The sequence below is a fragment of the Streptomyces sp. iso_384 genome (assembly GCF_056172905.1).
Genome location: NZ_JBWBTT010000001.1, coordinates 2331421 through 2386991, shown reverse-complemented (window position 1 = coordinate 2386991; position 55571 = coordinate 2331421). Strand labels below are relative to the sequence as shown.

The 55571-nt window shown below is 72.2% G+C and carries 50 protein-coding genes, 1 tRNA gene and 1 pseudogene (2 of these 52 only partly in view); 27 read left to right on the top strand and 25 right to left on the bottom strand.

Going from position 1 to position 55571, the window contains the following annotated elements; all coding sequences use genetic code 11:
• The 3 genes in view from AC0VY3_RS10455 to AC0VY3_RS10445 are tightly spaced (at most 5 nt apart) and all read left to right on the top strand, a layout consistent with a single transcriptional unit that may run on beyond the window.
• On the top strand, positions 1-444 hold the 3' end of the coding sequence (locus AC0VY3_RS10455; RefSeq protein ID WP_103507272.1) for a branched-chain amino acid ABC transporter permease. The gene continues 1323 nt to the left of window position 1, outside the view; the window shows 444 of its 1767 coding nt (coding positions 1324-1767); its start codon lies off the left edge, out of view; it ends in the stop codon at positions 442-444.
• A 5-nt stretch (positions 445-449) separates the two neighbouring features.
• Entirely contained in the window at positions 450-1319 is an 870-nt protein-coding gene (locus AC0VY3_RS10450; protein WP_103507275.1) for an ABC transporter ATP-binding protein, read from the top strand.
• Positions 1316-2032: an ABC transporter ATP-binding protein gene (locus tag AC0VY3_RS10445; protein WP_475549474.1), complete on the top strand. Its 717-nt coding sequence runs from the start codon at positions 1316-1318 to the stop codon at positions 2030-2032. The genes AC0VY3_RS10450 and AC0VY3_RS10445 overlap by 4 nt, the downstream gene beginning before the upstream one ends.
• 79 nt (positions 2033-2111) lie before the next feature.
• On the opposite strand, the gene AC0VY3_RS10440 is transcribed toward AC0VY3_RS10445, so the two are convergent.
• Positions 2112-2768 (bottom strand): ANTAR domain-containing response regulator, encoded by a 657-nt coding sequence (locus AC0VY3_RS10440; protein WP_003969810.1) that lies wholly within the window; start codon positions 2766-2768, stop codon positions 2112-2114.
• A gap of 97 nt (positions 2769-2865) precedes the next feature.
• Between AC0VY3_RS10440 and AC0VY3_RS10435 the strand changes: the two genes are divergently transcribed.
• Both AC0VY3_RS10435 and AC0VY3_RS10430 read left to right on the top strand, forming a co-directional pair.
• Positions 2866-2940, top strand: a tRNA-Leu gene (locus AC0VY3_RS10435).
• A 109-nt stretch (positions 2941-3049) separates the two neighbouring features.
• Positions 3050-3820: a transcriptional regulator gene (locus tag AC0VY3_RS10430; protein WP_475549473.1), complete on the top strand. Its 771-nt coding sequence runs from the start codon at positions 3050-3052 to the stop codon at positions 3818-3820.
• Positions 3821-3826: 6 nt separating this feature from the next.
• On the opposite strand, the gene pyk is transcribed toward AC0VY3_RS10430, so the two are convergent.
• Both pyk and AC0VY3_RS10420 read right to left on the bottom strand, forming a co-directional pair.
• The gene (gene pyk, locus AC0VY3_RS10425) at positions 3827-5266 is read right to left on the bottom strand and encodes a pyruvate kinase (RefSeq protein ID WP_103507269.1); all 1440 of its coding nucleotides are present in this window, start codon (positions 5264-5266) and stop codon (positions 3827-3829) included.
• Between the two features lie 120 nt (positions 5267-5386).
• Positions 5387-6103: an SIMPL domain-containing protein gene (locus tag AC0VY3_RS10420; RefSeq protein WP_475549472.1), complete on the bottom strand. Its 717-nt coding sequence runs from the start codon at positions 6101-6103 to the stop codon at positions 5387-5389.
• Positions 6104-6242: 139 nt separating this feature from the next.
• Here AC0VY3_RS10420 and AC0VY3_RS10415 point away from each other — a divergent pair, with 139 nt between their 5' ends.
• On the top strand, positions 6243-8069 hold the full coding sequence (locus AC0VY3_RS10415) for a bifunctional metallophosphatase/5'-nucleotidase (protein ID WP_475549471.1): 1827 nt from the start codon (positions 6243-6245) through the stop codon (positions 8067-8069).
• 77 nt (positions 8070-8146) lie between these two features.
• On the opposite strand, the gene AC0VY3_RS10410 is transcribed toward AC0VY3_RS10415, so the two are convergent.
• Together AC0VY3_RS10410 and AC0VY3_RS10405 are read right to left on the bottom strand one after the other, a co-directional pair.
• Positions 8147-9574, bottom strand: a complete 1428-nt coding sequence (locus AC0VY3_RS10410; RefSeq protein WP_475549470.1) for a lysine N(6)-hydroxylase/L-ornithine N(5)-oxygenase family protein — start codon at positions 9572-9574, stop codon at positions 8147-8149.
• On the bottom strand, positions 9571-11049 hold the full coding sequence (locus AC0VY3_RS10405; protein WP_242740573.1) for a pyridoxal phosphate-dependent decarboxylase family protein: 1479 nt from the start codon (positions 11047-11049) through the stop codon (positions 9571-9573). Before AC0VY3_RS10405 ends, AC0VY3_RS10410 begins: the two co-directional genes overlap by 4 nt.
• A gap of 334 nt (positions 11050-11383) precedes the next feature.
• Between AC0VY3_RS10405 and AC0VY3_RS10400 the strand changes: the two genes are divergently transcribed.
• The 5 genes from AC0VY3_RS10400 (at position 11384) to AC0VY3_RS10380 (ending at position 14784) form a co-directional block, all read left to right on the top strand.
• Positions 11384-11725, top strand: coding sequence for an ArsR/SmtB family transcription factor (locus AC0VY3_RS10400; protein ID WP_103508108.1), 342 nt, complete (start codon positions 11384-11386; stop codon positions 11723-11725).
• Positions 11726-11802: 77 nt separating this feature from the next.
• Positions 11803-13572, top strand: coding sequence for a SulP family inorganic anion transporter (locus AC0VY3_RS10395; RefSeq protein WP_475551659.1), 1770 nt, complete (start codon positions 11803-11805; stop codon positions 13570-13572).
• On the top strand, positions 13569-14021 hold the full coding sequence (locus AC0VY3_RS10390) for an ATP-binding protein (RefSeq protein ID WP_475549469.1): 453 nt from the start codon (positions 13569-13571) through the stop codon (positions 14019-14021). The genes AC0VY3_RS10395 and AC0VY3_RS10390 overlap by 4 nt, the downstream gene beginning before the upstream one ends.
• A gap of 51 nt (positions 14022-14072) precedes the next feature.
• Positions 14073-14294: an alkylphosphonate utilization protein gene (locus AC0VY3_RS10385; protein WP_031121993.1), complete on the top strand. Its 222-nt coding sequence runs from the start codon at positions 14073-14075 to the stop codon at positions 14292-14294.
• A gap of 118 nt (positions 14295-14412) precedes the next feature.
• Positions 14413-14784 (top strand): ArsR/SmtB family transcription factor, encoded by a 372-nt coding sequence (locus tag AC0VY3_RS10380; RefSeq protein WP_103507807.1) that lies wholly within the window; start codon positions 14413-14415, stop codon positions 14782-14784.
• 14 nt (positions 14785-14798) lie between these two features.
• Here AC0VY3_RS10380 and pepN read toward each other — a convergent pair whose 3' ends face one another.
• The 3 genes from pepN to AC0VY3_RS10365 form a co-directional block, all read right to left on the bottom strand.
• The gene (gene pepN / locus AC0VY3_RS10375) at positions 14799-17345 is read right to left on the bottom strand and encodes an aminopeptidase N (RefSeq protein ID WP_475549468.1); all 2547 of its coding nucleotides are present in this window, start codon (positions 17343-17345) and stop codon (positions 14799-14801) included.
• A gap of 67 nt (positions 17346-17412) precedes the next feature.
• A complete protein-coding gene (locus AC0VY3_RS10370) occupies positions 17413-17790 on the bottom strand; it encodes a chorismate mutase (RefSeq protein ID WP_475549467.1) in 378 nt (125 codons plus the stop codon).
• Between the two features lie 25 nt (positions 17791-17815).
• The gene (locus tag AC0VY3_RS10365) at positions 17816-18700 is read right to left on the bottom strand and encodes an AraC family transcriptional regulator (RefSeq protein ID WP_103507803.1); all 885 of its coding nucleotides are present in this window, start codon (positions 18698-18700) and stop codon (positions 17816-17818) included.
• Positions 18701-18875: 175 nt separating this feature from the next.
• Here AC0VY3_RS10365 and AC0VY3_RS10360 point away from each other — a divergent pair, with 175 nt between their 5' ends.
• A complete protein-coding gene (locus tag AC0VY3_RS10360) occupies positions 18876-20699 on the top strand; it encodes a glycoside hydrolase family 35 protein (protein ID WP_475549466.1) in 1824 nt (607 codons plus the stop codon).
• A 49-nt stretch (positions 20700-20748) separates the two neighbouring features.
• Here the strand turns inward: AC0VY3_RS10360 and AC0VY3_RS10355 are convergent, their stop codons facing one another.
• Entirely contained in the window at positions 20749-21519 is a 771-nt protein-coding gene (locus AC0VY3_RS10355; protein WP_103507801.1) for a S1 family peptidase, read from the bottom strand.
• Positions 21520-21837: 318 nt separating this feature from the next.
• On the opposite strand from AC0VY3_RS10355, the gene AC0VY3_RS10350 reads away from it, so the two are divergent.
• Positions 21838-22755: a hypothetical protein gene (locus AC0VY3_RS10350; protein ID WP_103507800.1), complete on the top strand. Its 918-nt coding sequence runs from the start codon at positions 21838-21840 to the stop codon at positions 22753-22755.
• Between the two features lie 38 nt (positions 22756-22793).
• On the top strand, positions 22794-23549 hold the full coding sequence (locus AC0VY3_RS10345) for an ankyrin repeat domain-containing protein (protein ID WP_475549465.1): 756 nt from the start codon (positions 22794-22796) through the stop codon (positions 23547-23549).
• Positions 23550-23585: 36 nt separating this feature from the next.
• On the opposite strand, the gene AC0VY3_RS10340 is transcribed toward AC0VY3_RS10345, so the two are convergent.
• From AC0VY3_RS10340 to AC0VY3_RS10330, 3 genes and pseudogenes are all read right to left on the bottom strand, one after another.
• Positions 23586-24146 carry a GNAT family N-acetyltransferase gene (locus AC0VY3_RS10340; protein ID WP_308462555.1) on the bottom strand — a complete coding sequence of 187 codons (561 nt, stop codon included), beginning with the start codon at positions 24144-24146 and terminating at the stop codon, positions 23586-23588.
• Positions 24147-24512: 366 nt separating this feature from the next.
• Positions 24513-24833, bottom strand: a pseudogene (locus AC0VY3_RS10335) (VOC family protein); the annotation flags it as partial.
• A gap of 126 nt (positions 24834-24959) precedes the next feature.
• A complete protein-coding gene (locus AC0VY3_RS10330) occupies positions 24960-25898 on the bottom strand; it encodes an SDR family oxidoreductase (protein WP_475549464.1) in 939 nt (312 codons plus the stop codon).
• A gap of 93 nt (positions 25899-25991) precedes the next feature.
• Between AC0VY3_RS10330 and AC0VY3_RS10325 the strand changes: the two genes are divergently transcribed.
• The 4 genes from AC0VY3_RS10325 to AC0VY3_RS10310 are packed head-to-tail and all read left to right on the top strand — an operon-like array spanning position 25992 to position 29477.
• Positions 25992-26747: an enoyl-CoA hydratase family protein gene (locus tag AC0VY3_RS10325; protein WP_103507797.1), complete on the top strand. Its 756-nt coding sequence runs from the start codon at positions 25992-25994 to the stop codon at positions 26745-26747.
• A complete protein-coding gene (locus tag AC0VY3_RS10320; protein WP_475549463.1) occupies positions 26744-27634 on the top strand; it encodes a CoA transferase subunit A in 891 nt (296 codons plus the stop codon). The genes AC0VY3_RS10325 and AC0VY3_RS10320 overlap by 4 nt, the downstream gene beginning before the upstream one ends.
• Positions 27631-28392, top strand: a complete 762-nt coding sequence (locus tag AC0VY3_RS10315; protein WP_475549462.1) for a CoA-transferase subunit beta — start codon at positions 27631-27633, stop codon at positions 28390-28392. The genes AC0VY3_RS10320 and AC0VY3_RS10315 overlap by 4 nt, the downstream gene beginning before the upstream one ends.
• Complete coding sequence (locus AC0VY3_RS10310; protein ID WP_475549461.1) at positions 28392-29477, top strand: NAD(P)H-dependent flavin oxidoreductase; 1086 nt, start codon at positions 28392-28394, stop codon at positions 29475-29477. Before AC0VY3_RS10315 ends, AC0VY3_RS10310 begins: the two co-directional genes overlap by 1 nt.
• A 186-nt stretch (positions 29478-29663) precedes the next feature.
• Here AC0VY3_RS10310 and AC0VY3_RS10305 read toward each other — a convergent pair whose 3' ends face one another.
• From AC0VY3_RS10305 to AC0VY3_RS10285, 5 genes are all read right to left on the bottom strand, one after another.
• Positions 29664-31292 (bottom strand): DEAD/DEAH box helicase, encoded by a 1629-nt coding sequence (locus tag AC0VY3_RS10305; RefSeq protein WP_475549460.1) that lies wholly within the window; start codon positions 31290-31292, stop codon positions 29664-29666.
• 197 nt (positions 31293-31489) lie between these two features.
• On the bottom strand, positions 31490-31693 hold the full coding sequence (locus tag AC0VY3_RS10300) for a cold-shock protein (RefSeq protein ID WP_003969786.1): 204 nt from the start codon (positions 31691-31693) through the stop codon (positions 31490-31492).
• A gap of 270 nt (positions 31694-31963) precedes the next feature.
• A complete protein-coding gene (locus tag AC0VY3_RS10295) occupies positions 31964-33121 on the bottom strand; it encodes an acetyl-CoA C-acetyltransferase (RefSeq protein WP_103511723.1) in 1158 nt (385 codons plus the stop codon).
• Positions 33122-33161: 40 nt separating this feature from the next.
• Positions 33162-33773, bottom strand: coding sequence for a TetR/AcrR family transcriptional regulator (locus AC0VY3_RS10290; RefSeq protein ID WP_242740545.1), 612 nt, complete (start codon positions 33771-33773; stop codon positions 33162-33164).
• Between the two features lie 30 nt (positions 33774-33803).
• Positions 33804-34586, bottom strand: coding sequence for an SDR family oxidoreductase (locus tag AC0VY3_RS10285; protein WP_242740543.1), 783 nt, complete (start codon positions 34584-34586; stop codon positions 33804-33806).
• A gap of 110 nt (positions 34587-34696) precedes the next feature.
• Here AC0VY3_RS10285 and AC0VY3_RS10280 point away from each other — a divergent pair, with 110 nt between their 5' ends.
• Together AC0VY3_RS10280 and AC0VY3_RS10275 are read left to right on the top strand one after the other, a co-directional pair.
• Entirely contained in the window at positions 34697-35842 is a 1146-nt protein-coding gene (locus tag AC0VY3_RS10280) for an acyl-CoA dehydrogenase family protein (protein ID WP_475549459.1), read from the top strand.
• Positions 35842-36828, top strand: a complete 987-nt coding sequence (locus tag AC0VY3_RS10275; RefSeq protein ID WP_475549458.1) for an acyl-CoA dehydrogenase family protein — start codon at positions 35842-35844, stop codon at positions 36826-36828. Before AC0VY3_RS10280 ends, AC0VY3_RS10275 begins: the two co-directional genes overlap by 1 nt.
• Positions 36829-36975: 147 nt before the next feature.
• Here AC0VY3_RS10275 and AC0VY3_RS10270 read toward each other — a convergent pair whose 3' ends face one another.
• The 7 genes from AC0VY3_RS10270 to AC0VY3_RS10240 form a co-directional block, all read right to left on the bottom strand.
• Positions 36976-37491, bottom strand: coding sequence for a pyridoxamine 5'-phosphate oxidase family protein (locus AC0VY3_RS10270; RefSeq protein WP_103508164.1), 516 nt, complete (start codon positions 37489-37491; stop codon positions 36976-36978).
• Between the two features lie 69 nt (positions 37492-37560).
• A complete protein-coding gene (locus AC0VY3_RS10265; RefSeq protein ID WP_103508165.1) occupies positions 37561-38055 on the bottom strand; it encodes a GNAT family N-acetyltransferase in 495 nt (164 codons plus the stop codon).
• A gap of 67 nt (positions 38056-38122) precedes the next feature.
• On the bottom strand, positions 38123-38686 hold the full coding sequence (locus AC0VY3_RS10260; protein ID WP_103508166.1) for a HutD/Ves family protein: 564 nt from the start codon (positions 38684-38686) through the stop codon (positions 38123-38125).
• Positions 38683-39435: a vWA domain-containing protein gene (locus AC0VY3_RS10255; RefSeq protein ID WP_475549457.1), complete on the bottom strand. Its 753-nt coding sequence runs from the start codon at positions 39433-39435 to the stop codon at positions 38683-38685. The genes AC0VY3_RS10260 and AC0VY3_RS10255 overlap by 4 nt, the downstream gene beginning before the upstream one ends.
• Before the next feature lie 188 nt (positions 39436-39623).
• The gene (locus AC0VY3_RS10250; protein WP_103508168.1) at positions 39624-41084 is read right to left on the bottom strand and encodes a glutamate synthase subunit beta; all 1461 of its coding nucleotides are present in this window, start codon (positions 41082-41084) and stop codon (positions 39624-39626) included.
• Complete coding sequence (gltB, locus tag AC0VY3_RS10245; RefSeq protein WP_475549456.1) at positions 41077-45636, bottom strand: glutamate synthase large subunit; 4560 nt, start codon at positions 45634-45636, stop codon at positions 41077-41079. The genes AC0VY3_RS10250 and gltB overlap by 8 nt, the downstream gene beginning before the upstream one ends.
• A 448-nt stretch (positions 45637-46084) precedes the next feature.
• Entirely contained in the window at positions 46085-46816 is a 732-nt protein-coding gene (locus tag AC0VY3_RS10240; protein WP_103508170.1) for a VIT1/CCC1 transporter family protein, read from the bottom strand.
• 250 nt (positions 46817-47066) lie between these two features.
• Between AC0VY3_RS10240 and AC0VY3_RS10235 the strand changes: the two genes are divergently transcribed.
• The 7 genes from AC0VY3_RS10235 to AC0VY3_RS10205 are packed head-to-tail and all read left to right on the top strand — an operon-like array spanning position 47067 to position 54949.
• Positions 47067-48167 carry an ADP-ribosylglycohydrolase family protein gene (locus tag AC0VY3_RS10235; RefSeq protein WP_242740531.1) on the top strand — a complete coding sequence of 367 codons (1101 nt, stop codon included), beginning with the start codon at positions 47067-47069 and terminating at the stop codon, positions 48165-48167.
• Positions 48164-49492, top strand: coding sequence for an ADP-ribosylglycohydrolase family protein (locus AC0VY3_RS10230; protein ID WP_475549455.1), 1329 nt, complete (start codon positions 48164-48166; stop codon positions 49490-49492). Before AC0VY3_RS10235 ends, AC0VY3_RS10230 begins: the two co-directional genes overlap by 4 nt.
• On the top strand, positions 49419-50612 hold the full coding sequence (locus tag AC0VY3_RS10225) for an ADP-ribosylglycohydrolase family protein (protein ID WP_103508110.1): 1194 nt from the start codon (positions 49419-49421) through the stop codon (positions 50610-50612). Before AC0VY3_RS10230 ends, AC0VY3_RS10225 begins: the two co-directional genes overlap by 74 nt.
• A complete protein-coding gene (locus tag AC0VY3_RS10220; protein ID WP_103508111.1) occupies positions 50609-51976 on the top strand; it encodes an ADP-ribosylglycohydrolase family protein in 1368 nt (455 codons plus the stop codon). Before AC0VY3_RS10225 ends, AC0VY3_RS10220 begins: the two co-directional genes overlap by 4 nt.
• Positions 51973-52863, top strand: coding sequence for a ribokinase (gene rbsK / locus AC0VY3_RS10215; RefSeq protein ID WP_475549454.1), 891 nt, complete (start codon positions 51973-51975; stop codon positions 52861-52863). Before AC0VY3_RS10220 ends, rbsK begins: the two co-directional genes overlap by 4 nt.
• Complete coding sequence (locus tag AC0VY3_RS10210; protein ID WP_103508113.1) at positions 52860-54083, top strand: CaiB/BaiF CoA transferase family protein; 1224 nt, start codon at positions 52860-52862, stop codon at positions 54081-54083. The genes rbsK and AC0VY3_RS10210 overlap by 4 nt, the downstream gene beginning before the upstream one ends.
• A 29-nt stretch (positions 54084-54112) precedes the next feature.
• Positions 54113-54949 (top strand): HpcH/HpaI aldolase/citrate lyase family protein, encoded by an 837-nt coding sequence (locus AC0VY3_RS10205; protein ID WP_475551658.1) that lies wholly within the window; start codon positions 54113-54115, stop codon positions 54947-54949.
• 62 nt (positions 54950-55011) lie between these two features.
• On the opposite strand, the gene lgt is transcribed toward AC0VY3_RS10205, so the two are convergent.
• Positions 55012-55571 carry the 3' portion of a prolipoprotein diacylglyceryl transferase gene (lgt, locus tag AC0VY3_RS10200; protein WP_475549453.1) on the bottom strand. Its footprint extends 427 nt past the window's final position, so only the last 560 of its 987 coding nucleotides appear in the window; its start codon lies off the right edge, out of view — the gene reads right to left on this strand; the stop codon is at positions 55012-55014.

The following is a 55571-nucleotide window of genomic DNA, read 5'->3' as shown; positions in this document are numbered from 1 at the left end:
CGCGAGGACGAGACCGCCGCCACCGCCATGGGCATCAACGGCTTCCGCGTCAAGCTCATCGCCTTCGCCCTCGGCGCCACCCTCGCCGGCATCGCCGGCACCGTACAGGCCCACGTCCAGAGCACCGTCGTCCCCGAGATGTACGTCTTCGCCGGACCCGTGCCGCCCAACTCCGCCTTCCTCCTCGCCGCCGTCATCCTCGGCGGCATGGGAACCATCAGCGGACCCCTCATCGGCGCCACGCTCCTCTACATGATCCCGGCCAAGCTCCAGTTCCTCCAGGACTACCAGCTCCTCGGCTTCGGCCTCGCCCTCATCCTCCTCATGCGCTTCCGCCCGGAAGGCCTCATCGCCAACCGCCGCGCCAAGCTGGAGTACCACGACACCGGCCAGGTCGACGTACCGGACGAAACCCTGGCCGGCACCACGAAGGCGGGGGCGTGAACACCATGACCACCACCACACCCGAGACCGCCACCACCGTGCTCGACGCGAGCGGCGTCACCATGCGCTTCGGCGGACTCACCGCCGTACGCAACGTCGACCTCACCGTCAACGCAGGCGAGATCGTCGGACTCATCGGCCCCAACGGCGCCGGCAAGACCACCTTCTTCAACTGCCTCACCGGCCTCTACGTCCCCACCGAGGGCAAGGTCAGCTACAAGGGCACCGTCCTGCCGCCCAAGCCCCACCTCGTCACCCAGGCAGGCATCGCCCGCACCTTCCAGAACATCCGGCTCTTCGCCAACATGACCGTCCTGGAAAACGTTCTCGTCGGACGCCACACCCGCACCAAGGAGGGCCTCTGGTCCGCCCTCCTGCGCGGCCCCGGCTTCAAGAAGGCCGAAGCCGCCTCCCACGCTCGCGCCATGGAACTCCTGGAGTTCATCGGCCTCCAGGACAAGGCCGACCACCTCGCGCGCAACCTCCCCTACGGAGACCAGCGCAAGCTGGAAATCGCCCGCGCACTCGCCAGCGACCCCGGCCTGCTCCTCCTGGACGAGCCCACCGCCGGTATGAACCCCCAGGAAACCCGCGTCACCGAAGAGCTCATCTTCGCGATCCGGGACATGGGCATCGCCGTACTCGTCATCGAGCACGACATGCGCTTCATCTTCAACCTCTGCGACCGCGTCGCCTGCCTCGTCCAGGGCGAAAAGCTCGTCGAGGGCTCCCCCGGCGAGGTCCAGGCCGACGAGCGCGTCGTCGCCGCCTACCTCGGCACCCCCTTCGAAGGCGCCCCCGGCACCGACGAAGTCGCCGAGGTCGAAGCAGCCGAGGCGCACAGCACCACCCGCACGGAAGGGGAAACCCAGTGACCGCCCTGCTAGAGGTCGAAGACCTCCGCGTCGCCTACGGCAAGATCGAAGCCGTCAAGGGCATCTCCTTCACCGTCGAAGCCGGCCAGGTCGTCACCCTCATCGGCACCAACGGCGCGGGCAAGACCACCACACTGCGCACCCTCTCCGGGCTCCTCAAGCCCTCCGGCGGCCGCATCACCTTCGACGGGAAGCCCCTCGGCAACGTCCCCGCGCACAAGATCGTCGCGCTCGGACTCGCCCATTCCCCCGAAGGCCGCCACATCTTCCCCCGCCTCAGCATTGCGGAGAACCTCCAGCTCGGAGCCTTCCTCCGCACCGACAAGGCAGGCATCGAGAAGGACGTCCAGCGCGCCTACGACCTCTTCCCCATCCTCGGGGAACGCCGGAAGCAGGCCGCGGGCACCCTCTCGGGCGGCGAACAGCAGATGCTCGCCATGGGACGCGCCCTCATGTCCCAGCCCAAGCTGCTCATGCTCGACGAGCCCTCCATGGGACTCTCCCCGATCATGATGCAGAAGATCATGGAGACCATCGTCGAGCTCAAGGCGGCGGGCACCACGATCCTGCTCGTCGAGCAGAACGCCCAGGCCGCCCTGTCCCTCGCGGACCAGGGTCACGTCATGGAGGTCGGCAAGATCGTCCTCTCCGGCCCCGGCTCGGACCTGCTCCACGACGAGTCGGTCCGCAAGGCGTACCTCGGCGAGGACTGACACCCCTGCCGTACGGAAGAGGCCCGCACCCGGTTCGCCCGGTGCGGGCCTCTCTCGTACCTGTACGCCGTGTACGCGGCTACTCGGCCGACTTCTTCTTCTCCTCGGCGTCCTCGATCAGCGCCTCCGCCAGCTGCTGCATCGACATCCGGCGGTCCATCGACGTCTTCTGGATCCACCGGAACGCGGCCGGCTCGGAGAGCCCGTAATCCGTCTGCAGGATGCTCTTCGCCCGGTCCACCAGCTTCCGGGTCTCCAGCCGCTGGGACAGGTCCGCGATCTCGCTCTCCAGCGCCTTCAGCTCCGCGAACCGGGAGACGGCCATCTCGATGGCCGGCACCACGTCGCTCTTGCTGAACGGCTTCACGAGGTACGCCATGGCCCCGGCGTCCCGGGCCCGCTCGACGAGGTCGCGCTGCGAGAAGGCGGTGAGCATCAGGACCGGGGCGATGGACTCCTCGGCGATCTTCTCGGCGGCGGAGATGCCGTCGAGGACCGGCATCTTCACGTCCAGGATGACGAGGTCCGGCTTGTGCTCCCGGGCCAGCTCGACGGCCTGCTGCCCGTCGCCCGCCTCACCGACGACGGAGTAGCCCTCCTCCTCCAGCATCTCCTTGAGGTCGAGGCGGATGAGGGCCTCGTCCTCGGCGATGACGACACGGGTCGTCAGCGGCGGGACGTGCGACTTGTCGTCGTCGACGGCGTCTACGGGCTGGGGCGACTCGGGGGTGGTCACGGGGCTCCTCGGTATGGGGCAGATACTGCTGCCACGAGCCTACCTAGCTCCTGTAAGGTAGTGACGCGCAGGGCAGCAATGGCCCTTCCTTTCTAAGGCCCCAGTACTCCAACTGGTTAGAGAGGCCGCTCTCAAACAGCGGACAGTGTGGGTTCGAATCCCACCTGGGGCACTTTTCCTTGGATTCCAAGGCGCGGCGCGGTTCCGTGAACTTCACTTGATCTGAGTATGTGCGCGCCATTCCACGCCGGATCGCCGCTTGCGCAACAAAACTCGGCAGCATGTACGACGTGGGAACCCGCAAACGAGTTCTGGCTCTGGTCGCACAAGGACACAGCCTCAACTCCGTGAGCAAGCAGACCGGCATATCGCGCGCCGCCATTCGTTCCTGGCAGACGCGCCTGGAACCGCTCAATCGAGGTGTCCCTTGCCCGAGGTGCTCCGAAGCACCCACGGCGATCGAGGACCCCTCCTCGTACGCCTACTTACTGGGGCTCTACCTCGGCGACGGCTGTATCAGCGCGACTAGACGAGGCGTGTACTCGTTGCGCATCGCGTGCGCCGACGCGTGGCCCGGCCTCATCGACGCCTGCGCCGAAGCAATACGGATCGCGCGACCGCACAACAAGGTCTGCCGGGTGGCAAGTGCGGGCTGCCAGTACGTCACTTCCTTCAGCAAGCACTGGCCCTGCCTCTTCCCTCAGCACGGCCCCGGCAAGAAGCACGACCGCAGGATCGTCCTGGAGCCGTGGCAGCAGCAGATCGTGGACGCTCATCCCTGGGATTTCATCCGCGGCCTCTTCCACTCCGACGGCTGCCGGATCATCAACTGGGCCACGCGCCTGGTCCGCGGCGAACGCAAGCGCTACGAATACCCCCGGTACTTCTTCACCAACAAGTCCGACGACATCCGCAAGCTCTTCGGCGACACACTCACAGCTGTAGGAGTGGAGTGGACGACCTTGGCCCGTGGCAGCGATCCGTTCAACATCTCCGTAGCCCGACGGGCATCCGTCGCCCTCATGGATGCGCACGTCGGGCCTAAATACTGAGCCGCCCTACTTCGGGCTGTCGTCCTCGCCGATGTGGTGGACGCGGACCAGGTTCGTGGAGCCCGCGACGCCGGGCGGGGAGCCGGCGGTGATGACCACGACGTCGCCCTTCTTGCAGCGGCCGATGCGCAGGAGTTCCTCGTCGACCTGGGCGACCATCGCGTCGGTGGAGTCGACCTTCGGGCCGAGGAAGGTCTCGACGCCCCAGGTGAGGTTGAGCTGGGCGCGGGTGGCTTCGTCGGGGGTGAAGGCGAGGAGCGGGATGGGTGAGCGGTAGCGGGAGAGGCGTTTGACCGTGTCGCCGCTCTGGGTGAAGGCGACGAGGAATTTCGCGCCGAGGAAGTCGCCCATTTCGGCGGCGGCCCGTGCGACGGCGCCGCCCTGGGTGCGGGGCTTGTTGCGTTCGGTGAGGGGCGGGAGGCCCTTGGCGAGGAGGTCTTCCTCGGCGGCTTCGACGATGCGGGACATGGTGCGCACGGTCTCGATGGGGTATTTGCCGACGCTGGTCTCGCCGGAGAGCATCACGGCGTCGGTGCCGTCGATGATGGCGTTGGCGACGTCGGAGGCTTCGGCGCGGGTGGGGCGGGAGTTGTCGATCATCGAGTCGAGCATCTGGGTGGCGACGATGACCGGTTTGGCGTTGCGTTTGGCGAGCTTGATGGCGCGCTTCTGGACGATGGGGACTTGTTCCAGGGGCATTTCGACGCCGAGGTCGCCGCGGGCGACCATGATGCCGTCGAAGGCGGCGACGATGTTGTCGATGTTGTCGACGGCCTGGGGTTTTTCGACCTTGGCGATGACGGGGAGGCGGCGGCCTTCTTCGTCCATGATGCGGTGGACGTCGTCGATGTCGTGTCCGGTGCGGACGAAGGAGAGGGCGATGATGTCGGCGCCGGTGCGCAGGGCCCAGCGGAGGTCGTCGATGTCCTTTTCGGAGAGGGCGGGGACGGAGACGGCGACGCCGGGGAGGTTGAGGCCCTTGTTGTCGGAGACCATGCCGCCTTCGATGACGGTGGTGTGGACGCGGGGGCCGTTGACGTCGGTGACTTCGAGGGTGACGCGGCCGTCGTCGACGAGGATGCGTTCGCCGGTGGTGACGTCGGCGGCGAGGCCGTCGTAGGTGGTGCCGCAGATGTCGCCGGTGCCCTGGTTTTCGAGGGGTTCGACGGTGATGGTGAAGGTGTCGCCGCGTTCAAGGAGTACGGGGCCTTCGCGGAAGCGTCCGAGGCGGATCTTCGGGCCTTGAAGGTCGGCGAGGATGCCGACGCTGCGGCCGGTTTCCTCGGACGCCTTGCGGACGTGGTGGTAGCGCTCTTCGTGTTCGGCGTAGCTGCCGTGGCTGAGGTTGAAGCGGGCGATGTCCATTCCCGCTTCGACCAGGGCCTTGATCTGGTCGTATGTGTCGGTTGCGGGTCCCAGGGTACAAACGATTTTCGCTCGGCGCATGGTTCGAGACTAAACCTTACCTACGGGTAGGTATTTGGCTCTGCGTGACACCTCAACAACCTTTGGATGAAGGGTTATTGACAAGTGTTGAATTGTGCGGCGGGGTGCTCTGATGAGCGTTTATCCGAGGTTGGGCGGGGCGAGGGTGAAGGAGGCTTCGACCTGGGCGTGGACGCTCTGGCGTACGGGTTCGAGGTCGATGGGGGCCGCGTCGGCGGCGGTTTCCGTGCGGGCGGAGCGGAGAACTCCGGCGCCGCCGTAGGACGCGGCGGCGAAGGTGGCTCCGCCGCCGAGGCCGGTGTCGCTGAGTTCGAGGAGGGCGTCGAGGTGGGTGTCGAGGGCTGCGGCGTATTCGCGGGCGCGTTGGAGTGCTTCTTGGACGGCTTGGCGGCGGGCTGCGGCGTGGTGGGGGGAGGTGGGGCGTAGGGCCCACCAGGGGCCGTCGACGCGGGTGAGTTCTTGGTCGGCGAGGCGGGTGACGATTTCGCCGAGGGTGGTGAAGTCGTTGAGGGTGGCGGTGAGTTGGATGCTGCCGTGGTAGGCGCGGATGCGTTCGGCGCGGCCGTGGCGGGTGAGTTCGGGGCGGATGGCGAGGGTGCCGGTTTCGAGTTTTTCGATGGTGTCGCCGTAGGCCTTGATGAGGTCGAGGGTGGTGGTGTTGCGGCGGGTGAGGTCGTCGAGGGTGGTGCGGCGGTCGGTGCCGCGTGCGGTGAGGGTGATGGTGATGTGGGCGATTTCGGGGTCGACTTCGAGGTGGGCTTCGCCGCGGACGGTGACGTGGGGTGCGGTGGGGGTGCCGTGGGAGGGGTGGGGTGCGGGGGTGGGGGTTTCGGTCATGTGTTCACTGTGGCACGGCGTGTGTCGTCACGGGTGTGTGTCGGGTGGTCATCAGATCGAAACCTGCGCGGGGTGTTGCGGGTGTGGGGTGCTGGGCCAGAATCTACGCGCGTTGCCCTACTGAACGAGGAGTGAAGAGATGCCGTTGAACCGTAGGACGTTTCTGGGCCGTTCGGCTGCCGCGGGTGCGGGTGTGGCGATGGCGGGCGGTGCGGTCGTGGGGTCGGCCGGTGCGGCGGAGGCGGCGGGGCATGGCCACGGGCATGGTCGTGGGCGGCCTCCGAAGCGGTACTCGTTCACGGTGATGGGCACGACGGATCTGCACGGGAACGTCTTCAACTGGGACTACTTCACGGACAAGGAGTACGACGACTCGGCGCACAACGATGTCGGTCTGGCGAAGATCTCGACGCTGGTGGATCAGGTGCGCCGGGAGAAGGGGCGCCGGAACACGTTGCTGATCGACGCGGGTGACACGATCCAGGGCACGCAGTTGTCGTACTACTACGCGAAGGTGGATCCGATCACGGCGCGGCGTGGTCCGGTGCATCCGATGGCGCGGGCGATGAACGCGATCGGTTACGACGCGGCGGCGCTCGGGAATCACGAGTTCAATTACGGCATTCCGGTGCTGCGGAAATTCGAGGAGCAGTGCGATTTCCCGCTGCTGGGGGCGAATGCGCTGGATGCGAAGACGTTGCGGCCGGCGTTCGCTCCGTATGTCATCAAGCGGATGCACACGCCGTGCGGGCGTGATGTGCGGGTGGCGGTGCTGGGGCTGACGAACCCGGGTATCGCGATCTGGGACAAGGCGAATGTGGGCGGGAAGATGGTGTTCCCGGGTCTGGAGGAGCAGGCGGCGAAGTGGGTGCCGAAGCTGCGGTCGATGGGTGCGGACGTGGTGATCGTCTCGGCGCATTCGGGTTCTTCGGGGACGTCGTCGTGGGGTGATCAGTTGCCGTTCGTGGAGAACGCGGCGGCGCTGGTGGCGGAGCAGGTGCCGGGGATCGACGCGATTCTGGTGGGGCACGCGCATGTGGAGATCGCCGAGCACTTCGTGACGAACGAGGAGACCGGGAAGCGGGTCGTGCTTTCGGAGCCGGCGAAGTGGGGGCAGCGGCTGACGCTGTTCGATTTCGATCTGGTGTGGGAGAGGGGCCGCTGGGCGGTGGAGAAGGCCGGTTCGCGGGTGTTGAACTCCAATACGGTGCCGGAGGACCGGAAGGTGACGTCGCTGCTGCGGCGCGAGCACCGCAAGGTGGTGGAGTACGTCAACCAGGTGATCGGTACGTCGGTGGTGGCGATGTCGACGGCGGACGCGCCGTGGAAGGACGAGCCGATCATCGATCTGATCAACCAGGTGCAGACGGAAACGGTGGCGGCGGCGTTGGCGGGTGGCGAGCATGCGGCGCTGCCGGTGCTGTCGCAGGCTTCGTGTTTCTCGCGTACGGCGGGGGTTCCGGCCGGTGATGTGACGATCAAGGACGCGGCGGGGCTGTATCCGTTCGAGAACACGCTGGAGGCGCGGCTGATCACGGGCGCCCAGTTGAAGGACTATCTGGAGTATTCGGCGCGGTATTACGTGCGGACGCCGGCGGGTGGTCCGGTGGACACGGCGGAGCTGACGAACGCGGACGGGATTCCGGACTACAACTACGACGCGGTGTCGGGCGTGACGTACGACATCGATATCGCGAAGCCGGCGGGCTCGCGGATCGTCGGGCTTTCCTTCGAGGGGAAGGCGATCGATCCGGCGGCGCGGTTCGTGTTGGCGGTGAACAACTACCGGGCGAGCGGTGGGGGGAACTTCCCGCATGTGCCGGGTGCGCAGCAGCTGTGGGCGGATTCGGACGAGATCCGGAACACGATCATCGGGTGGGTGCGGGGGAAGGGTTCGGTGGATCCGGCGGCGTTCGCTTCGGTGGGGTGGCGGCTGACGCGTGAGGGGACGCCGGTGTTCCCGTAGCTCCGTTTGGTGTGTGTTGTTCGTTCGGCCCGGGTCTCCTCTTCGGTGGGGGCCCGGGCCGTTCGTCGTGCTGGGGGTCAGAGGGTTCGGCTGAGGGGGACGAGGGCGGGGGTCTGGGCGGGGATTCCGGGGGGTTGGGGGGTGAGGCCGAAGGTGGTGAAGGCGGTGCGTTCGGGGAGGGGGTAGGGGTTGGCGCCGGTGAGGTTGTTGAGGATGGTGGCGCTGCGCCAGGCGGCCAGTCCGAGGTCGGGGGCGCCGACTCCGTGGGTGTGGCGTTCGGCGTTCTGTACGTAGACGTGTCCGGTGACGGTGGGGTCGAGGATCAGGCGGTACTGGTCGTCGATGCGGGGGCGGTGGGAGGCGTCGCGGCCGAGGTAGGGGTCGAGGCCGCCGAGGAGGGCGTCGAGGGGGCGTTCGCGGTAGCCGGTGGCGAGGATGACGGCGTCGGTGGTGAGGCGGGTGCGGGTGCCTTGCTGGGTGTGTTCGAGGTGGAGTTCGACGCGGGTGTTGGCGAGGCGTCCTGCGGTGCGGACGTGGACGCCGGGGGTGAGGGTGGCGTCGGGCCAGCCGCCGTGGAGGGTGCGGCGGTAGAGCTCGTCGTGGATGGCGGCGATGGTGTCGGCGTCGATGCCTTTGTGGAGCTGCCATTGGCGGGGCACGAGTTCGTCGCGGGCGGACTCGGGCAGGGCGTGGAAGTAGCGGCTGTAGTCGGGTGTGAAGTGTTCGAGGCCGAGTTTGGAGTACTCCATAGGGGCGAAGGCCTGGGTGCGGGCGAGCCAGTGGATGTTCTCGGCGCCTTCGGGGCGGGCTCGGAGGAGGTCGAGGAAGATCTCGGCGCCGGACTGGCCCGATCCGATGACGGTGATGTGTCCGGCGGCGAGGAGGCGTTCGCGGTGGCGGAGGTAGTCGGCGGAGTGGAGTACGGGGACGGCTTCGGCTTCGGCGAGGGGTTTGAGGGGTTCGGGGACGAAGGGTTCGGTGCCGATGCCGAGGGCGATGTGGCGGGCGTAGGCGCGGCCGAGGGCTTCGGCTTCGCCGTCGCGGTCGAGTTGGGTGAAGTCGACTTCGAAGAGGGCGCGGTCGGTGTTCCAGCGGACGGCGTCGACCTGGTGGCCGAAGTGGAGTCCGGGGAGTTGTTCGCTGACCCAGCGGCAGTAGGCGTCGTATTCGGCTCGTTGGATGTGGAAGCGTTCGGCGAAGTAGAAGGGGAAGAGCCGGTCGCGGGTGCGGAGGTAGTTGAGGAAGCTCCAGGGGCTGGTGGGGTCGGCGAGGGTGACGAGGTCGGCGAGGAAGGGGACTTGGAGGCTGGCGCCGTCGAGGAGGAGGCCGGGGTGCCAGTGGAAGGCGGGGCGTTGTTCGTAGAAGGTCGCGGCGAGGGGGCGGGGGTCGCCGGGGGTGGCGGGGATGTGGTGGGCGAGGGCGGCGAGGGAGAGGTTGAAGGGGCCGATGCCGATGCCGACGAGGTCGTGTGGCTGGTCGGGTTCGGGGGCGGGCCGGTCGGTCATCGCGGGGTGTCGCCTTCCGTGGGGTGAGGGGTGGGGTGGGTGGTGCCGGTCGGGGAGTCCGTGACGAGGTCGGCCGGGGTGGCCGTGACGGGGCCGGTCTGGAGGTCGGTGGTGGTGGCGGTGACGAGGTCCAGGAGTGTTTGGAGGTCGTCGGGGGTGGTGTGGGGGTTGAGGAGGGTGGCCTTGAGCCAGAGGCGGCCTTCGGCGTGGGCGCGGCCGAGGACGGCGTGGCCGCGTTGGAGGAGGGTGCGTCGGACGGTGGCGACGGTGTGGTCGTCGGTTCCGGTGGGGCGGAAGAGGACGGTGCTGATGGTGGGGCGGTCGTAGAGGTCGAGGGTGGGGGTTTTGGCGATGAGGTCGGCGAGGTGGTGGGCGGTGGCGACGGTGCGGTCGATGAGGTCGGCGAGTCCGGTGCGGCCGAGGGCCTGGAGGGTGATGGCGATCTTGAGGGCGTCGGGGCGGCGGGTGGTGCGCAGGGAGCGGCCGAGGAGGTCGGGGAGGCCGGCTTCGGTGTCGTCGTCGGCGTTGAGGTAGGGGGCGTGGTGGTGGAGGGGGGTGAGGTGGTGGCGTTCGGGTACGGCGAGGAGGCCGGCGGATGCGGGTTGCCAGCCGAGTTTGTGCAGGTCGAGGGTGACGCTGTGGGCGCGGTCGAGGCCGTGGAGGAGGGTGCGGTGGGTGGGGCTGAGGAGGAGGGGTCCGCCGTAGGCGGCGTCGATGTGGAGTTCGGCGCCGTGGGTGGTGCAGAGGTCGGCGATGGCGTCGAGGGGGTCGATCTCGCCGGTGTCGGTGGTTCCGGCGGTGGCGACGACGAGGAGTGGGCGGTGGAGTTCGGTGAGGGCTTCGTCGAGGGCGGCGAGGTCGAGGGTGCCGGTGGGGGCGGGGACGGCGACGGGTTCGGGGAGGCCGAGGAGCCAGGCGGCGCGGGCGATGCTGTGGTGGGCGTTGGCGCCGCAGACGGTCTGTACGGGGCCGTGGCGTTCGCGGGCGAGGAGGAGGGCGAGTTGGTTGGCTTCGGTGCCGCCGGTGGTGATGACGGCGTCGGGTGAGGGGGTGTGGGGGTAGATCTCGGCGGCGAGGGCGCTGGTGAGGTCGGCTTCGAGGGCGGAGGCGGCGGGGGCCTGGTCCCAGGAGTCCATGGAGGGGTTGAGGGCGCTGGCGGCGAGGTCGGCGGCGGCGGCCAGGGCGAGGGGTGGGGTGTGGAGGTGGGCGGCGCAGTGGGGGTGGGCGGGGTCGGCGGCGCCTGCGGCGAGGGCGGTGACGAAGGTGCGCAGGGCGTGGTGGGCGCCGGTGCCGTGGTCGGGGATGAGGGGGTGGGTGGCGGTGCGGGTGCGGGGGGTGACGGTGTCGGGTCCGCCGGCGGGGAGGGGGCCGCCGCGGAGGGTCGCGCCGTCGTGGAGTGCGGTGAGGACGGTGTCGATGAGGGGGCGCAGCGCGTCGGGGCCTGCGGTGCCTCCGGCGAGGGGCGGGGTGGGCATGGGTGGGGTGGTCCTTCGGGGTGCGCGGGGGGTGGACATGCCAGCTTGTCCCGGGTTTCGGGTGGCGCGGCCGAAGAGGTCAACGATCTGAACTCGAAAGGGGTACTGGCGGTCGGTGTGGCCGGGCCGGTGGGGGTCGGGGTGGTATGGGTGTGCGGTTCTGGATGGGTGTGCGGGCGGGGTGGTCCCGTGTGGTGTTGCTCAATGAGTGAATTGCGAAATTCTGCAATTCACTACATGCTGTGTGGGCCGTTCCGCCGTCGTGCGCGGACCGCGGCCCCCGCCCGGCTCTTCCGCCCGCGGTGGTGACGTACTGCCGAGGAGAGGTTCCGCCGTGCCGGTCCCCCTGTATCAGGCCAAGGCCGAGTTCTTCCGGATGCTCGGGCATCCGGTGCGTATCCGGGTCCTGGAGCTGCTCCAGGCGGGGCCGTTGCCGGTGCGGGATCTGCTGGCCGCGATCGAGGTGGAGCCCTCGGCGCTCTCGCAGCAGCTGGCGGTGTTGCGCCGGTCCGGCATCGTCACCGCGACCCGGGAGGGTTCCACGGTGGTGTACGAGCTGGCGGGCGGTGATGTCGCCGAGCTGATGCGGGCCGCGCGGCGGATCCTGACAAAGATGCTGTCCGACCGGGACAGCTTGCTCGCCGAGCTGCGGGAGGCCGAGGTGTCCGCGCCGTGAGCGGGTTTACGGGTGTGGCGGCGCGGGGCTGGGGGCGGGTGCGGGCGCTGCTGCCCGTGCGCGCCGACTTCGAGGCCATGACCCGTGCTCCGCGCCGTGATCTGCTCGCCGGTCTGACGGTGGCGATCGTGGCGTTGCCGCTCGCGCTCGGTTTCGGGGTGGCGTCGGGGCTGGGCGCGGAGGCGGGGCTCGCGACGGCGGTGGTGGCGGGGGCGCTGGCCGCGGTGTTCGGCGGGTCGAACCTCCAGGTGTCGGGCCCGACCGGGGCGATGACGGTGGTCCTGGTGCCGATCGTCGCGGAGTACGGTCCGGGCGGGGTGCTGACGGTCGGGCTGATGGCGGGGGGCCTGCTGATCGTGCTGGCGCTGCTGCGGGCGGGCCGGTCGATGCGGTACGTCCCGGCGCCGGTGGTCGAGGGGTTCACGTTCGGGATCGCGTGTGTGATCGCTCTCCAGCAGATTCCGAACGCCCTGGGGGTGGCCGCCCCGGAGGGCGACAAGGTGCTGGTGGTGGCGTGGCGGGCGGTCCAGGAGTTCGTGGGCAGCCCGAACTGGACCGCGCTCGCGATCACCGTCGGGGTGGCGGGGCTGATGCTGGCGGGGGCGCGGCTGTTTCCCGGTGTGCCGTTCTCGGTGGTGGCGGTGGTCGCGGCGACGCTGGCGGCGCAGCTGTTGCGGCTGGACGGGGTGACGCCGATCGGTGCGCTGCCCGCGGGTCTGCCGGCTCCTTCGCTCGGGTTCCTGGATCTGTCTGCGGTGGGTTCGCTGGTGGCTCCGGCGGTCGCGGTGGCGGCGCTGGCGGCGTTGGAGTCGCTGTTGTCGGCGACGGTGGCCGACGGGATGACGACGGGCCAGAAGCATGATCCGGACCGGGAGCTGTTCGGGCAGGGCATCGCGAACCTGGCCGTGCCTTTGTTCGGCGGGGTGCCCGCGACGGCGGCGATCGCGCGGACGGCGGTCAATGTCCGTACGGGCGCGGGTTCGCGGCTGGCGGCGCTGACGCATGCCGCGGTGCTGGCGGTGATCGTGTTCGCGGCGGCTCCGCTGGTGTCGCGGATTCCGCTCGCCGCGCTGGCCGGGGTGCTGCTGGCCACGGCGGTGCGGATGGTCGAGGTGGGGGCGTTGCGGGCGATGGCACGGGCGACGCGGTCGGACGCGGTGGTGCTGGTGCTGACGGCGGTGGCGACCCTGGTGCTGGATCTGGTGCTGGCGGTCGTGATCGGGCTGGCGGTGGCCGGGCTGCTGGCCCTGCGCGCGGTCGCGGCGGAGGCGCGGCTGGACCGGGTGGATCCGCGCGACGACGGCGTGCCGGAGCTGCCGGGCGCGCAGACGTACGGCGACGACGTGCCGGAGCTGCCGGGCGCGGAATCGTACGAGGGTGGCGGCGGTGACGGCGAGCTTGCCGGGACGGCCGGGCAGGTGGTGGCGTACCGGGTCGAGGGGCCGTTGTTCTTCGCCGGGGCGCACCGTTCGCTGCTGGAGCTCGGCGAGATCTCCGGCGTAGGGGTGGTGATCCTGCGCATGTGCCGGGTGACCACGGTGGACGCCACCGGTGCGCTGGCGCTGAAGGACACCGTGCACCGGCTGAACGGGCGGGGCATCGTGGTGTTGGCCTCCGGGATCCGGCCGGGTCAGCGGCGCGCGCTGGAGTCGGTGGGGGCGCTGGAGCTGCTGCGGCGGGAGGGGCGTGAGTACGCCACGGCGTCCGAGGCGTTCGGCGCGGCCCGGGAGCGGCTGGCGGCCGGGGCGACGGTGGCGCGGGGCGACGGGGCGGCGGCCGGGGTGGTGCCGGCCCGTGGCGGCCGGGACGTGCCGGTGGCGGCTCCGGCCGAGGAGGCGGCCCGATGATCACGCCTCCGGACACCTTGCCGTACCGGCATGTGCTGACGCTGCCCACCCTGGGTTCGGCCGTGCGCATCGCCCGGGAGACCGCCGAGCAGGTGCTGGCGGAGTGGGGGGTGGCGGCGCAGGATCCGTGCCGGGATCCGGCCCTGCTGATCGTCAGTGAGCTGGTGACCAACAGTGTGCGGCACGCGGCGGTGCTCTCGCCGAATGTGACGGTGGTGTTCGCGGGCGGTCCCGACACGTTCGCGTTCGGTGTGCACGACCGCCATCCGTACCGCCCGGCGCTGTTCGCGTCCGCCGGCACAGCGCCGGGTCGGGGGCTGGCGACCGTGATGGAGCTGACCCACGGTCTGGGCGGCAGCGCGGTGGTGCGGGGCGATGTCGACGAGGGCGGCAAGAGCATATGGATCACCCTGCCGCTGCGGCGGAACGGCTGGTCCCCTGACCGTTGAGAGATGTCCGGTGCAAGAGGTGTACCGGGTGGAGAAAGGCAGGAACGCGCCATGAGCGACATCGTCGTGAAGGACAGCAACGGGACCGTGTTGGCGGACGGTGACTCCGTGACCACGGTCAAGGACTTGAAGGTGAAGGGCACGTCGGAGACGCTCAAGCGCGGCACGCTGGTGAAGAACATCCGGCTCACCGGGCGCGCCGGTGAGATCGAGTGCAACACGAAGAAGGTCAAGGGGCTCGTGCTGAGGACCGAGTTCCTGAAGAAGGCCTGACCCGGCCGGTCCCCGGGTTCATCCTCGTGGTGCGAAGGCGCGAGGATGAACCCATGGAGAAGAGTTCTGGTCAGGTGTGGTGCGGCGGTCTTCCGCCGTGCGGAACGGGGCCCCGCCGGTGAGTACGCCGCTGTACCGCTTGAAGGCGGAGTTCTTCAAGACGCTGGGGCACCCGGTGCGGATCAGGGTGCTCGAACTGCTCAGTGAACGCGAGCACGCGGTGTCGGAGATGCTGAACGAGGTGGGGGTCGAGGCCGCCCATCTCTCGCAGCAGCTGGCCGTGCTGCGCCGCGCGGGTCTGGTGACGGCCCGGCGGGAGGGATCGGCGGTCCATTACACGCTGGCCGACCCGGGGGTGGCGGAGCTGCTGCGGGTGGCGCGGACGATCCTGACCGGGGTGCTGTCGGGCCAGGCGGAGCTGCTCGCCGACCTGCGGTCGGGGAACGACGGCCCGGACGATGGTCGTCCGGGCCGTGCGGGAACCCCTTAGGGCGTGTCCGGCGGTCAGCCGGAGGCCGACGTCCGTACGGCGAGGGCGCGGCGGAGGTCGTCGAGCTGGTCGACGAGCTTGCGGCGCAGGGCGGGGATGAGGGCCGGGTCCTCCAGGGCGCGGGTGCCGGTGGCGAGGCTTTCGGCGTCGACGGCGTACGAGGGGAAGGCGTAGCGTCCGGCGGCCTCGGCGATGGCGGGGCCGCGGCGGGCGGCGAGTGCGGTGGCTTCCGGGTAGAAGCGGGGCACGTAAGCGCCGGTCAGCTCTTCCTGGCCGGGCTGCCAGAAGCCCTGGGCGGTGGCGGTGAAGAGGTAGTTGGACAGGGTGTCGTCGGTGAACAGGGCGTCCCAGGCGGCTGCCTTGGCCTCGGGGGTGGGCAGGGCGGCGCGGCAGCGGGCGGCGCCTTCGCGGCCGGTGGCGCTGGGGTCGGCTTCGAGGGCTGCGGCGATGGTGGTCTCGTCGGTGGCGCCGAGGACGGCGAGCCGGGTGAGGATGCGCCAGCGCAGCTCGGGGTCGAGTTCGGGTCCGCCGTGGACGGTGTCCTCGTCGAGCCAGGTGCGCAGGGTGTCGGGCTGGGTGGCGGCGTCGATGAAGTGGCGTACGGCGGTGAGGCGCAGGCCGGGGTTGGAGCCGTCCTCGGTGCGGCGGATGAGGTCGCGGCAGAGGTCGGTGAGGGTGGCGAGGGCGGCCGGGCGGTTCTCGGGGGCGACGTAGCGGGCGGCGATCTGTCCGGCGGCGAAGGTGAGGACGCCCTGGACGAGGGCGAGGTCGCTCTCGTGCGGGAGGTGGGTGCGGGCGGTCGCGAGGTAGGTGGCCGGGTCGAGTTCGCCGTCGCGGACCATGTCGCGGGCGGTGTTCCAGAGGACGGCCCGGGTGAGGGCGTCGGGGATGCCGGAGAGGCCGGTCAGGACGGTGTCCCAGGAGGCGCTGTCCAGGCGGACCTTGGCGTAGGTGAGGTCGCCGTCGTTGAGGACGACGAGGGCCGGGCGGTGGCCGGGGCGGATCGTGGGTGTGCCGTCGCCGGGTACGTCGATCTCGAAGCGGTCGCGGAGGGCGAGGTGGCCGGGGACGGCCTGGGTGCCGAGGGCGTGGTCGTAGGCGCCGACGGTGATGCGGTGGGGGCGGGAGCCGTCGCGGGTGACGGTGAGGGACCAGGACTGGCCGTTGCCGTTCGGTGCGGTGGGGGCGGCGGCGGGCTCGGGGGTGCCGGTCTCGGCGGTGAGGGTGTCGATGCCGGTGGTGCGCAGCCACTGTTCGGCCCAGGCGTGGACGTCGCGGTCGGTGGCGGAGGCCAGGTTGTCGATGAAGTCGGCGAGGGTGGCGTTGGCGAACCGGTGGCGGGCGAAGTGGGCGTTGATGCCGGCCAGGAAGTCCTTCTCGCCGAGCCAGGCGACGAGTTGGCGCAGGGCGGAGGCGCCCTTGGCGTAGCTGATGCCGTCGAAGTTGAGGAGGGCGGACGCGGTGTCGGGAACGGCGTCGGGGTCGGGGGCGACGGGGTGGGTGGAGGGGCGCTGGTCGGCGTCGTAGCCCCAGCCCTTGCGGGCGACTCCGAAGTCGACCCAGGTGTCGGTGAAGTGCGTGGCCTCGGTGAGCGTCTGGTAGCCCATGTACTCGGCGAAGGACTCGTTCAGCCAGATGTCGTCCCACCAGGTGAGGGTGACGAGGTCGCCGAACCACATGTGGGCCATCTCGTGGGCGATGACCATGGCGCGGGTCTGGCGTTCGGTGTCGGTGACGGCGGAGCGGTAGACGAACTCGTCGCGGAAGGTGACGAGTCCGGGGTTCTCCATGGCGCCGGCGTTGAACTCGGGGACGAACGCCTGGTCGTAGGAGTCGAACGGGTAGGGCTCGTCGAACTTCTCGTGGTAGCGGTCGTAGCAGGCGCGGGTGATGTCGAGGATCTCGTCGGCGTCGGCGTCGAGGTAGGGCGCCAGCGAGCGGCGGCAGTGGATGCCGAAGGGCAGTCCGGCGTGCTCGGTGGTGACCGAGTGCCAGGGGCCTGCGGCGATCGCGACGAGGTAGGTGGAGATGAGGGGGGTGGGGGCGATGGTCCAGCGCCCCTGTCCGGTGTGTTCGGCGACGCCGTTGCCGAGGACGGTCCAGCCTTCGGGGGCGGTGACGTCGATGGCGAAGACGGACTTGAGGTCGGGCTGGTCGAAGGCGGCGAAGACGCGCTGGACGTCCTCCATGAACAGCTGGGTGTAGAGGTACGTCTCGCCGTCGGTGGGGTCGGTGAAGCGGTGCATGCCCTCGCCGGTGCGGGAGTAGTGCATCGCGGCGTCGATGTGCAGCTCGTGGGGGCCCGCGGTGAGCCCGGTGAGGGGGTAGCGGTTGCCGTCGAGGAGGGCGGGGTCCAGGGGGTGTCCGTCGAGGCTGATCGAGCGCAGGGTGGCCGGCTTGACCTCGACGAAGGTGTCTCCGGCCGCGCGGGCGGTGAACCGGACGGCGGTACGGGAGTCGAAGGTCTCGTCGCCGGTGGTGAGGTCGAGGGCGATCGTGTACCGCTCCACGTCGAGGATCTGGGCTCGGGTCTGCGCTTCGTCGCGCGTCAGTACGGACATGGCCCCATGCTGCCGTACGGGGGACGGCGGGCGCAGCGGGGTTCTCCCTGGGCGGACGGGCGGGCGGTCAGGCTCCGGCGGTGGTTCCCGCCGTGCCCGGCGTGCCCGACGCGTGCCCGGCCTGGTCGTCGCCGTTCCCCGCTTCGTCGGCGATGCGCTCGTGGTGACGGATCACCTCGGCGATGATGAAGTTCAGCAGCTTCTCGGCGAACGCCGGGTCCAGGTTCGCGCTCTGCGCCAGCTGCCGGAGCCGGGCGATCTGACGGGTCTCGCGGGCCGGGTCGGCGGGCGGCAGCCTGTGGTCCGCCTTGAGGCGGCCGACCTGCTGGGTGGCCTTGAAGCGCTCGGCCAGCATGTGGACGACGGCGGCGTCGATGTTGTCGATGCTCTCGCGCAGCCGGTTCAGCTCGGCCTGGACGGACGGGTCGATTTCGCTCGTGCTCATGGTCAGCGAGCTTAGACGGCCGCGCTCATGTGGTGATCGTGGGTGGGTCGTCCGGATCGGGCACCCGGTCGCTCCAGCCGCCGGGCACGCTGCGGCCCTGCTGTTCGCGGAAGCGGACGGGTGCGGTGCCGACCCGGCGGGCGAAGAGCCGGGAGAAGTAGGCGGGGTCGTCGTAGCCGACGCGGCGGGCCACGGCGGCGACCGGCAGGTCGGTGGCGGCGAGGAGTTCCTTGGCCCGGCCGAGGCGGATGCCGAGCAGATAGTCCTTGGGGCTGCAGCCGGCTCCGCGCCGTACGGCGGTGCGCAGTTCGGCGGGGGTCATACCGTGCCGGGAGGCGTGCTCGGCGACGGTGAGCGGCTGGTACGCGTCGCGGGCCAGCGCCTGGAGCACCGGGTCGCCGTCGGGCCCGATGTCGGCGCGGGCGCGGCGGAGCGAGACGAGGAGTTCGTGGACGGCTGCCCCGGTCTCCACCTCCAGGAGGGGGTTGCCTCGCCGGGCGGCGCGCACGATGCGGCCGACGGCGGCGCGCGGGGCGGCGGTGTCGGAGAGCGGGACGAGGGGGCGGTCGGGCTCGATGTAGCCGAGTTCGGTGTACGTGGCGGTGGCGGGGCCGGTGAAGTCGACGAAGCTCTCGTCCCAGCCGGTGCCGGGGTCGGCGCCGTAGTGGTGGGGGGTGCCGGGGGTCAGCCAGATCAGGCTGGGGCCGGTGACGGGGGTGCGGCGGCCGTCGGTGCCCTTGAACCAGCCGGTGCCGGAGTTGACGACCACGGCGACGTGGTGGTCGAGGGTGCGGGGTCCGACGGTGGGCAGCGCGCCGTGCTGGAGGCCGACGCCGAGGCAGACGAGGCCCAGCCGGTGGTGGAGCGGGCTCGGCGTGAAGAAGCGCATCCAGGTGTGGTAGGTCGGCATCCCGCTCCTCCTTTCCGCGCACGTCGTCCTGCGCGTCGTGTCCGATGTCCTGCGCGTTGTGTCCAATCAGCAGCGATCTTTGTCCATGGACCCGGTGCGCGCCAGAGGTGAAGGTGGTCGGACCGATTCACCGGAGGGCCGCGGGTGCGGCCGGGCACAGGAGCGTACGAGCGCGATGACCGACTTCACCGTGGGGGACGACGGCTTCCGGTTCGACGGGAAGCCCGTACGGCTGCTGTCGGGCGCCCTGCACTACTTCCGGGTGCACGAGGAGCAGTGGGAGCACCGGCTGGCGATGCTCGCCGCGATGGGGCTGAACTGCGTCGAGACGTACGTACCGTGGAATCTGCACGAGGCCCGGGAGGGCGAGGTCCGGGATGTGGGGGCGCTCGGCCGGTTCCTGGACGCGGTGGAGCGGGCGGGGCTGTGGGCGATCGTGCGGCCGGGGCCGTACATCTGCGCCGAGTGGGAGAACGGCGGTCTTCCGGTGTGGGTGACGGGCAGGTTCGGGCGGCGGGTGCGGACCCGGGACGCGGAGTACCGCGCGGTGGTGGAGCGGTGGTTCCGGCAACTGCTGCCGCAGGTGGTGCGACGGCAGACCGGCCGGGGCGGTCCGGTGATCCTCGTCCAGGCGGAGAACGAGTACGGGAGTTACGGCAGCGACGCGGCGTATCTGGAGTGGCTGGCGGGGCTGTTGCGGCAGTGCGGGGTTACGGTTCCGCTGTTCACGTCGGACGGCCCGGAGGACCACATGCTGACCGGTGGTTCGGTGCCGGGGCTCCTCGCGACGGCGAACTTCGGTTCGGGGGCGCGGGAGGGCTTCGAGGTGCTGCGCCGGCATCAGCCGAAGGGCCCGTTGATGTGCATGGAGTTCTGGTGCGGCTGGTTCGACCACTGGGGGGCCGAACCGGTGCTGCGGGATCCGGAGCAGGCGGCCGGGGCGCTGCGGGAGATCCTGGAGTGCGGGGCGTCGGTGAACGTCTACATGGCGCACGGGGGGACGAATTTCGGCGGCTGGGCCGGGGCGAACCGCGGTGGCCCGTTGCAGGACGGGGCGTTCCGGCCGACGGTGACGTCGTACGACTACGACGCCCCGGTCGACGAGTACGGGCGGGCCACGGAGAAGTTCCGGTTGTTCCGGGAGGTCCTGGAGGGGTACGCCGAGGGGCCGTTGCCCGCGCTGCCGCCGGAGCCGAAGGGCCTGGCCGGTCCGGTGCGGGTGGAGCTGGACGGGTGGGCCGGGCTCGGGGACGTACTGGAGGCGCTGGGCGATCCGGAGACGGCGGAGTCGGGGGTGCCGCCGACCTTCGAGGAGCTGGGCGTGGACCGGGGCCTGGTGCGCTACCGGGTGGCGGTGCCGGGGCCGCGCGAGGCGTATCCGCTGGGGGCCTCGGGGCTGCGGGACCGGGCGGTGGTGTACGTGGACGGGGTGCGGGCCGGGGTGCTGACCGAGGAGTCCGGGCCGCTGCCGGAGCCGGTGGCGGGTCCGGCGGAGGTCGAGCTGTGGGTGGAGTCGCTGGGCCGGGTCAACTACGGGCCGCGGTTGGGTGAGCCGAAGGGCGTCACGGGCGGGGTGCTGCACGAGCGGCAGTATCTGCACGGGGTACGGGCCCGGGCGCTGCGGCTGGACGCCTTCGAGGCGGCGGACGCGGTGGCGGCGGTCCCGTTCGGTCCGGTGGAGGCCGCCGCGGGGGCGGGAGACGCGGGGCGGACGGGCCTGTTCCGGGGGACGTTCACGGCCGGGAGCGTACGGGGGGTCGATCACGCCGGTCTCGAACTGCCGGGCTGGACGCGCGGCTTCGTGTGGGTGAACGGCTTCTGCCTGGGCCGGTACTGGTCGGCGGGCCCGCAGCGGACCCTGTACGTGCCGGGTCCGGTGCTCCGCGAGGGCGTCAACGAGGTGTGGGTGCTGGAGCTGGAGGAGGCGGGCGCGCCGCGGGTGGAACTGGGTCCGGGAGCGCCCGTTCGTGCGGGCGCTCCCGGGGTGGTTCAGCCGTGATCACCGGCCGGACGTGCGGTGACCGGCGGCCGGACACGCCTTAGGGAGGTCAGAGCGAGTCGGCCGCGGAGGCGATGTCACCGGCGAAGTGCGAGACCTGGGCGTAGACGCCCGGGTAGTCGGGGCGGGCGCAGCCCTGGCCCCAGCTGACGATGCCGACCTGGACCCACTCGTCGGAGTCGTCCTTGCGGAACATCGGGCCGCCGGAGTCGCCCTGGCAGCTGTCGACGCCGCCGGTGCCGAGGAGGCCGGCGCAGATCTCCTCGTCGGCGACGAGGTCGCCGCCGTAGGCGGACGAGCAGTCGGCGTCGGAGACGAACGGCACGTCGGCCTTCAGCAGGTGGCGCTGCTGGCTGCCGCCCTCGCGGTCGGCGCCCCAGCCCGCGACGGTGAAGGTGCCCTCGTCGTAGGTGTCGTCGGTGGCGATCTTGAGGGTGGGCTGGTCGATCGGCTGGGCGAGCTTGATCAGCGCCCAGTCCTTGCCGGTGCCGTTGTAGCCGGGGGCTTGCAGGACCTTGGTGGACTGGACCTCGACGGCGTCGGGCGACTGGAGGTCGGCGACACCGCCGGTGACGGTGATCGAGGTGTCGTTGCCCGAACCGTCCACGCAGTGGGCGGCGGTGAGGACGATGTCCTGGGCGTAGAGCGCACCTCCGCAGCCCATGGAGAGCCGGACCATGAAGGGGAACTCGCCCTGTTCGGCGCGTTCTCCGCCGACGATCGGCTGGGGGGCCGCGGCGGCGGGCTGGAGGCTGACGGTCGCGAGGGCGACGGCGGCTATGGCGACGGAACACCTTTTCAGCACGCTCAGAAGCTTCACGGAGGCCTTCTTTCGTGGGGGGATTTCGTGTGGGGGGTTGCTGTGGGAGGTTGCGCTGCTGCGTTGTGGTGCAGGAGTCCTGGTACTCGGGGTTTCCGGTACGCGGGATTCCGGTGCTGCTGTGGGGTTGCGCGGTCCGGCACGCATGTCCCGACCGGGGTGACGGTCTCCGGCACCGAAGCCGGATTCGCCATGTACCTGACAAGAACAATCCGATTATCGGTGCCGGGTGACCGCTGCCACAAGGCGCACTTTTCAGCCAAGATCATCGGCGGGTTTCCGGCCCGGCATACAGTGGAGGTCCGTCGACCGTCGCGGATGGGGGGTTCCGACGTGGCGAACAGCCCTCCGGGCGCACCCGTCGTCCATGGTTTTCCGCATCTGGACACGGTCCGCTCCGCCATCACCGCGCTCTACCGCCGGCTCTCCGCGGACGGCGTCCACGCCTACGCCACCAGCCTCCCGCCCGCCGACGCCGCGTTCGCGGACCAGGACGATCTGCACCTGGGAGCCCAGCGGGTGGCGCGCTCCCTGGTCCAGCACCTCCATCTGCCCGAGGCCCGCATGATCGTCGGCTTCCGGGCTATGGAGCACGCGGCGAGCGTGGAACTCACCGCGGGCCCCGAGTACTTCATCGAGCTCAACGACCGCTTCCGCACCCACCGCAGGGACATCGGGGCGGCGCTCGCGCACGAGGTCACCCATGTGCTGCTGCACCGGCTCGGCCTGGAGTTCCCCGGGACCCGCGCCAACGAGATCCTGACCGACACCACGACGGCCTACCTCGGCGCGGGCTGGCTGCTGCTGGACGCGTTCCGGGAGGACGCCACCTCCCGTCAGAAGCTGGGCTACCTCACCCCGGAGGAGTTCGGATACGTCCTGGCCAAGCGGGCGTTCGCCTTCGACGAGGACCCCTCGCCGTGGTTCACCAGCCCCCAGGCGTACACCGCGTACACCAAGGGCCGGGAGCGGGCGCTGCGGGATCTGCGCCGGCCGCCGCTGACCGCCGCGGGCTGGGCGGGCCGCCGCCGCTACGCCAAGGACCGCCGGTACGCCCAGGACCACCCCGGCACCGCCCCGGACCCGAACGTTCCGTACGCCTTCGAGACCGGCGACGGCGGTCCGCGCGTCTCCTTCCCCTGCCCCACCTGCCACCAGCGCATCCGGGTCCCCGTCCGGGGCCGGTTCACCGCGCGCTGCGGGCTGTGCCGGACCGCTCTGGAGTGCGACACCTGAGCCGGGGCGCAGTCGGCGGCCCCCCGTAGGATCGAAGCATGACGAACGAGCCGATCAGGGACGAACCATGCCTGTTCGACGCGCTGTACGAGGACGAGAACGCGGTCGTACGGGCCCTGCGCGCGGGTGCGCGGGCCGAGTCGAGCGACGAGGAGGGCACGACGGCGCTCTATCTGGCGTCGGTCCAGGACCGCCTGGAAGCGGTACGCCTGCTGCTCGCCGCCGGGGCCGACCCCGACCGGGCGAGCGGCCCCCGGGCGAGCGACCTGCCGCTGTGCGGGGCGGCGTGCGGCGGCCACACCGAGGTGGTGGAGGCGCTGCTGTCCGCCGGGGCCCGGCCGGATCTGCGTGAGGAGTTCGGCTTCACGGCGCTGCGGTGGGCGGTCGGCCTGGGGCACTCCGCGACGGTGGAGCTGCTCCTCGCCCATGGCGCGGACCCGCTGCTGCCGGGCCCGCAGGGGGAGTCGATGCTGGTGCTGGCGGCCCAGCGCGGATCCCTGCGCACGGTACGGGCGCTGCTCGCGCACGGCGCGGGCGCGAAGGGGCAGGAGCCCGCGGTCGCCCTGGCGCTGGCCGAGGCGCGGCGCATCGCCGGACTCGATCCGGAGCGGGAGCTGCTGCTGCGGCTGGAGGAGATGTACGGCTCCGGCATCGAGACGGTGACGCTCCACGACCGGCGCGACGGCGAGGAGACGACAGCGGTGGAGCTGCTCCGGGACGGGGCGCCGTCGGCGGGCGTGGACCAGCACACGGGCCACGGCGAGATCGCGGCCCTGCTGGGCGCACCGGCGTAGTCACCGCCCGGGCCGCCCCCGCATGTCGGCCGGCGGCTATCGGCTCCGCTCCCACACATCCCGGGTGAGTTCGTATTCCACGTCGCCGTGTTCGGAGCCCTCGATGACCTCCGGCCAGTCCTCGGTGTAGGCCCGGAGGAAGGTAAGCCCCGCCTTCTCCATCACGCGCCGGGATCCCGTGTTGACCGCCATGGTGTTGGCGGTGACCCGCTGGACCCCGAGGTCGGTGAACCCCTTGTCGACCAGGGCCCGCGCCCCCTCGGTGGCGTGACCGCGGCCCCAGGCGGCCCGGTTCAGCCGGTAGCCGAGCTCGACGACGGCGGGGTCGTGGTCGTCCAGCGGCCGGAGTCCGAACCAGCCCAGAAAGGCCCCGGTGTCCTTCCGCCGCGCGGCCCAGTAGCCGCGGGTCCCGGTGCACGGGTAGTGGTGGAGGAGCCTCGGCAGGGTCCGGTCCCGGATGTCCTCGGGGCTGGTGGGCCGGCCGCCGTTGATGTACCGCATGACGGCGGGGTCGTTGTCGAGGGCGAGCAGGTCGGGGGCGTCGGCGGCGGTGACCGGGCGCAGGACGAGCCGGTCGGTCTCCAGGAAGACGGGCATCCGGCCGTCCTCCTGGACCCGGAACGTCAGCCCTTCCGGGCTGCGCAGCCGCACGGCACGACGGCCGTCCTCCTCCCCGGGGAGGGTGGCGGGTTCCTGCCCGTGGGCGCGGGCGCGCCGGATCACACCGTCCAGGTCGTCCACGCCGATGGCCAACTCCCACCGGGGAGCGGAGCCGGCGGCGGCCGGGCCTGGGGCGGCTGCGCGGAAGTCGGCCCGGCCGAGGGGTGCGCCGATCGTGGCGGCGTAGAACCGCCGGGCCAGCCCGGGGTCTTCGCAGGCCAGGACCGTACGGTGAGGGCCGGCGGCGACCGTGGCGGGCGTCGGCCATCCGGTGGGCTTCTGCCGCTGCCAGAGGGAGAAGGCCGCGCCCACCGGGTCGATCAGCGTGGCGATCCGGCCCTGGTCCCCCGCGTCGAAGGGCGGGAGGACGATCCGCGCTCCGTTCTCGACCGCCACAGCCGTACGGTGGTCCACGTCGTCGGCGGCGAGGTAGTAGGCGATGTGCGGCGGTGTTCCGGGCGGGTACACCGGCTGGGCGAGGTCGCTCACCCCTCCGATCCGGGCGCCTGAGGCAGAGATCGTGACGGCCCGCCGCCGGTCCTCCTCGTCCACGGCGAAGTCCCAGCCCAGCACCGAGGAGAAGAAGGCGGCGGTGCCGGACGGGTCGTGGGTCTTGAGGTCCATCCAGCAGAACTCGTTCATCGGTTCGGGCCCTGTTCCTGTTCGTCGTGTGCTGCGAGGGTGTCCGGTACGGGACGGCTCCCGCAAGCGGGTTTCCCGGCACGGACGACGGGCCCCACGTCACTCCCCTCAGGACGCCCCGTAGACCCGCCCCGGCTCCGCCGCCTCCGCCAGCAGTCGGCGCACCGTCCCGCCCGCCTCGGCCGGTGACCTGAGCGCGCCCCGGTCGTCGGTGGGGCCGGGGCGCCAGCCCTCCATGACGGTGATGCGGCCCGCCTCGGCCTCGAAGACACGGCCCGTCACCCCGTCGCTCGAAGCGGACCCGAGCCAGACGACGAGGGGCGAGACGTTCGCGGGGGCCATCGCGTCGAACGCGCCCTCCCCCGGGGCCGCCATGGTCGCGGCGAAGGCTTGCTCGGTCATCCGGGTCCGGGCGGCCGGGGCGAGGGCGTTGACCTGGACTCCGTACCGGCCCAGTTCGGCCGCCGCGACCAGGGTCAGGGCGACGATTCCGGCCTTGGCCGCCGCGTAGTTGCTCTGGCCGACGCTGCCGAGGAGTCCGGCGCCGGAGCTGGTGTTGATCACCCGGGCGACCGGTGGGCGGCCCGCCTTGGCCTCGGCCCGCCAGTGGGCGGCGGCGTGTTTCAGAGGCAGGAAGTGACCTTTGAGGTGAACGCGCATCACCGCGTCCCAGTCGTCCTCGTCCAGGTTGACGAGCATCCGGTCCCGCAGGAAGCCCGCGTTGTTGACGAGGGTGTCGAGGCGGCCGAAGGCGTCCAGGGCGGTGGTGACGAGGGAGGCCGCGCCTGCGGCGGTGGCGATGTCGCCGCCGTGGACGACGGCCTCGCCGCCCGCCGCCACGATCTCCTCGGCGACCTCACGGGCCGGTCCGTCGGAGCCCCCGCCCCCGCTGCCGTCCGGTCGGACGCCGAGGTCGTTGACGACGACCCGTGCCCCTTCGGCGGCGAACGCCAGCGCGTGGGCCCGGCCGAGCCCCCGCCCGGCGCCGGTGACGGCGACGACCCGGCCCGCGCAGAGTCCGGCACGGTGTGCGGTGGGTGCGGTCATCTCATCTCCCCTGGAAGTGGGCCTGGTTGGCGGGCGGGGCGCCTGCTACCGTCCACCTAACAAACGTTTGGTGGAAAGGTAGCTGATCCTCCGATGACTGTCTCCACCGCGTCGCCCCCCGGGAACCACGGCGTCCGCGTCGTCACCGTCGACCGTCCGCCCGTCAACGCGCTGCCCGTGCAGGGCTGGTACGACCTGGCCGACGCCGTCCGGGCGGCGGGCCGTGACCCGCAGGTGCGCTGCGTCGTCCTGGCCGCCGCCGGGCGCGGCTTCAACGCGGGCGTCGACATCAAGGAGTTGCAGCGTGATCCGGGACACAAGGCGCTGATCGGCGCCAACCGGGGCTGCGCCGAGGCGTTCGCAGCGGTGTACGCGTGCGAGGTCCCGGTCGTCGCGGCGGTGCGGGGCTTCTGTCTGGGCGGCGGTATCGGCCTCGTCGGGAACGCCGACGCGATCGTCGCGAGCGAGGACGCGGTCTTCGGCCTGCCGGAGCTGGACCGGGGCGCGCTCGGCGCCGCGACCCATCTCGCCCGGCTGGTGCCGCAGCACCTGATGCGCACGCTGTACTACACCTCGCGCACGGTCACCGCCGCCGAGCTGCTTGCCCACGGATCGGTCTGGCGGGTGGTCCCGGGCGGGCGACTGATGGCTGCCGCGCTGGAGTTGGCGGACGAGATCGCCGCCAAGGACGGTCATCTGCTGCGGCTGGCCAAGGCCGCACTGAACGGCATCGACCCCGTCGACGTACAACGCAGCTACCGCTTCGAGCAGGGGTTCACCTTCGAGGCGAACCTCGCCGGGACCGCTGCCCGGGTCCGCGACACCTTCGGCAAGGAGGCCCGACCGTGACCACTCCCCCGCAGCGGCGCGACAAGTCGATGACGCCCGAGGAGGTCGTCGGCCGGCTGAGCAGCGGGATGACGGTCGGGATCGGCGGCTGGGGCTCGCGCCGCAAGCCGATGGCGCTGGTCAGGGCACTGCTCCGGTCATCGGTCACCGATCTCACGGTGATCTCCTACGGTGGCCCGGACGTCGGCCTGCTGGCGGCGGCGGGGCGGATCCGCCGTCTGGTCACGGCGTTCGTGACGCTCGACTCGATCCCGCTGGAGCCGCACTACCGGGCGGCCCGGCAGCGCGGGGCGTTCGCGCTGACGGAGATCGACGAGGCGATGTTCATGTGGGGACTGCACGCGGCGGCGAACCGACTGCCGTTCCTGCCGGTGCGGGCCGGGCTCGGCTCGGACGTGATGCGGGTCAACCCCGATCTGCGCACGGTGACTTCACCGTACGAGGACGGCGAGGAGTTCGTGGCGGCGCCCGCCCTGCGGATGGACGCGGCGCTGGTCCACCTCAACCGGGCGGACCGGCTCGGCAACGGCCAGTACCTGGGCCCCGACCCGTACTTCGACGACCTGTTCTGCGAGGCGGCGGACGCGGCATACGTCTCCTGCGAACGCATGGTGGACACACGGGAGTTGACGGAGGGCGGGCGGCCGCTGCCGACCCTCCTCGTCCAACGGCACGCCGTCACCGGTGTCGTGGAGACGCCGGGCGGGGCGCACTTCACCTCCTGCGTCCCCGACCACCCGCGCGACGAGCCGTTTCAGAAGGCGTACGCGACGGCGGCGGCCGATCCCGCCGCCTGGGCCGAGTTCGCGGCCCGCTTCCTGCCGCCGGACGGCGACGAGAAGGGCTACCAGCAGGCGGTCCGCGCCTGGCACGAGGAGCAGAAATGAACGCACCCGGCGGCGAGGCCACCACGGCGGCCGCGACCCGTGCCGAGTACTGCGTGATCGCCTGCGCGGAGACCTGGCGGGGCGACGGTGAGATCCTGGCCAGTCCGATGGGCGCGGTGCCGTCCGTCGGCGCGCGGCTGGCCCGGCTGAGCTTCGCGCCCGACCTGCTGCTCACGGACGGTGAGGCGACGCTCGTCGGCCCGGACGGCGAGCCGGAGGGCTGGCTCCCGTACCGCAGACATCTGGCCCTGGTGACCGGGGGGCGGCGGCACGTGATGATGGGCGCGAGCCAGATCGACCGCTTCGGCAACCAGAACATCTCCTGCATCGGCGACTGGGAGCAACCGGCCCGCCAGCTCCTGGGCGTACGCGGAGCACCGGTCAACACCCTCAACAACCCGGTGAGTTACTGGATCCCCCGGCACTCGCCCCGGGTCTTCGTCGAGCGCGTCGACATGGTCTGCGGGGTCGGCCACGACCGGGCGGCGGCGGCGGGCCCCTCGGCCACGCGCTTCCACCGCATCCCCCGGGTCGTCAGCGATCTCGGGGTCTTCGACTTCGCGACGCCGGACCGTTCGATGCGGCTGGCCTCGGTCCACCCGGGCGTCACCGTGGAAAGGGTCCGCGAGGCGACGGGCTTCCCGCTCACGGTCCCCGCCGACGTCCCGTACACCCGCGCCCCCTCCCCCGCCGAACTCGCCCTGATCCGCGAGGTCGTCGACCCGGCCCGCACCCGGGACCGGGAGGTCGGGGCCTGATGCGTACCGCCCTGACCGACCTCGTCGGCGTCCGGCACCCGATCGTGCAGACCGGGATGGGCTGGGTGGCGGGCCCCCGCCTGGTCACCGCGACCGCGCGGGCCGGGGCGCTGGGCATCCTGGCGTCGGCGACCATGACGCCGGAGCAACTGCGGTCCGCCGTACGGGAGGTGCGGTCCCGGACCGACGCGCCGTTCGGGGTGAATCTGCGGGCGGACGCGGGCGATGCCCGGGAGCGGGTACGGATCATCGTCGAGGAGGGTGTACGGGTCGCGTCGTTCGCGCTCGCCCCGTCGCAGGAGCTGATCGCGGAGCTGAAGGACGCGGGCGTGGTCGTCGTCCCGTCGGTGGGGGCCCGGCGGCACGCGGAGAAGGTCGCGGCGTGGGGCGCGGACGCGGTGATCGTGCAGGGCGGCGAGGGCGGCGGTCACACGGGGGAGGTCGCCACCACGGTGCTGCTGCCGCAGGTGGTCGACGCGGTGGACATCCCGGTGGTCGCTGCGGGCGGCTTCCACGACGGCCGGGGGCTGGTGGCGGCGCTGGCGTACGGGGCGGCGGGCATCGCGATGGGCACCCGGTTCCTGCTGACCTCGGACTCGACGGTCCCGGACGCGGTGAAGGCACGCTACCTCGCGGCGGCCGCCCAGGACATCACGCTGACGCGGGCGGTGGACGGGCTGCCGCACCGGATGCTCCGCACGGAGATGGTGGCGGAGCTGGAGGGCGCGGGCCGGCTGCGTTCGCTGTACGGGGCGGTGCGCCGGGCGTCCCGCTTCCGCCGGCTGTCCGGCCTGAGCCGACGGGGCATGGTCCGGGACGGCCTGGCGATGCGGCACGGAAAGAAGCTGAGCTGGAGCCAGGTGCTGATGGCGGCGAACGCCCCGATGCTGCTGAGGGCGTCGATGGTGGAGGGCCGCACGGACCTCGGCATCATGGCCTCCGGCCAGGTGGCGGCCCTGATCGAGGATCTGCCGAGCGTGGCGGGGCTGGTGACACGGATCCTGACGGAGGCGGACGAGACCTTGGCGGCCCTGGGCCCGACGCCTGACGACCGGGCCGCCCCGTCAAGCCCGTCCGGCGATTGAGGCCGTCTTCGGGCCGGGCCGCCCCGTCAAGACCGTCCGGCGATTGAGGACATCCTTTGGCCCAGGCCACGGACCGGGCCGGCGAACTCCAGCCCGTCAGGCGATTGAGGGCAGAGCCCCCGCCCGGGGCTGTCGGGGCTCTGCCCCGGACCCCGGTCCTCAATCGCCGGACGGCTTGAGATGGCCCTACGCCGCCCGGCGGCCGCGCGCAGGCGCCCCGGAGCGGCCGGCGCCGCGAGCCTCGCCGCCCGAGCGCCCCGCACCGCCACCGGAACGCGCACCCTGAGCACCGCCGGTCCCGCCGGCCCCGCGCCGGCCCCGCCCCCGGCTGCCGGAGCGCACCGCGCCCCCGCCCGATCCCGCCGAACCGCCCGACCGGGCCCTCTGCTTCGGCGGGGTCGGCTGCGGTACCTCGATCACGATCGCGACGCCCGACGGCTCACGCGCGCCCGTGATCCGGCTCAGTTCCGCGTCGCCGGAGGTGACCCGCGTGGTGCGCGGCGCGATGCCCGCGTCCTGCATCAGCCGGGTCATCTCGCGCTTCTCCTCGGGCAGCACCAGCGTGACGACGCTGCCGGACTCCCCGGCGCGCGCCGTGCGCCCGCCGCGGTGGAGGTAGTCCTTGTGGTCGGTCGGCGGGTCCACGTTGACGACCAGGTCGAGGTCGTCGACGTGAATGCCGCGGGCCGCGACGTTCGTCGCGACGAGCGCGGTGACCTCACCGGTCTTGAACTGGTCGAGCGTCCGGTTGCGCTGCGGCTGGGAGCGCCCGCCGTGCAGGGCGGCCGCCCGTACACCGCTGGCGAGCAGCCGCTTGGCGAAGCGGTCGGCGGCGCGCTTGGTGTCGACGAACATGATCACCCGGCCGTCGCGGGCGGCGATCTTCGTGGCGACGGCCTTCTTGTCGGTCTCGTCCAGGACGTGGAGCACGTGGTGCTCCATCGTGGTGACCGCACCGGCGGACGGGTCGACGGAGTGCACGACCGGGTCGGTGAGGAACATCTTGACGAGCCGGTCGATGTTCTTGTCGAGGGTCGCGGAGAACAGCATGCGCTGCCCGTCCGCCTCGACCTGCTTGAGCAGAGCGACGACCTGCGGCATGAAGCCCATGTCGGCCATCTGGTCGGCCTCGTCGAGGACGGTGATGGAGACCTCGTCCAGGCGGCAGTCGCCGCGCTCGATGAGGTCCTTGAGCCGGCCCGGGGTGGCGACGAGGACTTCGGCGCCGCGCCGCAGGGTGGCGGACTGCTTGGTGATCGACATGCCGCCGACGACGGTGGCCATCCGCAGGTTCACGGCGGTCGCGTACGGGGTCAGCGCGTCGGTGACCTGCTGGGCCAGCTCACGGGTGGGGACGAGGACCATGGCGAGCGGGGCGCGCGGCTCGCTGCGGCGTCCCGCGGTGCGGGCCAGCAGGGCCAGGCCGAAGGCGAGGGTCTTGCCGGAGCCGGTGCGCCCGCGGCCGAGGATGTCGCGGCCGGCCAGCGAGTTCGGCAGGGTGGCGCCCTGGATCGGGAACGGCTCGGTGACACCCTGCGCGGCGAGGGTCTTCAGCAGCCCGGCGGGCATGTCCAGGTCGGCGAAGGCCTCGACGGACGGCAGCGCGGGGGTCACGGTCTCCGGCAGAGCGAACTCGGCGGGCTGTGCGACAGCGGGCTTGCGGCGGGCCGAGGGCTTGGAACCGCCCTGGTTACGGGAGCGGGGTGCGCCGCCCCGGCCGTTCGGGGCGGCCTGGGGGCCCGCCCCCTGGCCGCGGCCTCGGCCACGGGCCGGACGGGAGCGGGGGGTGCGGTCCTGGCGTTCGGAGCTGGTCATACGGAATTGCCCTCCTGGGGGATTCCTGGGCAACTGCCGAATGGGTTTACTGCGATGTGCCGGCCCGGCCGTCCGGGTGCGCCCCCAGGATGTGCGCACAGAACGGGTTGTTGCGACGGGTGGTCGCTCGGACAGCACAAACCGGGGCCCGCACCTTCACGGTGCGGGCCCCGGTCAGCGAGGTACGCGTCCGGCAATTAGGCCGGGACGATGTTCTCCGCCTGCGGGCCCTTCTGGCCCTGCGTGACGTCGAAGGAGACCTTCTGGCCCTCCTGGAGCTCACGGAAGCCCGAGGTGGCGATGTTGGAGTAGTGGGCGAAGACGTCGGCGCCGCCGCCGTCCTGCTCGATGAAGCCGAAGCCCTTTTCCGAGTTGAACCACTTCACGGTTCCAGTAGCCATGTCATTCTCCTAAAAGAGGTGCAGTGCCGGAAATCCGCACTTTACGGATTCCAAGTCGCCGCATTGAGCCCCATCCGGAGAAAGCCGGAAAACAATAATGCGCCTGAGGAAGCATTCCCGTCAGGCGCACATAAAGTTCATGGGTACCAAAACTGCAACGGGAAACACCTTAGCACGTCCTCTCCTCCGGCGGTGGATCACGCCACGCCGCCGGAGGGAAAACCTGGCTGACCGGAAGGTGTATGCCGGGCATCCCGGAGCCCGGGCATCTCAGAGCCGCTCGACGATGGTGACGTTGGCCTGTCCGCCGCCCTCGCACATCGTCTGGAGCCCGTAGCGGCCGCCGGTGCGTTCCAGTTCGTGGAGCAGGGTGGTCATGAGCCGGGCTCCGGTCGCGCCGAGCGGGTGGCCCAGGGCGATGGCCCCGCCGTTGACGTTGACCCGCTCGGGGTCGGCGCCGGTCTCCTTCAGCCAGGCGAGGACGACCGGGGCGAACGCCTCGTTGATCTCGACGAGGTCGATGGCGTCGATGGTGAGGCCGGTCTTCTTCAGGGCGTACGCGGTGGCGGGGATCGGGGCCGAGAGCATCCGGATCGGGTCCTCACCGCGTACGGACAGGTGGTGGATGCGGGCCCGTGGGGTGAGGCCGTGTTCGGCGACGGCCCGCTCGGAGGCGATGAGCAGGGCGGCGGCCCCGTCGGAGACCTGGGAGGAGCAGGCGGCGGTGATGGTGCCGCCCTCGACGACGGGCTTCAGGCCGGCCATCTTCTCCAGGGTGGTGTCGCGGCGCGGCCCCTCGTCCGCGGTGACGTCCCCGTACGCGACGGTCTCGCGGGCGAAGCGGCCCTCGTCGACGGCGCGGACCGCCCGCCGGTGGGAAGTAAGGGCGAACTCCTCCATGTCGCGGCGGCCGATGCCCCACTTCTCGGCGATCAGCTGGGCGCCGTGGAACTGGTTGACGGGGGCGTCGCCGTAGCGGGCCCGCCAGCCCTCGCTGCCCGCGAAGGGCCCCTGGGTGAGGCCGAGGGGTTCGGCGGCCTGACGGGAGGCGAAGGCGATGGGGATCTGGGTCATGTTCTGGGTGCCGCCCGCCACGACGAGGTCCTGGGTGCCGGAGAGGACGCCCTGGGCCGCGAAGTGGAGGGCCTGCTGGGAGGAGCCGCACTGCCGGTCGACGGTGACGCCGGGGACCTCCTCGGGCAGTCCGGCGGCGAGCCATGACGTACGGGCGATGTCGCCGGCCTGCGGTCCGACGGTGTCCAGGCAGCCGAAGACGACGTCCTCGACGGCGGCCGGGTCGACGCCCGAGCGGGCGATCAGCTCGCGCAGCACATGGGCTCCGAGGTCGGCGGGGTGGGCGGCCCCGAGGCCTCCTCCGCGCCGCCCGACGGGGGTGCGTACCGCTTCGACGATGTAGGCCTCGGTCATGGCTGCTGCTCCTCGGGGCGCTCGGGGTGGGCGAACGGTGCTACGTACGCAGGGCGATGCCGTCGAGCACCATCGAGAGGTACTGGCGGGCGATCTCCTCGGGGCTGTGGTGTCCGCCGGGGCGGTACCAGGAGGCCGCGACCCAGACGGTGTCGCGGACGAAGCGGTAGGTGAGGCGGATGTCGAGGTCGTCGCGGAAGACGCCTTCGGCGACGCCGCGTTCCAGGGTGCCGAGCCAGGCCTTCTCGAACCTGGTCTGCGAGTCGACGAGGTAGGCGAAGCGCGGCTGGGTGGCGAGGTGTCTGGACTCCTTCTGGTAGATCGCGACGGCGGGGCGGTGCCGGTCGATCTCCCGGAAGGACTCGGTGACCAGGGCCTCGATGGTCTCGCGGGGGCCGAGGCCGGCCGCCAGGACCGCGTCGTAGCCCTGCCAGAGCTCGTCGAGGAAGGTGGAGAGGATCTCGTCGATCATCGATTCCTTGGAATCGAAGTGGTAGTAGAGGCTGCCCGCGAGCATCCCGGCCTCGTCCGCGATCCGGCGGACGGTGGTGGCGTTGTATCCCTGGGCGGCGAAGACCTCGGCGGCGGTGGCGAGCAGTTCTCGGCGTCGCTCCGGCGTGGGGGTCACCTGGGGCTTCTTCTTGGTAGGCACCCGGCCATTGTCCGTCCACGGCTTGCGTGTTCACGCATGCTGGCTGCTGACGGGGACGATCTCGCCGGTCATGTACGAGGAGTAGCCGCTGGCGAGGAAGACGATGACGTTGGCGACCTCCCAGGGTTCGGCGTACCGGCCGAAGGCCTCCTTCGCGGTGAGTTCGGCGAGGAGTTCGGCGGAGGTGACCTTGGCGAGATGCGGGTGCATGGCGAGGCTGGGGGCGACGGCGTTGACGCGTACGCCGTAGTCGGCGGCTTCGAGGGCGGCGCAGCGGGTGAGGGCCATGACGCCGGCCTTGGCGGCGGCGTAGTGGGCCTGGCCGCGCTGGGCGCGCCAGCCGACGACGGAGGCGTTGTTGACGAGGACGCCTCCGGCTCCGGCGGCCTTGAGGGAGCGCAGGGCGGCGCGGGTGCAGCGGAAGGTGCCGTTCAGGGTGACGTCGAGGATCCTGGTCCACTGGTCGTCGGTCATCTCGGTGAGTTCGGCGGTGCCGCCGAGGCCCGCGTTGTTGACGACGATGTCGAGGCCGCCGTGGCTCTGTTCGGCGTGTGAGAAGAGGGCGGCCACCTGCTCCTCATCGGTGACGTCGCAGGTCAGGTGGGTTACGCGGTCGGGTCCGAACGCGTCGGCGAGGGCGTGGGCGCTCTCCTTCAGCCGGCGGGCGTGGGCGTCGCTGATCACCACGCGCGCCCCCTCCTCCAGGAAGCGGCGAGCGGTGGCGCCGCCGATGCCGGCTCCGGCGGCGGCGGTGATCACGGCGGTGCGGCCGGCCAGCAGTCCGTGTCCCGGCAGGTAGGGCGGTGCGTCCATGGCCCGTTCCCCCGACTTCTCGACGGCGTGTGGGTCGTACGTTAACCTACCAAACACTTGTTAGGGAACGCCTCGGCGACGGCGCCGACCGGAGGGAAGGCGGGCGCGCCATGGACCTGGCGCAGACAGCACGGACCGGGGCGCTGCGGGCCGAGGCCCGGGCCTGGCTCCGCGAGCACGTACCCGCCCGGCCGCTGCCCTCCCTGGAGACCGAGGAGGGGTTCGCCGCGCACCGGGCGTGGGAGGCGCTGCTGCACAGCGGCCGGTGGTCGGCCGTCTCCTGGCCGCAGGAGTACGGGGGCCGGGGCGCGGATCTCTTCGGCTGGCTGGCGTTCGAGGAGGAGTACTGGGCGGCGGGCGCGCCGGGCCGGGTCTCGCAGAACGGGGTCAGCCTCCTCGCCCCGACCCTGCTCGCCCACGGCACGGCGGAGCAGCGGGCCCGGGTGCTGCCCCCGATGGCGAGCGGCGAGGTGATCTGGGCGCAGGCCTGGTCGGAGCCGGAGGCCGGGTCGGACCTGGCGGCGCTGCGCTCGCGGGCGGTGCGGACGGAGGGCGGCTGGCTGCTGTCGGGGCAGAAGACATGGTCATCACGGGCGGCGTTCGCGGACCGGGCGTTCGGGATCTTCCGTACGGACCCGGGGGCGGCGAAACCGCACCAGGGGCTCACGTACCTGATGTTCGGGCTGCGGGACCCCGGGGTCACGGTGCATCCGATCGGCCGGCTGGACGGGAAGCCGGCGTTCGCCGAGATCTTCCTGGACGAGGTCTTCGTACCGGACGAGGACGTCATCGGGGAGCCGGGGCAGGGCTGGCGGATCGCGATGTCGGCCACGGGGGACGAACGCGGGCTCACGCTCCGCTCCCCCGGCCGCTTCCTGGCCGCCGCCGCCCGGCTGACGGAACGGTGGCGGGAGGCGGGCGACCCGGCGGACACGGCGCTGCGGGACCGGGTGGCGGACGCGGTGATCGGGGCGCGGGCGTACCGGCTGTTCACGGCGGCCTCGGCGGCCCGGTTCGCGGCGGGGGCGTCGCTGGGTCCGGAGTCCAGCCTGAACAAGGTGTTCTGGTCGCGGTACGACATCGCGCTGCACGAGACGGCGCTGGACCTGCTGGGCCCGGACGCGGAACGGGCGGACACGGCTTGGGCGGAGGGGTACGTCTTCGCCCTGGCGGGGCCGATCTACGCCGGGACGAACGAGATCCAGCGCGACATCATCGCCGAGCGGCTGCTCGGCCTGCCGAAGGGACGGCGCTGATGCGTTTCCTGCTCACCGACGAGCAGCGGGAGTTCGGGCGCTCCCTGGACGCGCTGCTGACGGCGGCCGGCACCCCGGCGGTCCTGCGGGCGTGGGCGGCCGGGGATCACGGGCCGGGGCGGGCACTGTGGGGGCGGCTCGCGGACGCGGGGGTGTTCGCGCTGGCGGTTCCGGAGGCGTACGGGGGTCTGGGGCCGCTCCCGGTGGAGAGCGCCGTCGCCTGCGTGGAGCTGGGGCGGCACGCGGTGCCCGGCCCGGTGGCGGAGACCCTGGCGGCCGGGGTGCTGCTGGGCGGGGCGGGCGGCCCGGCGGCGAAGGAGTGGCTGCCGAGGATCGCGGCGGGTACGGCGGTGGTGTCGCTGCTTCTGGAGGGGCACGGGCCGTACGCGCTGGACGCGGACGCGGCGGACGCGGTGTTCACGGTCACCGGCGACGAACTGCGGCTCGCGCCGGGCCCGGGTTCACCGGCGGTCTCGGTGGATCCGGCGCGGCGGCTGTTCCGGCCGGAGCCGGGCGGCGCGGTGGTGGCGGCCGGGCCGGGGGTGCGCGAGGCGGCGCGGGCGGCGGGCGACCGGGCGGCGTTCGCGACGGCGGGCCTGGCCCTGGGCTGCGGGGAGGAGCTGCTGCGGGCGACGGTGGCGTACGTGAAGCAGCGCACCCAGTTCGGGGTGCCCGTCGGCTCCTTCCAGGCGGTCAAGCACCGGCTGGCCGACACCCTGCTCGGCCTGGAGTTCGCGCGCCCGCTGCTGTACGGGGCGGCGGTGGAGCTGGCCGAGGGGCCGGCCGGGGCCGGGGCGGCGGTCGCGGCGGCGAAGGTGACGGCGGGCGAGGCGGCGTACGCGGCGGCCCGCACCGCGCTCCAGTCGCACGGCGCGATCGGCTACACCGAGGAGTTGGCCCTCGCCTGGTGGCTGCGCCGGGCCCGGCCGCTGCGGGACGCCTGGGGGACGCCGTCCGCGTGCCGGGCCCGGGTGCTGGCGGGGTGAGCGACGCGGGGCCGGGTCCGGGCGCCCACGAGGTGAGCGACGCTGAGCCGGGTCCGGGCGCCGGGCGGGTGAGCGACCCCGGTCCGGCCCGGGCGCCGGCGGGGTCGGCGACCTCGATCCGGGCCCGCCCCGCCCGCCGGGGCCTCGTCACTTCCGGCGTACGGTGCGCAGCGGCCGGCCCGGCCGCCAGGACCGGATGACCAGCTCGTCGCCGTCGAGCCCGATGCGGACCACCTCGGTCAGTTCGGCCCGGAAGAGGTGGAAGGGCTCGGGCGGGGTGGCCTCCTCGATGAAGCGGGCGATCACCTCCGGGTCCGTGATCTCCACGGCCCGGCCGCTGACCCGGACGTCGCCGTCGTTCATCTCGGCGTCGGGGCCCGGGTTGGCGTGCAGCGCGAAGCGCGGGTCGCGGCGCAGGTCCAGGGCCTTGAGGGAGTCCGGCATCATGCCGAGCAGCAGCTCGCCGAAGCGGAAGTCGGCCTCCAGGCCGGTGACCCGGGGCGAGCCGTCCTTCCGCAGGGTGGCCAGGACATGGTGCTTGTAGAGCCGGAAGCGCTGTTGCACGGTGCCGGCGAAGTCGGGTTCGGCGGCGGCGAACCCCTCCCAGGAGACGGGTGCGGGTGCCGGTGCGGATGAAGGCGATGAAGACGTCATGGGCGCCATGCAACACCGGATACCCGACATCTCCTGTCGGCATTGGGGCGCGACAGGCGGGCGGACCCCGGGATGGAGTCAGACCGGGCCGACCGCCTCACCGCTCCGGACCGGGTTCTCCGGGGCCGGCCGGACGAGCTTGAGCAGGACCTCGTCGTACTCCTCGTCGACACGACGGCTCTCCTCCACGAAGCCCATCCGGGCGTAGAAGCCGCGGGCCCGCGTGTTCTTCTCGTACACCTCGAGGGTCAGGGAGCCGTGCAGCGCCGCCGCGTGCTCGACGAGGCGTCGGCCCACCCCGGTGCCCTGTGCTTCCGGAGCCACGAAAAGGCCGCCGATCTCGGCGTCCAGGAGCCCCAGGAGAGCCACCACCCGGCCGTTCGACTCGGCGACCCAGTTCTCGGCGTGGACGAGGTGGACCTCGCGCATCTCACGTGCGCGCTCGCCCTCGCCCTCACCGGGGATGAAGGGATGGGCCGTGCGGCCGGCCCGGGACCAGATGTCCATCGAAGCGTTCTCGTCCGTGTGGGCATAGCGGCGGATCACGGTACGTCCGGTTACGTGTGCGGGCATGCGGGTGACCGTATCCCGCGGCGAGGATCCCGTCAGCCGAATTTGCCGCCCTCCGCCGGGCGCGCGATCACCCGTCCGAGAACGTGATCAGCACCGCCTGGCCCATCGTCCGCAGGACCCCGGGCGACGCCCCGGTCGCGAGCACCGCGTCGTAGCGGTCCAGCCGGACGTCCGTGCCCTCCAGCTCCGCCCCGTCGTCCAGGGAGACGGCGAGCACCGCACCGCCTTCCGGCGGCAGCAGCCGGACCGTGCCGCAGACGACGGCGGTCTCCGCACGCGTACGCGCTCTGCGGTACATGACATTGAGATTGACGACGGGTCCGGCCAGCAGGAAGCCGTCGGTGGGCCGGTCGCCGGGAAAGGCGTGCGGCCAAAGCGGCTCGTCGACGATGTGGTGCTCGCCGCCGACGACGAGGTCCATGCCCGCGCCCTCGACGACGGTCAGCATGCGCTCCACGCCCGGGAAGACGGAGAACGGCCCGTCGGCGGTGACATCCGCCAGGCTCACCCGCCAGTCGAAGGCGTCGGCCCCGGCGCCCTCGGGGCCGGTGGCGATCTCCCGGGTGAGCCCGCCGCCGTTCTTCCAGGGGGCGGGGGTCAGGTCGGCGGCGCGCAGGATCCGTACGGTCACGGCACGATCCCCTGCTCGCGGGCGGCGGCCAGCCAGTGCGGGAACTCGGCGACGAGCTGGTCGTACAGCTCGGAGTCCGGGACCTTCCGGGGGTCCAGGCCCGCGTGGAAGTACCCGGCGTTGTCGACGACCCGCCTGCCGGGGACGGCCAGCTCGTCGAGCTTGCGCAGGAAGTCGAACTGGCTGCTGCGGGTGTTGCCGAAACCGACGAACTGCCAGAACATCGGCAGCTTCGCGGCCTTGCAGACATAGCGCTCGGCGGCGAGCTTGTTGATCGGCCCACCGTCCGTCTGGAAGACGACCAGGGCGGGCGCGGTGGAGCCGCTGTCGAGGTAGTGGTCGATGACGGCGTCCATCGCCAGGTGATAGCTGGTCTTCCCCATGTGTCCGAGGCCCGCCGCGATCTTCTCGATCCGGCCGTGGTGGTTGTCGAGGGCGATGTCCGTGACGGCGTCGACGTCGGTGGAGAAGAAGAAGACGGGCACCGTGCCGTCGTCGTCGAGGTTGGCCGACAGGCCCAGCACCCGGTCGGCCAGCGCCTGGACGCTGCCGTCCTTGTAGTAGGGCTTCATCGAGCCGGAGTGGTCGAGGACGAGGTAGACGGCCGCGCGGTGGCCGCCGAGGCCGTGCTTCTCCAGCGAGACCCCGGCGCTCTTGTAGAGGTTCACGAGGGCCGGAGCCGTCTCCTGGACCTTGGTCAGGCTGATGGCCGGGCCGCTCCTGCCCACGGCCGTGTCCGCACCGCGCATGACAGCTCCCCCGTTCGGTGTTCGGCAGGCCTTGAGCCTAGGCCACCCCGGCCCCGGACGCGCCACGGCGCCCGCTGGTGTCCGGTCGGGGACGGGCAGGCGCCGCGTTCAGTTCCGTACGCCGTTGTACGGGACGTCTTGTGGGGGCTCCCCCGGGCCGCGTGGCCCAGGGGGAACCCGGGTGGTGCTCAGACCAGCAGGGACCGGTCCGTCGGGCGGATCGGGGCCGGCAGGGCGCTGGTCCCGGTCAGGAAGCGGTCCACTCCGCGGGCGGCGGAGCGGCCCTCGGCGATGGCCCACACGATCAGCGACTGGCCGCGTCCCGCGTCACCGGCGACGAAGACGCCGTCGACGTTGGTCGCGTAGCTCTCGTCGCGGGCGACGTTGCCGCGCTGGTCGAGCTCCAGGCCGAACTGCTGGACCAGACCGTTGGACTGGTCGGTTCCGGTGAAGCCCATGGCCAGGGTGACGAGCTGCGCGGGGATGCGCCGCTCCGTGCCGGGCTTCTGCTCCAGCTTACCGTCCTTGAACTCGACCTCCACCAGGTGGAGGGCCTGGACGTTGCCGTCCTCGTCGCCCTCGAAGTGGGTGGTGGAGACGGAGTAGACCCGCTCGCCGCCCTCCTCGTGCGCGGAGGTGACCTTGTAGAGCATCGGGAAGGTCGGCCACGGCTGGTTGGCGTTCCGGTCCTCGCCCGGCTTCGGCATGATCTCCAGCTGGGTGACGGAGGCCGCGCCCTGGCGGTGGGCGGTGCCCACGCAGTCGGCGCCGGTGTCGCCGCCGCCGATGACGACGACGTGCTTGCCGCCGGCGTGGATCGGGGCGACGGTCAGGTCGCCCTCCTGCACCTTGTTGGCGAGCGGCAGGTACTCCATGGCGAAGTGGACGCCGTTCAGCTCACGGCCGGGGACCGGCAGGTCGCGGGAGACGGTGGCACCGGCCGCGATGACGACCGCGTCGTAGCGGCGGCGGAGCTTGGCGGCGTCGATGTCCTTGCCGATCTCCACCTCCGTACGGAACTTGGTGCCTTCCAGGCGCATCTGCTCGATGCGGCGGTTGATGTGCGACTTCTCCATCTTGAACTCGGGGATGCCGTAGCGGAGGAGGCCCCCGATGCGGTCCGCGCGCTCGTAGACGGCGACGGTGTGGCCGGCCCGGGTCAGCTGCTGGGCGGCGGCGAGTCCCGCCGGGCCCGAGCCGATCACCGCGACGGTCTTGCCGGAGAGGCGCTCGGGCGGCTGCGGGGTGACGTCGCCGCTGTCCCACGCCTTGTCGATGATGGAGACCTCGACGTTCTTGATGGTGACGGCGGGCTGGTTGATGCCGAGGACGCACGCCGACTCGCAGGGGGCCGGACACAGCCGCCCGGTGAACTCCGGGAAGTTGTTCGTGGCGTGCAGCCGCTCGGATGCGGCGGTCCAGTCCTCGCGGTAGGCGTAGTCGTTCCACTCGGGGATGAGGTTCCCCAGCGGGCAGCCGTTGTGGCAGAACGGGATACCGCAGTCCATGCAGCGGCCGGCCTGCTTGCTGATGATCGGGAGCAGCGAGCCCGGAACGTAGACCTCGTTCCAGTCCTTGACGCGCTCGGCCACGGGGCGGGTCTGGGCGACCTCGCGTCCGGTGGTCAGGAAGCCCTTGGGGTCAGCCATGGGTCGCCGCCTCCATCATCTTCTCGGTGGTCTCCTGCTCGGAGAGACCGGCGAGCTCAGCGGCGTCCTTGGCGGCGAGCACTGCCTTGTACGTGGACGGGATGATCTTGCTGAAGCGGGCCACCGCGGTGTCCCACTCGGCGAGGAGCTTCTCGGCGACGGTGGAGCCGGTCTCCTCCTGGTGGCGGCGCACGACGTCGTGCAGCCACTGCTTGTCGGTGTCGTCCAGCTCCTCGACCGCGCCGAGGTTGCCGACGTTGACGTCGTCGCGGTTGAGGTCGATGACGTACGCGACACCGCCCGACATACCGGCGGCGAAGTTGCGGCCGGTCTCGCCGAGGACGACGGCCTGGCCGCCGGTCATGTACTCGCAGCCGTGGTCGCCGACGCCCTCGGAGACGACCAGCGCGCCGGAGTTGCGGACGCAGAAGCGTTCGCCGGTGCGGCCGCGCAGGAAGATCTCGCCGCCGGTGGCTCCGTAGCCGATGGTGTTGCCGGCGATGGTGGAGTACTCGGCGAGGTGGTCGGCGCCCCGGTCGGGCCGGACGATCACGCGGCCGCCGGAGAGGCCCTTGCCGACGTAGTCGTTGGCGTCGCCCTCCAGGCGCAGGGTGACGCCGCGCGGCACGAACGCGCCGAAGGACTGGCCGGCCGAGCCGGTGAAGGTGATGTCGATGGTGTTCTCGGGCAGGCCCGGGCCACCGAACTTCTTGGTCACCTCGTGGCCGAGCATGGTGCCGACGGTCCGGTTGATGTTGCGGATCGCGACCTGGGCGCGGACCGGCTGGGCGGCCTCGGCGCTCTCGGCGCCCAGCGCGTCGGCGGCCAGCTTGATCAGCTGGTTGTCGAGCGCCTTCGTCAGACCGTGGTCCTGCTCGACGATGCGGTGGCGGACCGCGCCCTCGGGCAGCTCGGGCACGTGGAAGAGCGGGGCGAGGTCGAGGCCCTGCGCCTTCCAGTGGGTGATCGCGCGGTCGGTGTCGAGGAGTTCGGCGTGGCCGACGGCCTCCTCGATGGAGCGGAAGCCCAGCTCGGCGAGGATCTCGCGGACCTCTTCGGCGATGAACTCGAAGAAGTTGACGATGTACTCGGCCTTGCCGGAGAACCGGTCGCGCAGGACCGGGTTCTGGGTGGCGATGCCGACCGGGCAGGTGTCCAGGTGGCAGACGCGCATCATGACGCAGCCGGAGACGACGAGCGGCGCGGTCGCGAAACCGAACTCCTCGGCGCCGAGCAGGGCGGCGATGACGACGTCGCGGCCGGTCTTGAGCTGGCCGTCGGTCTGCACGACGATGCGGTCGCGCAGGCCGTTGAGCAGCAGCGTCTGCTGGGTCTCGGCGAGGCCGAGCTCCCAGGGGCCGCCCGCGTGCTTGAGCGAGGTGAGCGGGGAGGCGCCCGTTCCGCCGTCGTGGCCGGAGATGAGGACGACGTCCGCGTGGGCCTTGGAGACACCGGCGGCGACCGTACCGACGCCGACCTCGGAGACCAGCTTCACGTGGATGCGGGCCTGCGGGTTGGCGTTCTTGAGGTCGTGGATCAGCTGCGCGAGGTCTTCGATGGAGTAGATGTCGTGGTGCGGCGGCGGCGAGATGAGGCCGACGCCGGGGGTGGAGTGCCGGGTCTTGGCGACCCACGGGTAGACCTTGTGGCCGGGCAGCTGGCCGCCCTCGCCGGGCTTGGCGCCCTGGGCCATCTTGATCTGGATGTCGTCCGCGTTGACCAGGTATTCGCTGGTCACTCCGAAGCGGCCGGAGGCGACCTGCTTGATGGAGGAGCGGCGCGCCGGGTCGTACAGGCGGTCGGGGTCCTCGCCGCCCTCGCCGGTGTTGGACTTGCCGCCGAGCTGGTTCATCGCGATGGCGAGCGTCTCGTGCGCCTCGCGGGAGATGGAGCCGTACGACATGGCGCCGGTGGAGAACCGCTTGACGATCTCGGACGCGGGTTCGACCTCGTCGAGGGAGATCGGCTCGCGGCCGGAGTCGAAGCCGAAGAGGCCGCGGAGCGTCATGAGGCGCTCGGACTGCTCGTTCACCCGGTCCGTGTACTGCTTGAAGATGTCGTAGCGCCGGTTGCGGGTGGCGTGCTGGAGGCGGAAGACCGTCTCCGGGTCGAACAGGTGCGGTTCGCCCTCGCGCCGCCACTGGTACTCGCCGCCGATCTCCAGCGCGCGGTGCGAGGCCGCGATGCCGGATGCGGGGTACGCCTTGGTGTGCCGGGCGGCGACCTCCTTGGCGACGACGTCCAGGCCGGCGCCGCCGATCTTGGTGGCGGTGCCGTTGAAGTACGTCGCGACGAACTCCTCGTCGAGGCCGACGGCCTCGAAGACCTGGGCACCGCGGTAGGAGGCGACGGTGGAGATGCCCATCTTGGACATGACCTTGAGGACGCCCTTGCCGAGCGCGTAGATCAGGTTCCGGATGGCCTGCTCGGCTTCGATGTTCTCGATGAAGGTGCCGGCGCGGACCAGGTCCTCGACGGACTCCATCGCGAGGTACGGGTTGACGGCGGCGGCGCCGTAGCCGATGAGCAGCGCGACGTGGTGGACCTCGCGGACGTCCCCGGCCTCGACCAGCAGACCCACCTGGGTGCGCTGCTTGGTGCGGATGAGGTGGTGGTGGACGGCCGAGGTGAGCAGCAGCGAGGGGATCGGGGCGTGCTCGGCGTCGGAGTGCCGGTCGGAGAGCACGATGAGGCGGGTGCCGTCCTCTATGGCGGCGTCGACCTCCGTACAGATCTCCTCGAGGCGTGCGGCGAGCGCGTCGCCGCCGCCGCCGACCCGGTAGAGACCGGCGAGCGTGGCGGCCTTCATGCCCGGCATGTCGCCGTCGGCGTTGATGTGTATCAGCTTGGCGAGCTCGTCGTTGTCGATCACCGGGAAGGGCAGCGTGACGCTGCGGGCCGCGGCGGCGGTCGGCTCCAGGATGTTGCCCTGGGGGCCGAGCGACGAGCGCAGCGAGGTGACCAGCTCTTCGCGGATGGCGTCCAGCGGCGGGTTGGTGACCTGGGCGAAGAGCTGGGTGAAGTAGTCGAAGAGCAGCCGGGGGCGCTCGGAGAGCGCGGCGATCGGCGAGTCGGTGCCCATGGATCCGAGCGGTTCGCCGGCGGTGCGGGCCATCGGCGCGAGGATGACGCGGAGCTCTTCCTCGGTGTAGCCGAAGGTCTGCTGGCGGCGGGTGACCGAGGCGTGGGTGTGCACGATGTGCTCACGCTCGGGCAGGTCGCTCAGCTCGATCTCGCCGGTCTCCAGCCACTCCTGGTAGGGCTGCTCGGCGGCGAGGGACGCCTTGATCTCGTCGTCCTCGATGATGCGGTGCTCGGCGGTGTCGACGAGGAACATCTTGCCGGGCTGGAGGCGGCCCTTGCGGACGACCTTCGCGGGGTCGATGTCGAGGACGCCGACCTCGGAGGAGAGGACGACGAGGCCGTCGTCGGTGACCCAGTAGCGGCCGGGGCGCAGACCGTTGCGGTCGAGGACCGCGCCGACCTGGACGCCGTCGGTGAAGGTGACGCAGGCCGGGCCGTCCCAGGGCTCCATCATCGCGGCGTGGTACTGGTAGAAGGCGCGCCGGGCCGGGTCCATCGAGTCGTGGTTCTCCCACGCCTCGGGGACCATCATCAGCACCGCGTGCGGCAGCGAGCGCCCGCCGAGGTGGAGCAGCTCCAGGACCTCGTCGAAGGAGGCCGAGTCGGAGGCGTCCGGGGTGCAGACGGGGAAGATCCGGTCGAGCTGCGCCTGGCCGAAGAGCCCGGAGGCGAGCTGCGACTCGCGGGCCTTCATCCAGTTGCGGTTGCCCTTGACCGTGTTGATCTCGCCGTTGTGCGCGACGAAGCGGTACGGGTGGGCCAGCGGCCAGCTCGGGAAGGTGTTGGTGGAGAAGCGGGAGTGGACCAGCGCGACCGTGGAGGCGAAGCGGCGGTCGGAGAGGTCCGGGAAGAACGGCTCCAGCTGCCCGGTGGTGAGCATGCCCTTGTAGACGATGGTGCGGGCGGAGAGCGAGGGGAAGTACACCCCGGCCTCGCGCTCGGCACGCTTGCGCAGGACGAACGCCTTGCGGTCCAGGACGATGCCGGTGGACTCGCCGTCGGCGACGAAGACCTGGCGGAAGGTGGGCATGGTGGCGCGGGCGCCGTTGCCGAGAAGTGCTGGGGTGACCGGGACGTCACGCCAGCCGAGGACCTTCAGGCCCTCCTGTGCGGCGATCTTCTCGATCGTGCGGACGGCCTCGGTGGAGTCGTCCGCGGGCAGGAAGGCGATGCCCACGGCGTACGAGCCGGCCTCGGGAAGTTCGAAAGGGGTCTCGGCGCGCAGGAAGGCGTCCGGGACCTGGCAGAGGATGCCGGCGCCGTCGCCGGAGTCGGGCTCGGAGCCGGTGGCGCCGCGGTGTTCGAGGTTGCGCAGTACGGTCAGCGCCTGCTCGACCAGCTCATGGCTGGCCACACCGGTAAGAGTGGCCACGAACCCGACGCCACAGGCGTCGTGCTCGTTACGGGGGTCGTACATCCCCTGCTGGGCGGGGCGACCGTCCATGGGCGACCAGGCGTCGATACGCATCGGCTCTCCCGTCGTCGTCGTGGCATTTGCGGTGCCGAGGGACGACGTTGGCCCTCTGCGAAATTTCGTGCAGGTTACATGATGGGGCGCTTCTCAAGAAGCGGAAGGCTTGTTCCAGTATGCGGACACCCTGGTGACCGGAAGTGACTGGGTGACCAGAGGTGACCGGCTCCACCAGGGGGTGGGTCGCAGTCGGAACGATCGGCGCCCGAGGAGTCGCAGAGAGCAGGCGTCGTTGCCTGCGGTGCTTACGGCTCTTGCCCGGCGGCAGGGGAAACGAAACCACCGAGTAACGGCTACTTATGTGTAGCACTGCATAGCGTCTCATTTTAGGGCCGCGGAGCCTGTCGCGCCCAGTGGGCGGCGCCAAGACGTACGTCACACGCGTTGCCGGGCGGTTGCGTCGTTCGGGCGGCCCGGTTACGCCGTCCGCCGACCCGCCGCGGAATCAGCCGACCGCCACGCCGAACAGCGTGCCGAGCCCGTACGTCAGGGCCGCCGCCGCGCCGCCGAGGGCGAGCTGGCGCAGTCCGCTGAACCACCAGCTGCGGGCCGTCACCCGGGCCACCACCGCGCCGCAGCCGAAGAGGCCGAGCAGGGCGAGGAGTACCGAGGGCCACAGGGCGCTCGCCCCGAGGAGGTAGGGCAGGACGGGCAGCAGGGCGCCGAGCGCGAAGGCGCCGAACGAGGAGACGGCAGCCACCAGCGGTGAGGGCAGATCGCCCGGGTCGATGCCGAGTTCCTCGCGGGCGTGGATCTCCAGCGCCTGCTCCGGGTCGTGCGACAGCTGCCGGGCGACCTCGCGGGCCAGCGGGGCGTCCACGCCCCGGGACTCGTAGAGCGCGGCCAGCTCCGCCATCTCGTCCTTGGGGTGCTTACGCAGTTCGCGGCGTTCGACGTCGAGCTCGGCCTCGACCAGTTCGCGCTGCGAGGCGACGGAGGTGTACTCGCCCGCCGCCATGGAGAAGGCCCCGGCCGCGAGCCCGGCCAGGCCGGTGATCACCAGGGTCTGCTGGGAGACCGCGCCGCCCGCGACCCCGGTCATCAGGGCGAGGTTGGAGACCAGACCGTCCATCGCACCGAAGACGGCGGGGCGCAGCCAGCCGCCGTTCACATCCCGGTGGGTGTGGTTGTCCCGGTGCGCCTCGTGCAGGACGGCGTCGGTCTCGATGATGGCCACGGTGCGCTTCTCCCCATTCCGTGCAACTTTCGACAAAGTCCAATGTACGCCGGTCGGGCGACCGCCGCCAGCAAGGCAGGCCTGGCTTACCACCCCTCTGACCTGCGAAGAAAGGCCAGCCTCAGCTATCCGGCCGGGTCATCCGAGTGGCCCTTTTCCGGCCCGTTCCCGCCTCCGACCGTCCTCCGCGTGGCACAGATACGGACAGGGCCCGGATACGGACTCGCCGGACGAGCGGAAGGGCGACGCGATGGACACGGCCGTCGGCAATGACCGGGCCAGGGGTGCGCTGCTGGGACTGGCGGTCGGGGACGCGCTCGGCGCCCCGGCGGAGAACCTGCGGCCCTCCGAGATCCGCCGCCGCTGGGGGCGGATCGAGGGCTTCGTGAGCGATGACCCGGCGGGCACCGATGACACGGAGTACGCGATCTTCTCCGGGCTGCTGCTGGCCCGGCACGGCTCGGCGCTCGACGTCTCCCATGTGGAGCGGGCCTGGCACCACTGGATCGCCGATCTGGACGAGGGTCCGTTCCGGGGGGCCGGGTTCAGCGAGCGCGGCACGCTGGAGAATCTGCGCCGGGGCCTGGCCGCGCCCATCTCGGCCCAGCACCGGCACGCCTGGAGCGACGGGCTCGCGATGCGGGCGGCGCCCTTCGGGGTGTTCGCTGCGGGCCGCCCGGCCGAGGCGGCCCGGCTGGTCGCGGTGGACGGCCGGGTCAGCCATGAGGGCGAGGGGATCTACGGGGGCCAGGCGGTGGCGGCCGGGGTGGCCGCGGCGATGGTGGGCTCGGGCCTCGCCTCGGTGATCGCGGCCGCGCTCTCGGTGGTCCCGATGGACTCCTGGACCGCCCGGTCGCTGCGCCGGGCGGTGGCGGCGGCCCAGCGGCCCTACCCCGACCGCCTCACGATGGAGCGGGCGGTGCGCTCGGCGGTGGTGATCGCCGGTTACCCGTGGACGGACCTGGCGCCGGAGGCGGTGGGCCTGGCGTTCGGGGCGTTCACGGCGGCGCGCGGGGACTTCCGGACGGCGGTGCTCACGGCCGTCAACATGGGCCGCGACGCGGACACGACGGCGGCGGTGGCGGGCGCCCTGGCCGGGGCGCTGCACGGGGAGAGCTCGATCCCGCCGGACTGGGCGGCCGCGATCGGCCCGGTCCGGGGCAGCTGTCTGCCCTCGATGCGCGGCTACCACGTGCTGGACATCGCGGAGCTGCTGACCCCGGACGATCCGGGGGCGGCCGGGGCTGCGGAGCACCCGCAGGAGCGGGGCGGCGGTCGCGAGCCGTCGGCCGTACGGGACATGGCGTCCGTGGCCGCCACCTTCGCACCCGTACGGGAGGAGCGGCGATGACCACAGCCCGCAAGGCGGCCGGGGCCCCGGCCGCGCCCACGACGACCGCGACCGGCGGAACGGCCGGAAGCCACGCGGCGATGACCGCGGCGCACCAGGCCGCCGGGGCTCCCGCGCCCACCCGCCGTGCCCGGATCGAGGGGCTGCTGCTCGGGCTGGCGGCGGGCGATGCCGCCGGGTGGCCCGCGGCCCGGCACCGGGCGGCCCGGATGCCCGAGTGGACCCGGCGGCTCACCCGGGAGCTGGACACCTTCGCCGAGCAGAACGCCACCACCACGCTCCCGGTGCCCATCGCCCTCAACCAGCCGCCCGAGCCGCTGCGGCTCGGGCCGTCCGACGACGCCGAGTGGGCCGCGTTCGCCGCCCGTACGGTACTGGCGGCGGCCGACGACGCGGCGGGCCTGACCCCCGGCCGCCGGATGCGGGACGCGGTCGACCGGGCCTGGAACGCGCTGGCCGCCACCGTCGCCGCCGCCAGCGCCCGGGCCCCCGAGGTCGAGGCGGCGGTGCTTCCGCTGCGGGCCCGGATCTCGGTGCGGGCCGGGCTCGGCAACCTGGCCGCCGGGCTGCGGCCGCCCGCCACCGGGCACGACAACCCGCACTACTTCGACGACGCCGCGTGCGTCCGGGCCGCCGTGCTCGCCGTGGTCCACCCGGGCGATCCGGCGGAGGCCGCCGCGCTCGCCGAGTTCGACGCCCGCTACACCCAGGACGGCGACGGGGTGCACGGGGCGCGGGCCATGGCGGCGGCGGTCGCCGTGGCGCTGGCCGGGGCGGACGTCGACACCGTGGTGAACGCCGCCCTGGAGCAGCTCCCCGAGGGCACCGAGATCGCCCGCAACGCCGTGCACGCGGTCCGTCTGGCCCGGGAGTTCGCGGACGAGCCGACCGGGGCGTTCGCCCTGGTCCCGGTGTTGGAGCACCAGATCGTGGACCACGTCTACAGCTACGGGATCGCGGCGGCGGAGACCGTCCCCGTCGCCCTGGCCCTCACCACCGCCGCCCGGGGCGAGATCGCCCAGGCGCTCCCGGCCGCCGCCTGCCTGTCCCGGGTGGCGGACTCCGCGCCCGCCCTGGCCGGGGCGCTGACCGGGGCGATCGGCTCGATCGCCGCCGTACCGGCGGGCTGGCGCGAGGCGTGCCGGACGCTGGCGGGCTGCGCGCTGCCCCGGCTCGCGGGCACGGACCTGATCGAACTCGCCGGGCTGCTGGCAGCCACGGAACCGGCCACCCCGGGTGGACAATTCCGTCATGACGCCCACAACGGCCATGGAAGCCGCCCCCTCGGCCCCGCACCCCTCCCCCACCACGCCCGGACTGGATGACCGGATCACCCGGGCCCTCGTCGGAGCCGCCGTCGGCGACGCGCTCGGCGGCCCGGTCGAGGGCTGGACCCCCGAGCAGATCGCCGAGCGCCACGGCGGCCGGGTGACCGGGATCGTCGGCCCCTGGTACGGCGAGGACTGGCGCACCGCGCGCCCCATCGCGCCCTACCACAAGGGCGACGGCCACGTCACCGACGACACCCTGATGACGCACGCGCTGATCCGGGTCTACGAGAAGGTCCGCGACCACCTCGACGCGTACGCCGTCGCGGACCATCTCGTACCGGATCTGCTCTCCCCGCGCTGGATCCCGGAGCTGGAGGCCGAGGCGCTGCCGCTCCAGCGGATCTTCCTGGCGGAGAAGTGGATCGTGGCCCGGCTGCACTACGGGCACATCGACCCGCGCGAGGCCGGTGCGGGCAACATCGTCAACTGCGGGGCGGCGATGTACATGGCCCCGGTCGGCCTGGTGAACGCCGGTCACCCGCGGGCCGCTTACGCCGAGGCGCTGGAGGTCGCGGCCCCGCATCAGTCCTCGTACGGGCGGGAGGCCGCCGGGGTCTTCGCGGCCGCCGTCGCCGCCGCCTGCCGCCCGGGCGCCACACCGGAGACGGTGGTCGACGCCGCGCTCGCCCTGGCGAAGGACGGCACCCGCTCCGCGATCGAGGCGGTCTGCGAAGTGGCCGCGCGCCACGAGGACTTCGAGCCCGCGCTCACCCCGCTGCGGGCGGCGGTGGAGCCCTTCGACACGGTCGGCCCCGACTACCGGGCCCCCTCGCTCGGCGCACGCCGCCCCTCCCGGCTGCACGCCATCGAGGAACTGCCCATCGCGCTCGGCATGTTGCTGGTCGGGGGCGGCGACTACCGGCGTACGGTGCTCGGTTCGGTGAACTACGGGCGGGACTGCGACTCCATCGCGACGATGAGCGGGGCGATCGTGGGCGCGCTCGGCGGCGAGGTCCCGGCCGACTGGGCGGCCACCGTCGCGGAGGCGAGCCGGCTGGACCTGCACGCCCCCGCCCGGACCCTGGCGGAGGTCGCCCGGGAGGTCTTCGCCCGAGATCTGGAGCGCCGCCGGGCCCACGAGGAGACGTTCACCGCGCTGGCCGGTACGCGATGAACCTCCGCCTCACCTGGGTGCAGCCGGAGGACCTGGTCGGGCACGAACTGCGGCAGGCCGCGCAGGACGGCCGGGACGCCCGGGAGATCGAGGAGCGGTGGTACGCGGCCGGGGGCGCCGCCGCCCCGGACCGCGCGGGCGCATCCGAACCGCCCGCACCGCCGCGACTGCGCGCGCTGGCCGAGCAGCTGCTCGACGAACTCGCCCTGCTGGAATCGCCGTTGGCAGCCGACGAGCCCACCGGCCTGGACGCGATCGTCGCCGCCTGCCCGCACTGGCCGGGCCCGCCCGAGGCCGCCCCCGTCGTCGGTCAGGACCGGCTGCACGCGGCCTGGCTGGGCCGGGCGGCGGGCTGTCTGCTCGGCAAGCCGGTGGAGAAGCTGCCGCTGACCGGCATCCGGGCCCTGGCCCGCGCCACCGGCAACTGGCCGCTGTCCACCTGGTTCACCGCACACGGCGTGCCCGCCGAACTGCTCGCCGCCCACCCCTGGAACCGCCGTTCGGCCCCCACCTCGCTCGCCGAGAACATCGACGGCATGCCGGAGGACGACGACCTCAACCACCCTTTGCTGACACTGCTGTTGCTCCAGCGGCACGGGCGGTCCTTCACCACCGCCGACCTCGCCCGGCTCTGGCTGGACGAGCTGCCGGCCGGCCGGACGTTCACCGCCGAGCGCATCGCGTACGGCAATCTCCTCGCGGGCGTCGAGCCGCCGGAGACCGCCCGCTTCCGCAACCCGTTCCGGGAGTGGATCGGCGCGCAGATCCGGGCCGACGTACACGGCTGGACCCACCCCGGCGACCCGGCCGGGGCCGCCGCCCAGGCCCACCGCGACGCGGTCCTCACCCACACCGGCAACGGGGTGTACGGCGCGATGTTCACCGCCGCCGCGCTGGCCGTGGCGGCGGGCGGCGAGAGCGACGTGCACGGCTGCCTGGCCGCCGGGCTGCGGGTGGTGCCGCCGCACTCGCGGTACGCCCGCGCGATCCGCCTCGGCATCGAAACCGCCCGTACGGAAGGGGAGTTCGACGTGGTGGTGGACCGGCTGCACGCCGCGTACGCCGACACCCACCACTGGGTGCACGTGCTGCCCAACGCCGCGCTGCTGGCCGCCGCCCTCACCCACGCCGACGGCGACTTCACCCGGTCGATCGGCCGCGCGGTCTCCGGCGGCTGGGACACCGACTCCAACGGGGCGACTGCCGGGTCACTGGCCGGACTGCTGGCGGGTGGGCCGGACGCCCTGCCCGAGCGGTGGACGGCTCCGCTGAAGAACCGGCTCGCCACCTCCGTACCCGGCTTCGACCGGACCGGGTTCGACACCCTCGCCGCACTGACCCATCAGGAGGCTCTGCGCCCATGACCCGTATCGCGGTGCTCGGCAGCACCAACATGGACCTCGTCGCGTACACGGCCCGCGCCCCCGGCCGCGGCGAGACCGTCACCGGACGGGAGTTCCGGACGATCCCCGGCGGCAAGGGCGCCAACCAGGCCGTCGCCGCCGCCCGCGCGGGCGGCGAGGTCACGATGATCGGCGCGGTCGGCGACGACGTCCACGGCACCCTGCTGCGCGACGGCCTCGAACACGCGGGGGTGGACACCGACCTGCTGCACACCGCCGAGGGCCCCAGCGGCACCGCGCACATCGTGGTCGACGACACCGGGTCCAACGCGATCGTGGTGATCCCCGGCGCCAATGGCGTGGTGACCGCGCTCGGCCCCGGGGAGATCGCGGCGATCGCCGCCGCCGATCTGCTGCTGATGCAGCTCGAACTCCCGCTGTCCGCCGTCGTCGAAGGAGCCCGCGCGGCCCGCGCCCAGGGCGTCCGCACCATCCTCACGCCCGCTCCCGTGCAGCCACTGCCCGACGAACTCCTCGACCACATCGACCTGCTGGTGCCCAACGAGCACGAGGCCGCCGAGCTGTCCGGGCAGGCCGAACCGCACGCCGCCGCCCAGATCCTGCTGCGCCGGGTGCCCGAGGTCATCGTCACGCTCGGCGCGAAGGGCTGCCTGTACGCGGCCCGGGGCGGCGAGCCGGTGCTCTTCGAGGCCCCCTCGGTGAACGCCGTCGACACGACCGGCGCCGGGGACACCTTCGTCGGGTCGCTGGCGGTGGCGCTCGGCGAGGGGCGGCCGGTGGCGAAGGCGGTGGCCTTCGCCACCGCGGCCGCCGCGCTCTGCGTCCAGAAGCCCGGCGCGTCCACGTCCATGCCCTACCGGAGCGAGATCGAGGCGGAGACCGTATGAGCACCACAGCAGCAGGCCCGACGAGCACGACAGCGGCAGGACCGCTGACCGGGCTGAAGGTCATCGACCTGGCCACCCTCTTCGCCGGACCGCTCGCGGCCACCATGCTCGGGGACTACGGCGCCGATGTGATCAAGGTCGAGCACCCCCGTAAGCCCGACCCCTCGCGCGGGCACGGGCCCGCCAAGGACGGGGTGGGCCTGTGGTGGAAGCTGCTCGGCCGCAACAAGCGCGCCCTCACCCTCGATCTGTCCGCGCCCGGCGGCCGGGACGTGCTGCTCCGGCTGGCCGCCGGGACGGACGTCATCGTCGAGAACTTCCGGCCCGGCACCCTGGAGCGCTGGGGGCTCGGCCCCGAGGAGCTGCACGCCGTCAACCCGCGGCTGGTGCTGGCCCGGGTCACCGGCTTCGGCCAGTTCGGGCCGTACGCCCACCGCCCCGGCTTCGGGACGCTCGCCGAGGCGATGAGCGGGTTCGCCGCGATCACCGGGGAGCCGGACGGGCCGCCGACGCTGCCGCCGTTCGGGCTCGCCGACTCCATCGCGGCGCTGGCCACGGCGTACGCGGTGATGGCCGCGCTCGCCGGGCGGGAGAAGACCGGCGAGGGGCAGGTGGTGGACCTGGCGATCATCGAGCCGATCCTCACGGTGCTGGGCCCGCAGCCGCTCTGGTACGACCAGCTCGGCTATGTCCAGCCGCGCACCGGCAACCGTTCCCGCAACAACGCCCCGCGCAACACCTACCGCACCGCCGACGGCCACTGGGTCGCGGTCTCCACCTCCGCCCAGTCCGTAGCCGAGCGGGTGATGCGTCTCGTCGGCCGCCCGGACCTGATCGAGGAGCCCTGGTTCGGCGCGGGCACCACCCGGGCCGAGCACACCGAGGAGCTGGACGGGGCGGTCGGCCACTGGATCTCCCGCCACAGCCGCGAGGAGGTGATCAACGGCTTCGAGAAGGCGGAGGCGGCCGTCGCGCCGATCCATGACGTACGGGAGGTGATGGAGGACCCGCAGTACCGGGCGCTGGGCACCATCGCCGAGGTCGACGACCCGGAGCTGGGGCCGCTGCGGATGCAGAACGTCCTCTTCCGGCTCTCGGGGACGCCGGGCGGGATTCGCTGGGCGGGCCGCCCGCACGGCGCGGACACCGACGAGATCCTGGCCGGGCTGGGACTCTCGGAGAACCGGATCGCGGCGCTGCGGGACCAGGGGGCGCTGTGAGCGACTGCACGGCCGCCGCCGTCCCTCCGCTGCCGGAGGACGCTCCCGCGGCGCCCGGCCGGCCGCCGCTGACCTGGCTGTACGTGCCCGGGGACCGGCCGGAGGTGGTGGCCAAGGCGCTGGGCAGCGGGGCGGACGTGGTGATCGTCGACCTGGAGGACGCCGTCGCCCCGGACCGCAAGGAGTACGCGCGCTCCGCCACCGCCGAACTCCTCGCGGACACGGTGACCGCGTCGCCGGACGCCGTACCGGTCCATGTCCGGGTGCACGGCGAGGACGACATCCGGGCGCTGACGGGGCTGCCGGGGCTGTCCGGTCTCCGGCTGCCCAAGATCACCCACGCGGTCTCGGTGCACCATGTGGCGGCGGTGGCCCCCGGCGTACCGCTGTATCCGCTGCTGGAGTCGGCGCTCGCCATGGAGCACGCGTACTCGATCGCCACGGCCGACCCCGCGGTCCGGGGCATCGCGCTGGGCGAGGCGGACCTGCGGGCCGATCTGGGCGTACGGGAGGACCGCGGGCTCGACTGGTCGCGCAGCCGGCTGGTGGTGGCGGCCCGGGCGGCCGCACTGCCGCCTCCCGCCCAGTCGGTGTTTCCGGGCGTCCGGGACCTGGACGGGCTGTGGGCCTCGTGCGGGCGGGGGCGGGCGCTCGGGATGCTGGGGCGGGCGGCGATCCACCCGCGCCAGCTGGAGGTGATCGAGCGGGCGTTCCGGCCGACGGCCGAGGAGATCGAGGCGGCGGAGGAGATCGTCGCGGCCTCGGCGGTGGAGGCGGGGGCGCTGGCGCTGCCGGACGGGCGGTTCGTGGACGCGGCGGTGGTGGCGTCCGCCCGCCGCACACTGGCGATCGCCGGGCGGTCCTGAGGTTTCTCAGGTCCGCCCGGCGATCGGGGCAGTGCGGGGTGCGCCGTGCGGGGCGCGAACGGTCAGCTCTTGTCGGCCGCCTCGGGGGCGGAGTCCTTCCGGAGCCGGTCCTTCTTCAGCGGGTCCTCGTCCGCGCTGTCGGCCTCCGGCGCGTCCGCGTCCTCGGCGCCGTCCTTCTCGGTGGCGTCGGCGTCGGCGGTCTTCGCGTCCTCGGTGCTCTTCGTGGCGTCCGCGTCCCGGTCCGGCTCGACGATCTCCTCGCGTCCCGGGCGGATCTTCGCGGAGATCACGATGTAGACGACGGCGAGGACGAAGACGACGATCGCGGTCCACACGTTCAGGCGGAGGCCCAGGACGTGGTGGGCCTCGTCGACCCGCATGTACTCGATCCAGCCGCGTCCCGCGCAGTAGGCCGCGACGTACAGCGCGAACGCCCGTCCGTGGCCGAGCCGGAAGCGGCGGTCGGCCCAGATCACCAGCAGCGCGACACCGATGCACCACAGCGACTCGTACAGGAAGGTCGGATGGTACGTCCCGGCGACCCGGTTCGGGCCGTCGCTGATCTCCAGCGCCCAGGGCAGGTCGGTGGGCTTGCCGTAGAGCTCCTGGTTGAACCAGTTGC

Bases quoted from the DNA above. Each gene is read 5' to 3' on its own strand.
- AC0VY3_RS10450 (WP_103507275.1), top strand. From the start codon at position 450: ATGACCACCACCACACCCGAGACCGCCACCACCGTGCTCGACGCGAGC.
- AC0VY3_RS10430 (WP_475549473.1), top strand. From the start codon at position 3,050: ATGTACGACGTGGGAACCCGCAAACGAGTTCTGGCTCTGGTCGCACAA.
- pyk (WP_103507269.1), bottom strand. From the start codon at position 5,266: ATGCGCCGAGCGAAAATCGTTTGTACCCTGGGACCCGCAACCGACACA.
- AC0VY3_RS10420 (WP_475549472.1), bottom strand. From the start codon at position 6,103: ATGACCGAAACCCCCACCCCCGCACCCCACCCCTCCCACGGCACCCCC.
- AC0VY3_RS10415 (WP_475549471.1), top strand. From the start codon at position 6,243: ATGCCGTTGAACCGTAGGACGTTTCTGGGCCGTTCGGCTGCCGCGGGT.
- AC0VY3_RS10410 (WP_475549470.1), bottom strand. From the start codon at position 9,574: ATGACCGACCGGCCCGCCCCCGAACCCGACCAGCCACACGACCTCGTC.
- AC0VY3_RS10405 (WP_242740573.1), bottom strand. From the start codon at position 11,049: ATGCCCACCCCGCCCCTCGCCGGAGGCACCGCAGGCCCCGACGCGCTG.
- AC0VY3_RS10395 (WP_475551659.1), top strand. From the start codon at position 11,803: ATGACCCGTGCTCCGCGCCGTGATCTGCTCGCCGGTCTGACGGTGGCG.
- AC0VY3_RS10390 (WP_475549469.1), top strand. From the start codon at position 13,569: ATGATCACGCCTCCGGACACCTTGCCGTACCGGCATGTGCTGACGCTG.
- AC0VY3_RS10385 (WP_031121993.1), top strand. From the start codon at position 14,073: ATGAGCGACATCGTCGTGAAGGACAGCAACGGGACCGTGTTGGCGGAC.
- pepN (WP_475549468.1), bottom strand. From the start codon at position 17,345: ATGTCCGTACTGACGCGCGACGAAGCGCAGACCCGAGCCCAGATCCTC.
- AC0VY3_RS10370 (WP_475549467.1), bottom strand. From the start codon at position 17,790: ATGAGCACGAGCGAAATCGACCCGTCCGTCCAGGCCGAGCTGAACCGG.
- AC0VY3_RS10365 (WP_103507803.1), bottom strand. From the start codon at position 18,700: ATGCCGACCTACCACACCTGGATGCGCTTCTTCACGCCGAGCCCGCTC.
- AC0VY3_RS10360 (WP_475549466.1), top strand. From the start codon at position 18,876: ATGACCGACTTCACCGTGGGGGACGACGGCTTCCGGTTCGACGGGAAG.
- AC0VY3_RS10350 (WP_103507800.1), top strand. From the start codon at position 21,838: ATGGGGGGTTCCGACGTGGCGAACAGCCCTCCGGGCGCACCCGTCGTC.
- AC0VY3_RS10345 (WP_475549465.1), top strand. From the start codon at position 22,794: ATGACGAACGAGCCGATCAGGGACGAACCATGCCTGTTCGACGCGCTG.
- AC0VY3_RS10340 (WP_308462555.1), bottom strand. From the start codon at position 24,146: ATGCCCGTCTTCCTGGAGACCGACCGGCTCGTCCTGCGCCCGGTCACC.
- AC0VY3_RS10330 (WP_475549464.1), bottom strand. From the start codon at position 25,898: ATGACCGCACCCACCGCACACCGTGCCGGACTCTGCGCGGGCCGGGTC.
- AC0VY3_RS10325 (WP_103507797.1), top strand. From the start codon at position 25,992: ATGACTGTCTCCACCGCGTCGCCCCCCGGGAACCACGGCGTCCGCGTC.
- AC0VY3_RS10315 (WP_475549462.1), top strand. From the start codon at position 27,631: ATGAACGCACCCGGCGGCGAGGCCACCACGGCGGCCGCGACCCGTGCC.
- AC0VY3_RS10310 (WP_475549461.1), top strand. From the start codon at position 28,392: ATGCGTACCGCCCTGACCGACCTCGTCGGCGTCCGGCACCCGATCGTG.
- AC0VY3_RS10305 (WP_475549460.1), bottom strand. From the start codon at position 31,292: ATGACCAGCTCCGAACGCCAGGACCGCACCCCCCGCTCCCGTCCGGCC.
- AC0VY3_RS10300 (WP_003969786.1), bottom strand. From the start codon at position 31,693: ATGGCTACTGGAACCGTGAAGTGGTTCAACTCGGAAAAGGGCTTCGGC.
- AC0VY3_RS10295 (WP_103511723.1), bottom strand. From the start codon at position 33,121: ATGACCGAGGCCTACATCGTCGAAGCGGTACGCACCCCCGTCGGGCGG.
- AC0VY3_RS10285 (WP_242740543.1), bottom strand. From the start codon at position 34,586: ATGGACGCACCGCCCTACCTGCCGGGACACGGACTGCTGGCCGGCCGC.
- AC0VY3_RS10280 (WP_475549459.1), top strand. From the start codon at position 34,697: ATGGACCTGGCGCAGACAGCACGGACCGGGGCGCTGCGGGCCGAGGCC.
- AC0VY3_RS10275 (WP_475549458.1), top strand. From the start codon at position 35,842: ATGCGTTTCCTGCTCACCGACGAGCAGCGGGAGTTCGGGCGCTCCCTG.
- AC0VY3_RS10270 (WP_103508164.1), bottom strand. From the start codon at position 37,491: ATGGCGCCCATGACGTCTTCATCGCCTTCATCCGCACCGGCACCCGCA.
- AC0VY3_RS10265 (WP_103508165.1), bottom strand. From the start codon at position 38,055: ATGCCCGCACACGTAACCGGACGTACCGTGATCCGCCGCTATGCCCAC.
- AC0VY3_RS10255 (WP_475549457.1), bottom strand. From the start codon at position 39,435: ATGCGCGGTGCGGACACGGCCGTGGGCAGGAGCGGCCCGGCCATCAGC.
- AC0VY3_RS10250 (WP_103508168.1), bottom strand. From the start codon at position 41,084: ATGGCTGACCCCAAGGGCTTCCTGACCACCGGACGCGAGGTCGCCCAG.
- gltB (WP_475549456.1), bottom strand. From the start codon at position 45,636: ATGCGTATCGACGCCTGGTCGCCCATGGACGGTCGCCCCGCCCAGCAG.
- AC0VY3_RS10235 (WP_242740531.1), top strand. From the start codon at position 47,067: ATGGACACGGCCGTCGGCAATGACCGGGCCAGGGGTGCGCTGCTGGGA.
- AC0VY3_RS10230 (WP_475549455.1), top strand. From the start codon at position 48,164: ATGACCACAGCCCGCAAGGCGGCCGGGGCCCCGGCCGCGCCCACGACG.
- AC0VY3_RS10225 (WP_103508110.1), top strand. From the start codon at position 49,419: ATGACGCCCACAACGGCCATGGAAGCCGCCCCCTCGGCCCCGCACCCC.
- AC0VY3_RS10220 (WP_103508111.1), top strand. From the start codon at position 50,609: ATGAACCTCCGCCTCACCTGGGTGCAGCCGGAGGACCTGGTCGGGCAC.
- rbsK (WP_475549454.1), top strand. From the start codon at position 51,973: ATGACCCGTATCGCGGTGCTCGGCAGCACCAACATGGACCTCGTCGCG.
- AC0VY3_RS10210 (WP_103508113.1), top strand. From the start codon at position 52,860: ATGAGCACCACAGCAGCAGGCCCGACGAGCACGACAGCGGCAGGACCG.